Annotated in this window: 54 protein-coding genes, 2 tRNA genes and 1 rRNA gene (2 of these 57 cut by a window edge); 28 read left to right on the forward strand and 29 right to left on the reverse strand. The window is 61.8% G+C overall.

Going from position 1 to position 56,017, the window contains the following annotated elements; translation table 11 throughout:
- From K1X12_RS16485 to K1X12_RS16495, 3 genes are all read right to left on the reverse strand, one after another.
- Positions 1 to 57 (reverse strand): 16S ribosomal RNA (locus K1X12_RS16485) (it extends 1,396 nt beyond the left edge of the window).
- A 900-nt stretch (positions 58 to 957) separates the two neighbouring features.
- Complete coding sequence (locus tag K1X12_RS16490) at positions 958 to 1,392, reverse strand: CBS domain-containing protein (RefSeq protein ID WP_220988688.1); 435 nt, start codon at positions 1,390 to 1,392, stop codon at positions 958 to 960.
- Between the two features lie 117 nt (positions 1,393 to 1,509).
- A complete protein-coding gene (locus K1X12_RS16495; protein WP_220988689.1) occupies positions 1,510 to 2,223 on the reverse strand; it encodes a rhomboid family intramembrane serine protease in 714 nt (237 codons plus the stop codon).
- Between the two features lie 111 nt (positions 2,224 to 2,334).
- Here K1X12_RS16495 and K1X12_RS16500 point away from each other — a divergent pair, with 111 nt between their 5' ends.
- Positions 2,335 to 2,715 (forward strand): DUF4345 family protein, encoded by a 381-nt coding sequence (locus K1X12_RS16500; protein WP_220988690.1) that lies wholly within the window; start codon positions 2,335 to 2,337, stop codon positions 2,713 to 2,715.
- 71 nt (positions 2,716 to 2,786) lie between these two features.
- On the opposite strand, the gene K1X12_RS16505 is transcribed toward K1X12_RS16500, so the two are convergent.
- The gene (locus tag K1X12_RS16505; RefSeq protein WP_220988691.1) at positions 2,787 to 5,510 is read right to left on the reverse strand and encodes a TonB-dependent receptor; all 2,724 of its coding nucleotides are present in this window, start codon (positions 5,508 to 5,510) and stop codon (positions 2,787 to 2,789) included.
- 393 nt (positions 5,511 to 5,903) lie between these two features.
- Between K1X12_RS16505 and K1X12_RS16510 the strand changes: the two genes are divergently transcribed.
- Positions 5,904 to 6,452, forward strand: coding sequence for a PAS domain-containing protein (locus tag K1X12_RS16510; protein ID WP_220988692.1), 549 nt, complete (start codon positions 5,904 to 5,906; stop codon positions 6,450 to 6,452).
- A 172-nt stretch (positions 6,453 to 6,624) separates the two neighbouring features.
- On the opposite strand, the gene K1X12_RS16515 is transcribed toward K1X12_RS16510, so the two are convergent.
- From K1X12_RS16515 to K1X12_RS16525, 3 genes are read right to left on the reverse strand one after another with little or no spacing between them, the layout of a single operon-like run.
- Entirely contained in the window at positions 6,625 to 6,915 is a 291-nt protein-coding gene (locus K1X12_RS16515; RefSeq protein WP_220988693.1) for a HigA family addiction module antitoxin, read from the reverse strand.
- A gap of 12 nt (positions 6,916 to 6,927) precedes the next feature.
- The gene (locus K1X12_RS16520) at positions 6,928 to 7,209 is read right to left on the reverse strand and encodes a type II toxin-antitoxin system RelE/ParE family toxin (protein WP_220988694.1); all 282 of its coding nucleotides are present in this window, start codon (positions 7,207 to 7,209) and stop codon (positions 6,928 to 6,930) included.
- A gap of 47 nt (positions 7,210 to 7,256) precedes the next feature.
- Positions 7,257 to 8,888: a choline dehydrogenase gene (locus K1X12_RS16525; RefSeq protein ID WP_220988695.1), complete on the reverse strand. Its 1,632-nt coding sequence runs from the start codon at positions 8,886 to 8,888 to the stop codon at positions 7,257 to 7,259.
- Positions 8,889 to 9,055: 167 nt separating this feature from the next.
- Between K1X12_RS16525 and K1X12_RS16530 the strand changes: the two genes are divergently transcribed.
- A complete protein-coding gene (locus K1X12_RS16530; protein ID WP_220988696.1) occupies positions 9,056 to 9,673 on the forward strand; it encodes a PilZ domain-containing protein in 618 nt (205 codons plus the stop codon).
- Positions 9,666 to 10,268 carry a GYF domain-containing protein gene (locus tag K1X12_RS16535; protein WP_220988697.1) on the forward strand — a complete coding sequence of 201 codons (603 nt, stop codon included), beginning with the start codon at positions 9,666 to 9,668 and terminating at the stop codon, positions 10,266 to 10,268. The genes K1X12_RS16530 and K1X12_RS16535 overlap by 8 nt, the downstream gene beginning before the upstream one ends.
- 114 nt (positions 10,269 to 10,382) lie before the next feature.
- Here K1X12_RS16535 and K1X12_RS16540 read toward each other — a convergent pair whose 3' ends face one another.
- A complete protein-coding gene (locus K1X12_RS16540; RefSeq protein ID WP_220988698.1) occupies positions 10,383 to 10,913 on the reverse strand; it encodes a gamma carbonic anhydrase family protein in 531 nt (176 codons plus the stop codon).
- A gap of 263 nt (positions 10,914 to 11,176) precedes the next feature.
- Here K1X12_RS16540 and K1X12_RS16545 point away from each other — a divergent pair, with 263 nt between their 5' ends.
- A complete protein-coding gene (locus K1X12_RS16545; RefSeq protein ID WP_220988699.1) occupies positions 11,177 to 11,983 on the forward strand; it encodes a PhoH family protein in 807 nt (268 codons plus the stop codon).
- A 119-nt stretch (positions 11,984 to 12,102) separates the two neighbouring features.
- Positions 12,103 to 13,170, forward strand: a complete 1,068-nt coding sequence (locus K1X12_RS16550; RefSeq protein ID WP_220988700.1) for a hypothetical protein — start codon at positions 12,103 to 12,105, stop codon at positions 13,168 to 13,170.
- Here K1X12_RS16550 and apaG read toward each other — a convergent pair.
- Both apaG and metZ read right to left on the reverse strand, forming a co-directional pair.
- A complete protein-coding gene (apaG, locus tag K1X12_RS16555; protein ID WP_220988701.1) occupies positions 13,167 to 13,583 on the reverse strand; it encodes a Co2+/Mg2+ efflux facilitator ApaG/CorD in 417 nt (138 codons plus the stop codon). The genes K1X12_RS16550 and apaG overlap by 4 nt on opposite strands.
- A 25-nt stretch (positions 13,584 to 13,608) precedes the next feature.
- A complete protein-coding gene (gene metZ, locus K1X12_RS16560) occupies positions 13,609 to 14,808 on the reverse strand; it encodes an O-succinylhomoserine sulfhydrylase (protein ID WP_220988702.1) in 1,200 nt (399 codons plus the stop codon).
- A gap of 61 nt (positions 14,809 to 14,869) precedes the next feature.
- On the opposite strand from metZ, the gene K1X12_RS16565 reads away from it, so the two are divergent.
- Entirely contained in the window at positions 14,870 to 15,898 is a 1,029-nt protein-coding gene (locus tag K1X12_RS16565) for a 2'-deoxycytidine 5'-triphosphate deaminase (protein ID WP_225908014.1), read from the forward strand.
- A gap of 16 nt (positions 15,899 to 15,914) precedes the next feature.
- Here the strand turns inward: K1X12_RS16565 and K1X12_RS16570 are convergent, their stop codons facing one another.
- Positions 15,915 to 16,661, reverse strand: a complete 747-nt coding sequence (locus tag K1X12_RS16570) for a DUF481 domain-containing protein (protein WP_220988703.1) — start codon at positions 16,659 to 16,661, stop codon at positions 15,915 to 15,917.
- A gap of 532 nt (positions 16,662 to 17,193) precedes the next feature.
- Here K1X12_RS16570 and K1X12_RS16575 point away from each other — a divergent pair.
- Together K1X12_RS16575 and K1X12_RS16580 are read left to right on the forward strand one after the other, a co-directional pair.
- The gene (locus K1X12_RS16575; protein WP_220988704.1) at positions 17,194 to 17,514 is read left to right on the forward strand and encodes a hypothetical protein; all 321 of its coding nucleotides are present in this window, start codon (positions 17,194 to 17,196) and stop codon (positions 17,512 to 17,514) included.
- Complete coding sequence (locus K1X12_RS16580; protein WP_220988705.1) at positions 17,515 to 18,219, forward strand: cysteine peptidase family C39 domain-containing protein; 705 nt, start codon at positions 17,515 to 17,517, stop codon at positions 18,217 to 18,219.
- Here the strand turns inward: K1X12_RS16580 and K1X12_RS16585 are convergent.
- From K1X12_RS16585 to K1X12_RS16615, 7 genes are all read right to left on the reverse strand, one after another.
- Complete coding sequence (locus K1X12_RS16585) at positions 18,216 to 18,962, reverse strand: DUF481 domain-containing protein (RefSeq protein WP_220988706.1); 747 nt, start codon at positions 18,960 to 18,962, stop codon at positions 18,216 to 18,218. The genes K1X12_RS16580 and K1X12_RS16585 overlap by 4 nt on opposite strands.
- A gap of 57 nt (positions 18,963 to 19,019) precedes the next feature.
- A complete protein-coding gene (locus K1X12_RS16590) occupies positions 19,020 to 19,751 on the reverse strand; it encodes a proteasome-type protease (RefSeq protein WP_220988707.1) in 732 nt (243 codons plus the stop codon).
- Between the two features lie 23 nt (positions 19,752 to 19,774).
- Complete coding sequence (locus K1X12_RS16595) at positions 19,775 to 20,578, reverse strand: transglutaminase family protein (RefSeq protein WP_220988708.1); 804 nt, start codon at positions 20,576 to 20,578, stop codon at positions 19,775 to 19,777.
- A 10-nt stretch (positions 20,579 to 20,588) separates the two neighbouring features.
- Entirely contained in the window at positions 20,589 to 21,530 is a 942-nt protein-coding gene (locus K1X12_RS16600; protein WP_220988709.1) for an alpha-E domain-containing protein, read from the reverse strand.
- A gap of 1 nt (position 21,531) precedes the next feature.
- Positions 21,532 to 22,959, reverse strand: a complete 1,428-nt coding sequence (locus K1X12_RS16605; protein ID WP_220988710.1) for a circularly permuted type 2 ATP-grasp protein — start codon at positions 22,957 to 22,959, stop codon at positions 21,532 to 21,534.
- Between the two features lie 126 nt (positions 22,960 to 23,085).
- Complete coding sequence (locus K1X12_RS16610) at positions 23,086 to 24,912, reverse strand: SLC13 family permease (protein WP_220988711.1); 1,827 nt, start codon at positions 24,910 to 24,912, stop codon at positions 23,086 to 23,088.
- A 179-nt stretch (positions 24,913 to 25,091) separates the two neighbouring features.
- Positions 25,092 to 26,225 carry an acyltransferase family protein gene (locus K1X12_RS16615; protein ID WP_220988712.1) on the reverse strand — a complete coding sequence of 378 codons (1,134 nt, stop codon included), beginning with the start codon at positions 26,223 to 26,225 and terminating at the stop codon, positions 25,092 to 25,094.
- Positions 26,226 to 26,381: 156 nt separating this feature from the next.
- Between K1X12_RS16615 and K1X12_RS16620 the strand changes: the two genes are divergently transcribed.
- The gene (locus K1X12_RS16620; RefSeq protein ID WP_220988713.1) at positions 26,382 to 28,160 is read left to right on the forward strand and encodes an ABC transporter ATP-binding protein; all 1,779 of its coding nucleotides are present in this window, start codon (positions 26,382 to 26,384) and stop codon (positions 28,158 to 28,160) included.
- 39 nt (positions 28,161 to 28,199) lie between these two features.
- On the opposite strand, the gene K1X12_RS16625 is transcribed toward K1X12_RS16620, so the two are convergent.
- The 3 genes from K1X12_RS16625 to K1X12_RS16635 all read right to left on the reverse strand — a co-directional run bounded on the left by K1X12_RS16625 (position 28,200) and on the right by K1X12_RS16635 (position 29,639).
- Positions 28,200 to 29,306, reverse strand: coding sequence for a glycosyltransferase family 2 protein (locus K1X12_RS16625; protein WP_220988714.1), 1,107 nt, complete (start codon positions 29,304 to 29,306; stop codon positions 28,200 to 28,202).
- Positions 29,307 to 29,441: 135 nt separating this feature from the next.
- Positions 29,442 to 29,515, reverse strand: a tRNA-Gly gene (locus tag K1X12_RS16630).
- Between the two features lie 39 nt (positions 29,516 to 29,554).
- Positions 29,555 to 29,639 (reverse strand) — tRNA-Tyr (locus K1X12_RS16635).
- Positions 29,640 to 29,786: 147 nt separating this feature from the next.
- Here K1X12_RS16635 and K1X12_RS16640 point away from each other — a divergent pair.
- Positions 29,787 to 30,557, forward strand: coding sequence for a TrmH family RNA methyltransferase (locus K1X12_RS16640; RefSeq protein ID WP_225908015.1), 771 nt, complete (start codon positions 29,787 to 29,789; stop codon positions 30,555 to 30,557).
- A gap of 59 nt (positions 30,558 to 30,616) precedes the next feature.
- Positions 30,617 to 31,675, forward strand: coding sequence for a hypothetical protein (locus tag K1X12_RS16645; protein ID WP_220988716.1), 1,059 nt, complete (start codon positions 30,617 to 30,619; stop codon positions 31,673 to 31,675).
- Between the two features lie 6 nt (positions 31,676 to 31,681).
- Here the strand turns inward: K1X12_RS16645 and K1X12_RS16650 are convergent, their stop codons facing one another.
- A complete protein-coding gene (locus K1X12_RS16650) occupies positions 31,682 to 32,386 on the reverse strand; it encodes a hypothetical protein (protein ID WP_220988717.1) in 705 nt (234 codons plus the stop codon).
- 142 nt (positions 32,387 to 32,528) lie between these two features.
- Here K1X12_RS16650 and K1X12_RS16655 point away from each other — a divergent pair, with 142 nt between their 5' ends.
- On the forward strand, positions 32,529 to 33,158 hold the full coding sequence (locus tag K1X12_RS16655) for a sulfotransferase family protein (RefSeq protein ID WP_220988718.1): 630 nt from the start codon (positions 32,529 to 32,531) through the stop codon (positions 33,156 to 33,158).
- Positions 33,159 to 33,184: 26 nt separating this feature from the next.
- Here K1X12_RS16655 and K1X12_RS16660 read toward each other — a convergent pair whose 3' ends face one another.
- Positions 33,185 to 34,339: an acyl-CoA dehydrogenase family protein gene (locus K1X12_RS16660; RefSeq protein ID WP_439649741.1), complete on the reverse strand. Its 1,155-nt coding sequence runs from the start codon at positions 34,337 to 34,339 to the stop codon at positions 33,185 to 33,187.
- Between the two features lie 253 nt (positions 34,340 to 34,592).
- Here K1X12_RS16660 and K1X12_RS16665 point away from each other — a divergent pair, with 253 nt between their 5' ends.
- Complete coding sequence (locus tag K1X12_RS16665; protein WP_220988719.1) at positions 34,593 to 36,815, forward strand: AGE family epimerase/isomerase; 2,223 nt, start codon at positions 34,593 to 34,595, stop codon at positions 36,813 to 36,815.
- Here K1X12_RS16665 and thiO read toward each other — a convergent pair.
- Together thiO and K1X12_RS16675 are read right to left on the reverse strand one after the other, a co-directional pair.
- A complete protein-coding gene (thiO, locus tag K1X12_RS16670; protein WP_220988720.1) occupies positions 36,794 to 37,963 on the reverse strand; it encodes a glycine oxidase ThiO in 1,170 nt (389 codons plus the stop codon). The two genes, K1X12_RS16665 and thiO, sit on opposite strands and share 22 nt — an antisense overlap.
- A 23-nt stretch (positions 37,964 to 37,986) precedes the next feature.
- Positions 37,987 to 38,250 carry a hypothetical protein gene (locus tag K1X12_RS16675; RefSeq protein WP_220988721.1) on the reverse strand — a complete coding sequence of 88 codons (264 nt, stop codon included), beginning with the start codon at positions 38,248 to 38,250 and terminating at the stop codon, positions 37,987 to 37,989.
- Between the two features lie 232 nt (positions 38,251 to 38,482).
- Between K1X12_RS16675 and K1X12_RS16680 the strand changes: the two genes are divergently transcribed.
- The 3 genes from K1X12_RS16680 (at position 38,483) to K1X12_RS16690 (ending at position 42,046) form a co-directional block, all read left to right on the forward strand.
- Positions 38,483 to 39,559 (forward strand): extracellular solute-binding protein, encoded by a 1,077-nt coding sequence (locus tag K1X12_RS16680; protein ID WP_220988722.1) that lies wholly within the window; start codon positions 38,483 to 38,485, stop codon positions 39,557 to 39,559.
- Between the two features lie 212 nt (positions 39,560 to 39,771).
- Positions 39,772 to 41,199 (forward strand): M48 family metalloprotease, encoded by a 1,428-nt coding sequence (locus tag K1X12_RS16685; RefSeq protein ID WP_220988723.1) that lies wholly within the window; start codon positions 39,772 to 39,774, stop codon positions 41,197 to 41,199.
- Positions 41,200 to 41,296: 97 nt separating this feature from the next.
- Entirely contained in the window at positions 41,297 to 42,046 is a 750-nt protein-coding gene (locus tag K1X12_RS16690; RefSeq protein WP_220988724.1) for a DsbA family protein, read from the forward strand.
- A 1-nt stretch (position 42,047) separates the two neighbouring features.
- Here the strand turns inward: K1X12_RS16690 and K1X12_RS16695 are convergent, their stop codons facing one another.
- Complete coding sequence (locus K1X12_RS16695; RefSeq protein WP_220988725.1) at positions 42,048 to 43,010, reverse strand: UDP-glucuronic acid decarboxylase family protein; 963 nt, start codon at positions 43,008 to 43,010, stop codon at positions 42,048 to 42,050.
- A gap of 161 nt (positions 43,011 to 43,171) precedes the next feature.
- Between K1X12_RS16695 and K1X12_RS16700 the strand changes: the two genes are divergently transcribed.
- Positions 43,172 to 44,137: a KpsF/GutQ family sugar-phosphate isomerase gene (locus K1X12_RS16700; RefSeq protein ID WP_220988726.1), complete on the forward strand. Its 966-nt coding sequence runs from the start codon at positions 43,172 to 43,174 to the stop codon at positions 44,135 to 44,137.
- A 17-nt stretch (positions 44,138 to 44,154) separates the two neighbouring features.
- On the opposite strand, the gene arfB is transcribed toward K1X12_RS16700, so the two are convergent.
- A complete protein-coding gene (gene arfB, locus K1X12_RS16705; RefSeq protein ID WP_220988727.1) occupies positions 44,155 to 44,589 on the reverse strand; it encodes an alternative ribosome rescue aminoacyl-tRNA hydrolase ArfB in 435 nt (144 codons plus the stop codon).
- A gap of 136 nt (positions 44,590 to 44,725) precedes the next feature.
- On the opposite strand from arfB, the gene K1X12_RS16710 reads away from it, so the two are divergent.
- From K1X12_RS16710 to K1X12_RS16720, 3 genes are all read left to right on the forward strand, one after another.
- A complete protein-coding gene (locus K1X12_RS16710) occupies positions 44,726 to 45,229 on the forward strand; it encodes an RcnB family protein (RefSeq protein WP_220988728.1) in 504 nt (167 codons plus the stop codon).
- A gap of 482 nt (positions 45,230 to 45,711) precedes the next feature.
- The gene (kdsA, locus tag K1X12_RS16715; RefSeq protein WP_220988729.1) at positions 45,712 to 46,563 is read left to right on the forward strand and encodes a 3-deoxy-8-phosphooctulonate synthase; all 852 of its coding nucleotides are present in this window, start codon (positions 45,712 to 45,714) and stop codon (positions 46,561 to 46,563) included.
- A 16-nt stretch (positions 46,564 to 46,579) separates the two neighbouring features.
- Positions 46,580 to 47,641 (forward strand): glycosyltransferase family 2 protein, encoded by a 1,062-nt coding sequence (locus tag K1X12_RS16720; RefSeq protein ID WP_220988730.1) that lies wholly within the window; start codon positions 46,580 to 46,582, stop codon positions 47,639 to 47,641.
- On the opposite strand, the gene fcl is transcribed toward K1X12_RS16720, so the two are convergent.
- Positions 47,638 to 48,600 (reverse strand): GDP-L-fucose synthase, encoded by a 963-nt coding sequence (gene fcl, locus K1X12_RS16725; protein WP_220988731.1) that lies wholly within the window; start codon positions 48,598 to 48,600, stop codon positions 47,638 to 47,640. The two genes, K1X12_RS16720 and fcl, sit on opposite strands and share 4 nt — an antisense overlap.
- A gap of 10 nt (positions 48,601 to 48,610) precedes the next feature.
- The gene (gene gmd / locus K1X12_RS16730; RefSeq protein WP_220988732.1) at positions 48,611 to 49,684 is read right to left on the reverse strand and encodes a GDP-mannose 4,6-dehydratase; all 1,074 of its coding nucleotides are present in this window, start codon (positions 49,682 to 49,684) and stop codon (positions 48,611 to 48,613) included.
- Positions 49,685 to 49,934: 250 nt separating this feature from the next.
- Between gmd and K1X12_RS16735 the strand changes: the two genes are divergently transcribed.
- From K1X12_RS16735 to K1X12_RS16765, 7 genes are all read left to right on the forward strand, one after another.
- On the forward strand, positions 49,935 to 51,020 hold the full coding sequence (locus K1X12_RS16735; protein ID WP_220988733.1) for a DUF2793 domain-containing protein: 1,086 nt from the start codon (positions 49,935 to 49,937) through the stop codon (positions 51,018 to 51,020).
- A 190-nt stretch (positions 51,021 to 51,210) separates the two neighbouring features.
- Positions 51,211 to 52,080 carry an ABC transporter permease gene (locus K1X12_RS16740; RefSeq protein ID WP_220988734.1) on the forward strand — a complete coding sequence of 290 codons (870 nt, stop codon included), beginning with the start codon at positions 51,211 to 51,213 and terminating at the stop codon, positions 52,078 to 52,080.
- A gap of 4 nt (positions 52,081 to 52,084) precedes the next feature.
- Positions 52,085 to 52,822 (forward strand): ABC transporter ATP-binding protein, encoded by a 738-nt coding sequence (locus K1X12_RS16745; RefSeq protein WP_220988735.1) that lies wholly within the window; start codon positions 52,085 to 52,087, stop codon positions 52,820 to 52,822.
- A 158-nt stretch (positions 52,823 to 52,980) separates the two neighbouring features.
- The gene (locus K1X12_RS16750; protein WP_220988736.1) at positions 52,981 to 53,673 is read left to right on the forward strand and encodes a class I SAM-dependent methyltransferase; all 693 of its coding nucleotides are present in this window, start codon (positions 52,981 to 52,983) and stop codon (positions 53,671 to 53,673) included.
- Complete coding sequence (locus K1X12_RS16755) at positions 53,670 to 54,071, forward strand: GtrA family protein (RefSeq protein WP_220988737.1); 402 nt, start codon at positions 53,670 to 53,672, stop codon at positions 54,069 to 54,071. Before K1X12_RS16750 ends, K1X12_RS16755 begins: the two co-directional genes overlap by 4 nt.
- Positions 54,068 to 55,033 (forward strand): glycosyltransferase family 2 protein, encoded by a 966-nt coding sequence (locus K1X12_RS16760; RefSeq protein WP_220988738.1) that lies wholly within the window; start codon positions 54,068 to 54,070, stop codon positions 55,031 to 55,033. Before K1X12_RS16755 ends, K1X12_RS16760 begins: the two co-directional genes overlap by 4 nt.
- On the forward strand, positions 55,033 to 56,017 hold the 5' portion of the coding sequence (locus tag K1X12_RS16765; protein WP_220988739.1) for a glucosyltransferase domain-containing protein. It continues 1,067 nt past the right edge of the window; only the first 985 of its 2,052 coding nucleotides appear in the window; its start codon is at positions 55,033 to 55,035; its stop codon lies off the right edge, out of view. The genes K1X12_RS16760 and K1X12_RS16765 overlap by 1 nt, the downstream gene beginning before the upstream one ends.

The following is a 56,017-nucleotide window of genomic DNA, read 5'->3' on the forward strand; positions in this document are numbered from 1 at the left end:
CATGTGTTAGGCCTGCCGCCAGCGTTCGTTCTGAGCCAGAATCAAACTCTCAAGTTGAGTTGTTGATCTGACGAACCATCCCAGGAAAATGGGACGGTTACTTTGCTGTATAAGCATAAGTATTGCGTTCTTTGACGAGAACCCTTTATCACAACAGAAAGCCGAAGCTTTCCGATGGAAAAAGAATTCTCAAGAAACACATCGTCGTGATCGTTTTGAACCTCTTGCGAGGTTCGCAAGCCGTCACGCCGCCTGCGTTTCTCTTCCTATCTCTTACGATGTCAAACAGCGTGGGCCGTGGCCCGGAATTCTGTGTCCTTCAGTAGGCCGTGGCCCCGTCCGGAAGTGGCGGCTTATACAGCCGTCTTTTTTCCCGTCAACCACCTTTTTTCGCCATTCTGCAGTTCGTTAGAACCACCAGATTTTAGCGAACAGAATGTCTTGGCCGATTAGTTTCGGCCCAGTCATTCGGGCGTTCAGGAAGTGGCGGCTTCTATCGTCACCACCTTTCCCGTCAACCCTTTTTTCGCTTTTTCTGCAGTCCGTTAGAACCACCAGATTTTGCGAACTGAACTTCCTGGCCGAGCAATTCGGCCCATCCGTTCGGGCGTTCGGGAAGCGGCGGCTTTTAGAGCCACCGTTTCTCCCGTCAACCACTTTTTCACCCCTTCTTCAGAATTCCACACCGTAGCGTGAAGGCCTGATTTTAAGAGCGAACAGAACCCTTAGACCGATCATCTCGGCCCATTGGTTCGGGCGTTCGGGAGAACCGCACATATAGCCGCTGTTCGGTGTAAAGGGCAACCCCTTTTCTTCCGTTCGGCGACCGCTCTGCGGTCTCGCTGGGCCGTTTGTTTCCGCCCGGCTCAGCGAAGGCCGCGATGTAGCGGGGGCGTTTTCAGACCGCAAGGCATGAATCCGCGAAATCCACAGTTTCACTGCACTTTGTGGACAACCCTAATATTGGGCAGAGAGGTAGGACTTCATCGCCTGGGCCTCCGCTTCGGTCTCGGCGATCTTCCATTTCACCAGGTCGCCGATCGAGACCACGCCGGTCAGCCGGCCATTGCGCACCACGGGCAGGTGCCGGATCCGCCGGTCGGTCATCAGCTGCATCGCCTCATCGACCTTGGCTTCCGCGCCGATGGTAATCACGGCCCGTGTCATGGCGCTGCCGACATCCATGTCGAGCGCCCCTCCCCCGCCGCGCGCCACTTGCCGGACGATATCGCGTTCCGACAGCACACCGATGATCTCGCCTTCCCCGTCCAGCGTCACCACGGCGCCAATCCGGCGTTCGTCCAGAAGGCTGGCCGCTTCGCGCAGGGTATTGTCGGCCCGCAGTGTAATCACTTCGCGGCCCTTGGCATTGAGTATCTGTTCAATGATCATCTGACTGTCCTCCCATCGGGCGGCGGCCTTCAGGCCGTCTCACCATCCGTGAGGATACCATAGCGCGAAGATCTGCGCGACCCCTTTCAGAAAGGGCCGGAAAGCCCCTGTTTTCGCTTAGTTATCCAGCCTGCGCAGGGCATCCCAGATAAATGCACGCCCCAGAAACGCGCCGGCAATGAAGCTGCCGACATGGATTTCCCAGGCAATCGAAGCGCCCAGAAGCGATGGCCCGATGAGCGCGAACAGGTAGTTGGCCACGATAAACAGTCCGGTCACGGCCAGGAAATTCCGCGACAGAAGCCGGGCGGACGCTCCGTCCCGCATCAGCAGGAAAGCCCCCATCAGACCACTGATCCCGCCCGACGCGCCGATTGCCAATGGACCCGATGGGTTGTTGAGCAGGAGGTAAAACAGCCCGCCAGCGGCCTGCGTCAGGAAGATCAGCACAAAGAGGATAACCCAGACCCCAGCGTTGCGCCCGCCATAAATTGCCGACAGGATTTCGATCATCGGCTTGCCCAGCGCCAGCAGGAAAACTGCGTTGAGGATCACATGCATCCAGTCGCCATGCAGCAGGGCGCTGAGGAACAGGGGCGCGGCCGCCTCCAGCCAGCCGGGATAGGCCGGCGCCCCGCTGGGCATCAGAACCTGCCCGTTCACCCAGCCCCAGAAGCGCTCGGGGAACAGCGCGCCATGATACAGCGCCGCCAGGTTCATCTGTTCTGGCAGGAAGGCGCGCAGGCCATGCAGCGCAATCAGCGTCAGCGCAAATGCTGTCAGCGGCAGCGGGGCGTTGATGATGGGCTCGCGGGTTTGCTGGCCGCTCATTCTGCTTCTCCGATCCGGTCGGCCCCCTCGAATCGTGGCGACCGCTCCTCTGTTCATGCCTGCGCAGACGTTAAATTTGCCTCGCCGGCGTCTCAAACTAGCTCCTTACATATGTATACGAAGATCTTTCTCACCCTCATGGCGGCGCTTTATCTCGCCTTCGGCCTTCTTTCCCTGCTCAATCCGGCAGGCATGACCGCCAGTCTGGATGTGGAAATCGGCGGGCCGAACGGCCTTTACGAGATGCGGGGCATCTATGGCGGGGTCAGCCTGGCCGCCGCCGCCCTCTGCGCGGCGGGCGCCCTGCGGGCCGCCATGACCCGCCCGGCGCTCTGGTTCATCACTATATATATGGGCGGCTATGTGTTCGCGCGGTTCGCCGCCCTCGTCCTCGGCCCCTCCCCCACCAGCAGCTATATCGGCTTCGTCGCGTTTGAGGTCTTCGCGCTCGCCGCCGCGGTCCTCCTCCTGAGGGCCCGGCGCGGCGCCTGATTCTTGTCCGCCCCAAAAGAAAAGCCCCGCGCGAGGGCGGGGCTTTCCGGGAATTTGGCTGGCAGGACGGATCAGAACGTCTTGCGCAGGGTCACGCCATAGGAACGGGGCGCCACAGGGTAGCCCATATAAGAGCCAGCCTGCGCCACGGCCGGGAAGGCCGTCAGGATGTATTCGTCGTTGAACACGTTGCGCACCCACAGCGTCACGCCGAGGCCGTTGTCATTGGTGAAGCCGGTCGAGGCGTTGAAGGTGTTGACCTTCTTCTGCTCGCCGAATTCAGCCTGCTCTATATCGCTGTCGAAATGGTCGACCGCGCTCTCATACTGCCAGTCGCCGCGAACATAAGCGTCCCAGCCGCCGACATCGAAGAAGTAAGTCGCCGCCGTGGAGGTCGCCACTTCCGGGATGCCATAGACTTTCTGGCCGGAGAGGTCGCCGTTCGCCGAGTTCGGGAAGCTGTCATAGACCGGGTCCTGAAGCGTACCGGCCACCATCAGCTGCAGGCTGTCGATCGGATTCCAGGTCACGTCGAACTCGACGCCCTGATTCGATTGTTTGCCGGCATTGGCGAGCGCGAAGCCCGTTCCCGTGAACACGTTCGACTGGAAGCCTTCGATCGTCTGGTCGAAATAGGCAATGTTGAACGCGACGTTGGAGTAGACGCCCTTCAGGCCGACTTCGAACACCGTCGAATCTTCCGGGCCGGCATAGCGCGTGCCGGTCGTCAGGTTCGGCAGGGCCAGGCCTGCGTCCCGGATCGGCGAAGACGGCGGGTTCGTCACCGGCGAGCCGGGGATGAAGTCCCGTGCGAACGGGCGCGAGTCGCGCGACAGGTTCCACGAAGTCGCCTTGAAGCCCGTGGCATACGACACATAGGTATTGAGGTTGTCGTTGATGTCATAAGCAAGACGCAGCGTGTAGGTCGTTGCCGAATCTTTCGAGCGGCCATCTTCCACAGCATTCGGGAAGCCGAGGAATGGCGGCAGGAACTGCAGCGGCTGCAATGGCAGCAGCGGGTTGCCGACGGTCGCGCCGGAGGCAATGCACGCCTGGCCGGCATCATTCCCGTCCGCAATGTCGTTCGGATTGCAGACAGCATTGACGGAGGCAAACTGCTGCATCCCGGCAAACACCGCCGGATTGGCCTGCGCGAAGGCACCGACTGCCGCAGGATTGGTCGGATCAACGCCCGCATTGATCAGCGCCTGGCCAAGCAGGGCTTGCTGGCCAACGGCATAGAAGTCCACCGCAGAGAACGCGTCGGTTGCCACGATGCTGTTGCGCGCGTTTTTCTTGTCTTCAGTGTAGTTGAGGCCAATCGTGGCCGTCAGGCGGTCTGTCAGGCGGTAATCAACCGTGCCGAAGATCGACCAGGCAGTGTTGTCCTGCCCGGCATCGTCGCGGAAGCCCTGCCCCGCCTGACCGAACGTGCCGACCGGCAGCCCCAGAATACCTTCCACCTGCGCGAATGCGGGCGTGATGAAACCGCCATTGATGGCGGCAAACACCTGCTCCGGCGTCATCGAAGGCGGATTACCCAGTTGCTGCATCACCGACAGCACATCCGCAAAATTGCGGTAGTCCGTGCCGTAGAGCAGCGCGTTCTTGATATCGACCTTTTCGTCGAAATAGAAACCGCCAACCATCCAGTCGAGGCGGTCGCCATCGGTCGAGGTCAGGCGGATTTCCTGGGTGAAGGTGTCGATATCGGTCTCGTTGGAGTTCTCGCCCAGCAGGTCAGCGCCGGTGAAGTCGGAATCCTGATTGGTTTCCATGCGCGACATGCGATACGCCGTGATCGAGGTCAGGCGCATTCCGGAGAAGTCGAAATCGCCCTGCAGCGACAGGCCGCCATTGTCGATCTTGTTCGTGGACGGAAGGTTATACGCCACGCGGTAGCTGTAAGGATCTTCCGGAACGAGCGTCCCGCCGATGGCCTGCACGATTGCGCCCGTCGGTCCGTTGATGACGTTGGCCGCTGCGCAGCACAGCTCGTCGATCTGGTCGAAGTCGCCCATCAGGCGGAAAGTGGTGTTGACGTTGGGTTCGAACAGCAGGTCGCCGCGGATGCCCCAGCGGTTGCGCTCGTTGGTCTTGGTGCCCGTGCCGATATCATCGACATAGCCGTCACGCTTGTTGTAGGTCACGCCAATGGCGCCGGCGAGGTTCTCGGCCAGCGGGCCGGTGACATAGCCGCTCGCGCGATAGCCATCGTCATTGCTGATCGTTGCATCGACAACGCCGCCCAGCTCGAACTGCGGCTTCTTGGTCACCACCGAGATAACACCCGCCGATGCGTTCTTGCCGAACAGCGTCGATTGCGGCCCGCGCAGCACTTCGACCCGCTCGATGTTCGGCAGGTCGGAGATCTGCGAAGCCGAGCGCGACCGGTACACGCCATCGATAAACACGCCGACCGACGGTTCGATGCCGGCATTGTTGGCGCCGTTGCCGAAGCCGCGGATCACGAAGTTGGTGTTGGCCGAGGATTGAAGCTGGCCCACGCGCAGCGACGGAACGATCGACTGCAGGTCGTTGAGGTCAACGATGGCGGCCCGCTCGATGGTTGCTTCATCAACCACCGAAACCGCGATCGGCACATCCTGCAGCGTCTGTTCGCGCTTGGTGGCCGTGATCGTCACGGTCTGCATGGTGCGGGTTTGTTCGGGGGCGTCTTCTTCCTGGGCCAATGCCGGGGCTGCCATCACGGACAGCGCGCTCAGGCCAACGCCGAGACAAAGCATGGCGCGCAGGGCCTTCCGGCCTGCGGGCATCACGTCATATTTTGACACTAGGGTGTTTCCTTCCTGGGAGTTTCAGACTGTTCAGTGGAGTTGGCCCCCGCGCCTCCCCGGTAAGAAGGCGTGTGAGCGGATAACATTATTATTATGGACGGACTGTAATCGGACGATTCGCTTGCCCGCAAGTCTCCCCCTCACACTGCCCCCGGTTCACGCGCCTGATTGTTCCGGGCTGAAACGGCCCGTGTGTGCCACGCCCGCAAGGCATTCCGCTCAAAACACCTTCCGGGGAACAGTTCTTCCCTCTTCACGAAGGGTAAACCCCGTGTTTACGCACTTTTATTCCCCCTCCGCGTGAATCCCGCGAACTGGAACGATTATTGCGATTGTCAGGCCGGAACGGGCGTCAGGCGCCCATAGAAAACACCGGGAGCAATCCAGAACATGGTCGAGCATTCGATCCACCCGAATACCCGCGTCCTGCTTGAGGCATGGCGCCGTATGCAAACCGAGCCCGACGGCCACATCGCTGGTGGCCCGTGCGTTACCGAACACGAAGACCTGATCGAGCGCATCTTCGTGCTCGAACTGATGGACGACCGCTCCTGGCTGGTGCGCACGGCGGGCGAAGCCGTCACCGCGCTTGTTGGTCGGCGCCTCGCCAACCAGAACTTCCTCGACCTGTGGAGCGGCCCGGACCGTATCATGGTCGGCGCCTGTCTCGATGCGATTCGCATTGATGGCGGCCCCGGCGTGATCCGCGGGCGCGGCGAAACCCTCCAGGGCGCCCGCGCAGACCTTGAAGTCACGCTCATGCCCCTGTCGGCCGGTGCCGGCAGCACGGCGCGCACCCGTATGCTCGGCCTTTACCAGACCGTCAGCAGTGAAGGCGCGCTCAATGGCCAGCCTGTATTCCGTCACCGCGTCTCGATGATCGCTCCGCCCGATACGCGGCGCGTTGGTCCGAAGCTGCGCCTGGTGGCCTCGAACTGAACCTACCCGTTCTGCCCAGAAGGGCAGTCCGCGTGAAGTCTGGCCTCGCCGGTGGATCAGGGGGCTGAAGCGCCAGAATGGCGCGCACCACCGGGCGGCCCGTGCGGGAGGGTCTTCCCTCCCCCGCGCGCCGCGTCAGGCTTCACGCGATCTTTTTCTGCAGGCGCCTGTTTCAGGCTGCTTCGAGCGGCGGAATATCCGACACGTCGATTTCCGCCTCCGCCTTCAGCAGGTCATAGCTCATCTGAAGGTTCATCCAGAACTCGACACTGGTGCCAAAGGCGCGCGACAGGCGCTTTGCTGTGTCCACCGTGAGGGCAGTTTCCTCTCGGATCAGCCGTTCGACCCGCGTGCGTGGCACATGGATATGCCGGGCCAGCCGGATCGGGCTGATGCCCATCGGCTCCAGAAACTCTTCGCGGAGAATTTCGCCGGGATGGACCAGCGCTTTCAAGGTCGTCATCGCCATCTCCTTTCAGTGATAATCCACGATCTCAACATCCTCAGGGCCGTTTTCGCCCCAGGTGAAACAGATGCGCCACTGATCATTGATCCGGATCGAATACTGCCCGGCCCGGTCACCCTTCAGGGCCTCCAGCCGGTTGGCCGGAGGTATCTTCAGATCCTCCAGCCGATGGGCTGCCTGCAGCATTGCCACCTTGCGAACTGCCACCCTGAACAGGTTTGAAGGAAAGCCTTTCCCTGGCCTTCCCTCGAGAACCTGCCCGATCAGATCGCCGCGCGTGCTCTGTATCACAAGACAATCCGTATCACACCATGATACATTTTGTCAAGCATCCCGGATCACGCCAGCGCCGGTTCCTCCCGCGCCATCGCCGGCTTGCCGAGGATCATGTCGGCGGCTTTCTCCGCCACCATGATCGTCGGCGCGTTCGTGTTGCCGCCCACCAGCGTTGGCATCACCGAAGCATCCACCACACGCAGGCCTTCCACGCCGCGCACGCGCAGCTCGCCGTCCACCGGGCTGGCCTCCGTCGCGCCCATCGAAACCGTGCCGACCGGGTGATAGATCGTCTCGCCCTTCTGGCGGATGAAGGCGTCGATCTCCGCATCGGTCTTCACAGAAGCGCCCGGCATGATCTCACCGGCGGTGAAAGCCTTCAGGGCATTCTGGCGGGTTACGTCGCGCACCATCTTCACCGACTCCCGCATCACGCGGCGGTCTTCTTCCGTGGCCAGATAATTCGGGTCGATGGCCGGGTGCGCAAACGGGTCATTCGAGGCCAGCAACACACTGCCCTTGCTTTCCGGGCGCAGCTGGCAGGCGTGCACGGTATAGCCATCCTTCTCCGGCGCGGCATTGCCGTGATCCATCATGATGGCATTGACGAGGTGCAGCTGGATGTCTGGCATCGACAGGCCGGGGCGCGAGGAAATGAAGGCCCCCGCCTGAAGGAAGTTATCCGCCCCCGGACCAGTCTGGTTGTAGAGGTATTGCAGGCCGACGCCCAGCTTCTTCAGGCCCTTCTGCTGCGAATAGGCCGAGATCGGGTCCACCATGTCATGGATGATCGTCACGTCCAGATGGTCCTGCAGGTTGCGGCCCACGCCGGTGGACTTCACCTTCGTCTCGATGCCCTGGCGCTTGAGTACGTCCGGATCGCCCACGCCCGACAGCTGCAGGATCTGCGGCGACTGTACCGCCCCTGCCGAGAGGATCACTTCGCGGTCTGCGCGGATCTGGCGGGCCACCCGGCCCTTCCCTTCGGCCACTTCCACGCCAACCGCCTTGCCCTTCTCGATCAGCACGCGGGTCACCACGCCGGTCGACAGGATCGTCAGGTTGGCGCGCTCTTTCTCGATCGGGCGCAGATAGGCAAAGGAGGCGCTCCAGCGCCCGCCCTTGAAGATGGTGCGCTGGTAGCGGCCAAAGCCTTCCTGGCTCGCGCCATTGAAATCTTCCGTAACCGGATAACCTGCCTCACGGCCAGCATCGATGAAGGCCTGGTAAAGCGGGCTCGACATCGGGCTCTCGGTTACGTTCAGCGGGCCTTTGCCACCGTGGAAATCATTGGCCCCGCCCTCATAGCTTTCCGACCGGCGGAAGTAAGGCAGCACATCGGCATAGCTCCAGCCCTTGAGGCCCATCTGGCCCCACAGGTCATAATCGCCCGCATGGCCGCGAATGTACACCATGCCATTGATGGACGAGGAGCCGCCCCAGCCCTTGCCGCGCGGCCAGTAGAGGCGGCGGTTTTCCATGTGCTGCTGTGGCTCGGTGAAGAAGCCCCAATTGTGATCGTTGGGCTGCTTGATCAGGCCGCCGACGCCCGCAGGCATCTTAACCATGAGCGAGGTGTCTTTCTTGCCTGCCTCGATCAGGCAAACCTTCACATTGGGATCGGCCGAAAGCCGGTTGGCCAGCACGCATCCCGCACTGCCGGCGCCCACAATAATATAATCGAAACTGTCCATCCTGTTTTCCTCCCGGCGGCCGGCCGCTTTTTGATTGTTGGCCGTAAACTATCTTCTTCACCGGTCTGCGCAAGAAATTGTCAACGTTCATGAATTATCGGTCAGGCGTGACATTTTGCCTGCATGGCGCTTGGGTGGGGCGCGGCCGGCTGAGCAGGAAGTAAGACATGACGCGGCCCCTAGCCCAATCTCAGGACGCTGAGTCCGGCCGGCTTTCGCGCCGCGATCGCCGCGGTTTCAAGCGCGTGGAACTGAAACTCACGGGCCGCTTCCTGGTTGGCGATACCGACGATTTCGAGCTGCGCACCGCCAACATGTCCTGCGACGGGGCCTTCATCGTCTCGAAGGAACTCCCCGGCATCGACGAACAGATCGTCTGCTACTTTGATGATGTGGGCCGCGTGGTGGCCAATGTGGTGCGCCATTCCCCCGGCGGCTTTGCCGTCCGCTTCCACACCTCCCCCCATAAGCGCGACAAGCTCGCCGACCGCCTGACCTGGCTGATCAACCGCGACCGGCTGGGCCTGGATGAAGAACGCGGCAGCGAGCGTTATCGCGCCAGCGGCGAAGCCGTCGTGAACCTGTCGGATGGCGGCCAGCTGAAATGCTCGGTCACCGACATCTCCCTCACCGGCGCCGCCTTCGAGGCTAATGGCAAGCCGCCTTTCGTCGGCGAGAAGGTTTCGGTCGGCAATCTCGTCGGCGAGGTTGTCCGCGTCACCGGCAACAAGTTTGCGGTGCGCTATATTCACGGCCAAAAGCCCGCCAGCCGGTCAGATGTCTGAAGCCCACGCCCGGCGCCCGAAAGCCTTCGGCGCCCCCGCCGCCGCGCCTGCCGCGACAGCCCCCAAACCGATCGATCTCTCGCGCATTGATCCGGCCATCTGGCGCCTGCAGGTCCAGGGCACGGTCCATGGCCCCTATACGCTCGGCCAGCTCCAGCAATTCGTGATCGAAGGCCGGCTGCATCCGGGGTCTCACGTCTCGGCCGCCGAGAACCAGCCCTTCCTGCCGATCCGCGAAACGCCCCGCCTCACCGAGGCACTCGCCCCCGCCTTTGCCGAGCGCAACCGCCGCCGCGCCGAAGCCTCCAACTATCTGATTGTCGCCCGCGCCCCGGCCCCGGCCGAAGCCGCCCTCTGGCGCGACCTGCCCGGCTGCCTCGATGGCCTTGGCAAGCATGTCCAGACCATCCCCGGCACCTTCCTGCTACGGTCCGCCCGGTCGCTGGCCGAGGTGCGCGCCGCCCTCGCAGAAGCGCTGCCGAAAACCGCGCAAGTCTTCGTCCTGCAGACCCGCGAAGCGCGTCTGGGCTGGGTCGGGCTTGATGAGAGCATGAACGACACGGTGCGCGCCGTCTGGAACGCGCCGCTGTCCTGAACCAGGCTCAACCTGTCCCGAAGTGTCCCTGATTGTCCCCGGAATGATCCGGAACGTCCTCAAAAATACACGGTTTGATACGCTCCGGGCTCACTTTGCCCCGGAAAGCAACGTCTAGCCGAGGCGTTTGATTCCCTTGGCATGGCGCTGCCAGTTCTCGACATAGTGGATCGCAGACATCCGGATCACCTGAAGCTGGACCTCTGATACATCTTTGACCACTTTTCCGGGGGCGCCCATCACGAGCGAGTTGTCGGGGATCTCTTTTCCCTCCGGAATCAGGGCATTAGCCCCAATGATGCAATTTCGACCAATCTTGACCCGGTTGAGGATCGTCGATCCCATGCCGATCAGCGTGTCGTCGCCGATTTCGCATCCATGCAGGATTACGCGGTGGCCAACAGTGACATTCTTCCCGATCGTCACCGGCGCGCCCTTGTCGGTGTGGATCACGGTGAGATCCTGAATATTGGAATTTTCTCCAATGATAATAGGGTCGTTGTCACCGCGCAGGACGCAACCATACCACACCGAGGCGCTCTCTTTGAGCACCACATTGCCCATCACTTCGGCGCTTCCGGCAATCCAGAACTTCCCCTCACCCGGCAAAGTCGGCGCCACGCCGTCCAGTTCATAAATTGCCATCTCGATCTCCCTTTGCCCGCGCAATCGTTACGCTCGCGGAATGTCACTTAACCGTCCGATAATATTGGTACTGTATAGTCATTGCAGATTCGGAGAGGCAATGGCTCGATTGGTGCCCATTCTCACCTCACCACCGGAAGCGCCCCTTCCGGCTACGGCGGTGCCGCTTCCAAATCCGGCACCCCGCACAATCCCCGCTCCCGTAAGCCGCTGCGCATTTCCGCCAGCGGCTTTTTTCATGCCTGCAGCCAAGGAGGCCTCCCATGGGTAAACGCAATCCTGCCAAGCGCCTGAAGCACGCCGCGGAGGTTCACCCCTCCGACTGGTTCGAGGCGTCAGCACGCGGAAAAGGGCCACAACTCCATGCCATCGAGGGCGGACGCCGCGGCTGGCACCCGGATGACGGGGAGACGATCACCAATCTGCAGGCACCCGAGCGCACCCAACGCTACCAGAAAACGGTAAAGCCCCGTTCCGAAAACCAGGCCCAGCTGATGGCGGCGATGGATACCAGCGCCCTTGTCTGCGCCCTGGGGCCAGCGGGTACCGGGAAGACTTATCTGGCGATCTGCAAGGCGGTCGAAGCCCTGCAGAAAGGCCGCGTTTCCAAGATCGTCCTCTCCCGTCCCGCCGTCGAGGCAGGCGAGCAGATCGGCTTCCTGCCCGGCGGCATGGAAGACAAGCTCGCCCCCTACCTGCGCCCGCTCTACGACGCCCTGTCCGATCGCCTCTCCCCCGGCCAGCTGAAGCACATGCTGGCAGAAGGCGTGATCGAGATCGCGCCTATCGGCTTCATGCGCGGACGCACCCTCAACAACGCCTTTATTGTCATAGATGAGGCCCAGAACTGCACCTACACCCAGCTCAAGATGCTGCTCACCCGGCTTGGCTGGCACTCCACCATGGTGATCACGGGCGACCCCAACCAGTCGGACCTGCTACCGGAATTCTCCGGCCTCTCCAAAGCCGCCGAAAAGCTGGAACAGCTCTCAGGCGCAGCGGTGATCCGGCTTGAAGCGGCCGATGTGGTACGCCATCCGCTGGTCGCGGAAATGCTCGACGTGCTCTGAAGCCGCCGCCCGCGCTTAACCAGGATGCGGGCCCTCCGGGGCCCGCTCTCATTTCTGGCCGGCATCTTGGCCTGTTTCTTGCCTCCTGACGGGCAAAAGCCCATTCCCAGGAGGGAAAAATGTTCAAGAACAGGCTCCAGATCGCCGCTGCGCTCTCAGTTTTCGCCGTTTCGGCGTGTGCCCAGATCGGCACAACGCATGCGCCAATTGTCCCATCCACGCCCGCGCAAGTCGCTGCGGCGGCGGAAGCCCCAGCCGGCTGGCGTCCATTTTCCGCTGACAGCCCGTGGAACACGAAGATCGCCGCTGACGCAATGTTCGATCCTGGCTCGCCCGAGTTGATCGCTGCGGCCACAGCCTCCAACGCACTTTACATCAACATCCCCGAATGGACGGTTGCGACCTACTATATCGACAGCGCAACCACGCCGAAGCGTCCGTTTTTCCCGTACTTCTACGGCGTTTATGGACGGGGCTTTGCGCCGGGGTCGGCAATCCCCGCACCGGATTTCGCCAAGCCCTCCGGCCCCGACGGCGGCACAGAATTCCTTTCGATGATTGACCCCAAAGCCGGCAAGGCCTGGGAAATGCGCCAGCCTTCCTTCAATGCCGAAGATGAAAACTGGCGCGCCAGCTTCGGCGCAGAAGTCGACCTCACCGGAACCGGCGTTCCAACGCCCTGGATGCAGGCAGCCCAGTCAGATGCCCATACCGTGCGCCCCTCGGGAATTCCGCTGACAGCCGGCCTGATCCGTCTCGACGAGATCAAGGCAGGCCGCATCGATCACGCGCTTGCCTTTGCCTATCCGGCCCCGCGCACCGGCCAGTTCGTCTCGCCGGCAGCGGATGCGCTTCCGGCATCGGATACCCGTCCAGCCAATCATTTCGGCCTGCCGCTTGGCGCCCGGATTCAGCTTGATCCAAACTACGACATTGAAAATACCCGTCTCTCGCCCACCGGCAAGGTGATCGCCCGTGCCCTGCAGGAGTACGGCGCCATTCTGGTAGACGATGCCGGCGCAATTACGCTTTTTGCCGAAGGCTCGCCCACTCAGGTCGACGCGTGGCGTGGTGTGCTGTCGCCAACTGAGCTTCAGCTGCTCTTCACGCCTGACATGATGGCAACCAATTTCCGGGTCATCGACACCGGCGAGCCGATGGCAGGCCGCCCCCGGCCGCTGCGCTAGCTCGGCCGGGAGGTTTCGTAAGGACTGTCCAGCGAGAAAGCCGGAATCCGTGCGACCATCTCCCCGCCTTCGTCATCGACGAGGTCATACGTGCCGCTCATCATGCCCGAAGGCGTGGCAAGCGGCGCGCCGGACGTATAGCTGAAACGCTGCCCCGGCCCGAGGGTCGGGGTCTGCCCGATTACGCCCTCACCATCGACCGCCTGCAAACGCCCGACCGAATCCACGATGCGCCAATGCCGGCGCACGATGGTCCACACCCGGTCGCTCTCATTCTCGACCTCGACCGTATACTGCCACATGAATTTGGCCCGTGCGGGCTCGGATTCGTCGTGCAGGAATTTCGGCCGCACACGGATGCGAACGCCATCGGTGATGGCTTCATATTGGGGAGGTGCGGGCCGTTTTGCCATGCGCGAAGCCTTCCCCGGCAGAAGTTCACAAGCTGTTAAGCGCGCCCAGAAGATCGGCCTCGAGGTCGTCTGCATCTTCCAGTCCGACCGACAGGCGGATCCAGCTGCGGTCGAGCCCCATCGCTGCCTGCTCTTCATCCGACAGCGCGCGGTGCGTCGTTGTCGAGGGATGGCAGGCGAGCGATTTGGTGTCGCCCAGATTGTTGCAGATATCGACCAGCTTCAGCCCGTTGAGGAAACGGAACGCCTCGTCCTGCCCGCCTTTCAGCGAGATGGCGAGCAGCGTACCGCCGGACTTCATCTGTCGCTTGTGGACCTCGTAGTGTGGATGATCCTTGCGGTGAGGATAACGCACAGCGCGGACGGACGGGTGCGCAGCAACCGCATCCGCCAAGCGCGCCGCCGTGCGGCTTTGCGCTTCCACGCGCAGCTGCATCGTCTCGAGGCCCTTCAGCACGACCCAGGCGTTAAACGGCGAAGCCGCCGGCCCCATATGGCGCAGCCACGGATCGTACACTTCGCTCATCAGCTTTTCATTGGTGAGGATCGCGCCGAGCAGAACGCGCCCCTGCCCGTCCATATGCTTGGTGGCCGAATAGACGACGACATCGGCGCCCAGTTCCAGCGGGCGCTGCAATACGGGGGTGGCGAACACATTGTCCACCACCAGAATTGCTCCGGCGGCGTGGGCAAGTTTTGCAACCGCTTCAATGTCCACGCCATCGAGCAGCGGGTTGGCGGGGCTTTCGATCAGCACCAGCTGGCAGCCCTTGTCGATCTCCCGCTTCCAGGCGTCGAGGTCAGCCCCGTCCACAAAGGCCGCCTCGATGCCGAACTTCGGCATCTGGTTGGCAATGATCCAGCGGCAGGAGCCGAACAGCGCGGTCGCCGCCACCACCCGGTCGCCGGCTTTCAGCGGCGCAAGGATCGCGGTGGAGATCGCGCCCATGCCCGAGCCCGCCACGCGGCAGGTCTCTGCGCCCTCGATCAAGGCGAGGCGCTGCTGCAGCATCTCGGAGGTCGGGCTGCCATAGCGGGAATAGACGAAGCCTTCTTCCTCGCCGGCCATGCGGCGCATCGCCTGCTCCGCCGAGTCGTAGGCATAACCCGAAGTCAGGTAGATCGCCTCGGAGATCTCGCCATGCTGCGAGCGCATGAGGCCGCCGCGTACCGCTTGGGTCGCCGGTTTCCAGCCCTTCTTGTCGCTGCCCGATGCATCGGCCATGGCTCTGATCCTTGTGTTTCCTGAGCGGGGTCTTATGCCTGAGCCCAACAGGGTGCAAGTGATGGCTGATATTAGCGGGGTTATACCCGACTTCGAGATTGAAGCGCTGCTGAAAAGCGGGGCAATCCGGTGCGAAGACGCGCCGGAACCGGGCCAGATTCAGCCCGCCAGCCTCGACCTTCGGCTCGCCGTTGATGCCTACCGCCTCCGCGCCAGCTTCCTGCCGGGCAAGGACCGCACGGTCGCCGAGATGCTGCAGGAGCCGGGCATCCACCTGCACCGGATCGACCTGACGCAGCCTGAAGGCGCGGTGCTGGAAACCGGCTGCGTCTATCTCGTGCCGCTGCAGGAATCGCTGCGCCTGCCCGCCGGGCTCTCAGCCCGCGCCAATCCGAAAAGCTCCACCGGGCGGATCGACGTGTTCACCCGCCTCGTCACCAATCGGGGCCGCGCCTTCGATGAAGTGCCCACCGGCTATTCCGGTCCACTCTATCTGGAGGTCAGCCCGCGCACCTTCCCGATCAAGGTGCGCCCCGGTGACCGGCTTGCCCAGCTGCGCTTCAAGAAGAAGAAGCCCGAAACCCTGCGCGAAAAGGTCGTCTCCATTGATCTTGAGCCGCCCGCCGGCCAGCCTGCGGGTTACCGCGCCAAACCGCATTCCGGCGTGGTGGACCTTCAGGACCTCGGCGCGCACGAAGTCAGCCAGTTCTGGGAACCGGTCTATCCCAAGGCAGGCCGCATCGTGCTCAATCCGGAAGAGTTCTACATCCTTGTCAGCCGCGAGACCGTGAAGGTCGCCGCCAATGAGGCCGCCGAGATGGCCCCCATTGCGCCCGAACTGGGCGAGTTCCGCGCCCACTATGCCGGCTTCTTCGATCCGGGCTTCGGCACCAACAAGGCCGGCAGCCGCGCCGTGCTCGAAGTGCGCTCGCGCGACGTGCCTTTCATCCTTGAGCACGGCCAGCCCGTCGCCAAGCTGATCTATGAGCCCATGACGGAAAAGCCCCGCCAGCTCTATGGCGGGCGGGGCTCCAACTATCAGGGCCAGGGCCTGAAGCTTTCCAAGCATTTCGCGCCAGACGAAGGCTGACGCGGAAACGCTACGATCAGCTGCCGAACGCGTAGACCAGCGACACGCGCGTTGCCGTGTCGGTGTCTTCAAAGCCGATCGGCGGGTTGGTGTCGTGGCGAACATCGAACGACACACGCGCCGAAAGCGCACCGGTCAGCGCCGCCGTCAGGGCCAGCGAGTTCGTCAGCTGTGTTGATTCTTCAGCATACAGAACGCTGGTATCGTTGGAGAGCTTGACATTCTCGTTGAACGCATAGGCAAATTTGGATGCGCCGACGACCGAGAAGCTCTCGACGGTTTCCGCCGGAATGATCACCGGACCGGGCAGCACGACCTGCTCCTTCACCTCGTCAATCTTGATACCGGGGCCGCCTTCGACCGACCAGCTCGCCTTCTCGCCCGTCAGGATGGTGTAGCCTGCGCCGCCGCCGAGGAAGATGCGGCTGTCGAAGCCTGAGAACTCGTCAGCCTCGTAGGAGCCACGACCGAACACATAGGCGCGTTCGCCCAGCTTGCGGTCGAGCTGCCCGGCAAGGAAGATGCGGTTCTTGGATTCGGCGCCGTCGATCTCGCCATAGTCGGCCAGCGCTTCGACGCCCGTGCGCCACAGATCGCTGTCGCGGTTCAGTTTCAGGCCAAGGCCCAGATCGCGCGTGTCGGTGTTGCCGGTGGTCACCCCGGCGCTCAGCGAGCCTTCGCCCTGCCAGGTTGCCGTCTGCGCACTTGCAAGGCCGGCCACCGAAAACAGGACACCCGCTGCTGCCATCATCTTGGTCTGCATGCCATTTCTCCATTCTTGTCTGACTTTGGCTGTCAGGGGGCGGGATAAAGCACCGACCAAGGCCAAATGATGACCTGACCACAGGCGCGGGGACATCCCGGCACAAGCTGTGGCTTTGGGGTCACGCTTGGCGCGCGAGACACAAACGTCGCAGAAACAAAAAGCCCCGGAAGCAAGCCTCCGGGGCATCCTGTTCAGCTTCTGGGCCGCCGCTGCCAAAATGGCGCCGAGCGGCTTCACTCGATCAAAGATCATATGGTGGTCCTGAATGTCGGAGATGCCTTGCCGGGTGTTTGGGTCACAAAACTTGCCGATCATTATCCCCAATCTTGAGTTCAGCGCCGCACAAGACGCCCCTTTTCCGCCCGGTGGTTGCGCCAAAAAAACCTTTGAAAGCTGGGAACCGCAGCAGGTTCCGAACGTTAATTCTCCGCAGCCCGGATAGCTTCAGGCCTGCTCATCCGTTCAGGCGCCTCCAATTCGGGGCCGCGCCGGGCGGATGATCTGTCAACAACGAACGAAGAGGACTGCCATGAAATTCCGCGTTCCGACCGCCATCGTCGCCAGCCTGGCGCTGACCCAACTTGCCGTCCCGATGGGCGCATTTGCTGACGAAGCCCCGTCGACTTTCCGCAGCGTTGAAGCCCAGACCTTCAGCTCCTCCGACCTGCAGCGTTACGGTCTCTCCGACGAGCAGATCGCCACCGTCCAGTCCTATCAGGACCAGGGCTATCAGGTTCAGGTGATGACCCCGGAAGAGGCTGAAGAATACACCGCCGGTATGTCGACCAACAACTTCCTCGCCATTGTCGGCCTTGTCGCCATCGTGGTGGTTGTGGCTTCGGTCATCTGAATGAAAGCGCAGGCGTTGATCGCGGCAGCGGCGCTGACCCTCGGCGCCTGCGCCACCCATCCCAGTACCGATCCGGCCAGCTTTGCCAGCCGGACCTCCAAGAACAGTTTCGAGATGTTCGGTCGCCAGGTCGATCCGCCCGAAACGCTGCTCCTGCCCGTCACCCATGATCGCCAGATCAATGGCGCGGCGTGCGGCGCCCATGCGCTCGCCAGCCTCGTGAATTACTGGGAGGGCGCAGGCACCGTCGCCGGAACCAGCATCTTTGCGGCCCATCCACCCGCCGATCCGAAGGCTGGATATTCGATGGCGGAAATCCAGAAACTCTCTGCCGAATACGGCTTGATGAGCAGCGCCGTGCGCCTGCCAGCGGAAGCCATTCGCGCCGAGCTGGAAGCAGGCCGCCCCGTGCTCGTCCCGGTCAAGGTGCCCTCGATCTTCGTGCAGACCTGGCAGTTGCCCGGCGCCAATGTGCCCATCCTTGGCCTGCCCGCCAGCTTCATCACCTCCCGCGCCGCCTGGCTCTCCGAGGAGACCGGCAGCAACCTGCTCAACCATTATGTCCTTGTCGCCGGCTATGAGGGCGACAAGTTCGTGGTGATGGAACCGGTCATGGGCCTGCGCACGATCAGCGCCGACCGTCTGGCGCGCTACCGCGAAGCCTTCGGCAACGCGGCGCTCGTTTTCAGCGCGCCGACGACCTAACCGCCAAACGCATAGACAATCGACATTCGCGTCGCGGTGTCCGTTTCCTCAAACCCGGTCTTCGGATCGCTGTCGTGGCGCACTTCAAAAGACACCCGGGCTGACAGACTTTTCGTCAGCAGCGCCGTCAGGGTGGATTTATTGCCAACCTGGGTCGAGGTGTCGGCGTAGATCATGTTGGTGTCATTGCCGAACTTCACCGCATCATTGAAAGTGTAGCCGAATTTCGACGCCGCGATGAGCGACACGGTTTCCTGCGTTTGCGCCGGGACGATCTCCAGCGGTGTTTCGCTCAGCGTCTCGCGCAGGCGATCCACCCGGATGCCGGGGCCGCCCTCAATCGACCAGTTCGCAGGCGACTCTTCATCGAACACCAGCCAGCCAATACCGCTGCCGGCAAAGGTCCGGCTCTCGAATGCAGAGAACTCGTTGATCTCGTGGCTCAGACGCCCGAATGCAAACAGGTCATCATTCAGTATACGGTCTGCTCCGGCATCAAAGTAGAGGCGGTTCTTGGTTTCCGCGCCTTCGGTGGTCCCGTAGTCGGCAGTCAGTTCGAAACGGTTGCGCCAGATCTGGCTCTCGCGCTCCATCTGGACGCTGATGCCCAGATCGCTCGTCTGGGTGTTTCCGGTATTGAGTCCGGCGCTGAACGCCCCTTCCCCAGACCATCGCCCCATCTCGCCTGATGCCGGCAAAGCAATCGCGCTCGCGGCAGCCATGACAGCAAGAATGATCCTCATTCATGCCTCTCCTGTTCTGCTTCAAGAAGTGTAGCGGCGCAAAACGCGCCAGCTCTCTCAAAACTGGAATGGAGGCAGTGAGTCGAATGCTTTTTTCAGCGCATCGCCCCATCCGCTGGAAATCTGAGCGAAATAGGGGTCATCGGCCTCGATCCGCTTGGACGCGCCCAAGCGCAGGGCATCCTTCTCCATCACCTGCAGGTCCAGCGGCAGCCCCACCGAGAGGTTCGCCTTGATGGTTGAGTCGAACGACACCATCAGCAGCTTCACCGCCTCTTCGATGGTCATCGAGGGCTCATAGGCGCGCACGAGGATCGGGCGGCCATACTTGGTCTCGCCGATCTGGAAGAAGGGCGTGTCGTCGCTCGCCTCGATGAAATTGCCTTCCGGATAGATCAGGAAAAGGCGCGGCTCGATGCCCTTGATCTGGCCGCCGAGGATCATGGTGGAGTTGAACGCGCTGTCCGCCTTCTGGCCGGTTGCGGCGTTGGACTGGATCACCTCGCGCAGCGTCTCGCCCACAAGCCGGGCGATCTGGAACATTGTCGGCAATTCGAGGATCGACGGGCGGCGCTCGGAGGGCGCCTTGGTGCGCTCCTCAAGGATGCTCACCACGGCCTGCGTCGTGGCAAGATTGCCCGCTGTCATCAGCATCAGCGACCGCTCACCCGGCTTCGACCAGGTAAACAGCTTGCGGAACTTGGACACATTGTCGACGCCCGCATTGGTGCGGGTGTCCGACATGAAGACGAGCCCCTGATTGAGCTTCAGTCCGACACAATACGTCATGGGGGGAGCCCCTCAGCGCCTTCTTATTGTTGTTGCACCTGGATCGACACATCGAGCGATTCGGCAGCTTCACCGAAGCGCATACCTGAAACAGGCGCCGCCTCGGAGTAGTCAAGCCCAGTCGCTACGCGAACATAGCGCTCATCGGGCGAAATCGCATTGGAAATATCAAAGCCCACCCAGCCAAGCCCTGCGACATGAACTTCCGCCCAGGCATGGCCCGCTTCCTGGTCCACCCGGTCGTTCATCATCAGGTAGCCGCCCGCATAACGGGCCGGATACCCCATCAGGCGCGCAGCGGAAATGAACACATGCGCATGGTCCTGGCAGACGCCGTGCCCAGCCTCCACCGCCTCTTCGGCCCTGGTGCCCACATCCGTTCGCCCGGTCTTGTAGACCACCGCTTCGCGCACCAGCGCGGCCAGCTCATGCAGGCGCGGAATGTCGCCCTCCACCGTGTCGGGCACAGCCTTGGCGATGCGCCGGATATGCGGCCCCGGCCGCGTCAGCGGCGTTGCCCGGCGGAACAGCCAGAGCGGCGCATAGCCTGAATGCGGGCCGACCACGCCGGCGGTATCGCGCACATCCACCTCGCCTTCGCAGGTGATGGTCAGCTCCGCGCCGCCTGCCTCAAGGCTCACAAGGTGCACCCGGTTGGCATGCTGGTCGTCAAACTCCGCCTCAACGCGACCGCCTTCGATCACCGTGCTCCAGCTCAGCACCTGCTGGCTGGCGCGCGGCTTCGGCGTCTTGCGCAGTTGCAAAAGCCCATAGCCGACCGGGCTGTCGTACCGGTAGCGTGTCGTATGCAGGATCTTCAATCGCATCTCCCGCTCCTCAGCTGTAAAACCTGAAATCCTGCTCAACCTGGTAGGCCAGCGCATTGTTGGCCTGGATATAGCCGGTCAGGAATTCATGCAGGCCGCTGTCGATAATCCGCTCGATGCTGCCATCCTCAAGGTCGTCGCGCATGGACAGGGCAATGTCGAGGCTCGGCGCACGCACATTATAATCCGCACACAGATGCCCAAGGTTTCCGGAAATCTTGCGCAGGCAATAGAGCAGCGAACGCGGCATCCGCCGGTCGAGGATCAGGAAGTCGGCGATCGTGCTTGCCCGCGCCTCCCCGCCATACAGCCAGCGGAATGCCCGCTCAGCAGAGGCCGAGCGCAGGATCGTCTCCCATTGCACATTGTCCAGCGCCGATCCCACAAGCGTCACCGAGGGCAGCAGCACGTAATATTTCACGTCGAGGATGCGGGCGATATTATCCGCCCGCTCAACGAAAGTGCCCACGCGGGCGAAGTTGTAGATGTCGTTGCGCAGCATGGTGCCGACGGTCGCGCCGCGCACGAGCGAGCTCTGCTTACGGATAATGCCGAGCACTTCGGGCAGTTCCGTCTCGCGGATCGGCCGGGCCAGCACGTCCTTCAGCACGATCCAGGTTTCGTTTACCGCTTCCCACACTTCCCGCGTCAGCGCGGTGCGCACGAGGCGCGCATTGTTGCGGGCCGCCTCCGTACTCGAGATCACGCTGGAAGGATTGCTCTTGTCTCGCAGCAGGAAGTTGATGACGCTCGGCCCGTCAAACTTGCCGCCTGCGTCCAGGAATGCCTGCCGCGCCGAAGCGGTGTCGATGATCGAGGCCCATTCGTCTTCAGCGTGGTCAGAGCGGGTCAACGCCATGCGGAACCCCGCATCGACGAGGCGCGCCGTGTTTTCGCTGCGTTCAAGATAGCGGAACATCCAGAAGAGACCGCCAGCGGTTTTGCCCAGCATGTCAGTCCTCCAGAACCCAGGTGTCTTTCGTGCCCCCGCCCTGGCTCGAATTGACCACCAGCGACCCTTTCTTCAGCGCCACGCGCGTCAGGCCGCCAGGGGTAATCTCGATGCCGTCGGGCGAGACCAGCACGAAAGGCCGAAGGTCCACATGGCGCGGAGCCAGGCCCGCGCGCGTCAGGATGGGCACCGTGGAAAGCGCCAGCGTCGGCTGGGCGATGTAGGCGGCGGGCCGGGCCTGCAGCTTGGCGCGGAACGCTTCGATTTCCTTCTTGGAAGCCGCCGGCCCCACCAGCATGCCATAGCCGCCGGAGCCATGAACTTCCTTCACCACCAGCTCTTCCAGATGCTCCAGCACATAGGCGAGCGAAGAGGGCTCCGAGCAACGCCAGGTCGGCACATTCTTCAGGATCGGCTTCTCGCCGGTATAGAACTGCACAATGTCGGGCATGTAGGAATAGATGGCCTTGTCATCGGCAATGCCCGTACCCGGAGCATTCGCGATGGTGATGCCCCCTGCCCGGTAAACGTCCAGAATACCGGGCACGCCCAGCATCGATTCCGGCTTGAAGTTCAGCGGGTCGAGATAATCATCGTCCACCCGGCGATAGAGCACATCGATCGGCTGGTAGCCCATGGTCGTGCGCATCGCGATCCGCCCGTCCACCACCCGCAGGTCGTGCCCCTCGACCAGTTCGGCGCCCATCTGGTCGGCCAGAAAGGCGTGCTCGTAATAGGCGGAGTTGTGGATGCCCGGCGTCAGCACGGCAATCACCGGGCGCCCCGAACACGCCGCCGGCGCGCTCGCCGCCAGCGACCGGCGCAGCATCTTGGGATAATCGCTCACCGGGCGCACGCGCACCTTGGTGAAGAGTTCCGGGAACATGTGCAGCATCGTTTCCCGGTTCTCCAGCATGTAGGAGACGCCCGACGGCGTGCGCGCATTGTCCTCCAGCACGAAGAACTCGTTCTCCGCCGTGCGCACCAGGTCGACGCCCACAATATGGGTGTAGACCTTTGCGGGCGGCGAAACGCCGATCATCTTCGGCAGGAACGCGTCATTGTTCTGGATCAGCTCGACCGGGATACGTCCCGCTCTGAGGATTTCCTGCCGGTGATAGATGTCGTGCAGGAAGGCGTTGATCGCGCGCACCCGCTGCTCGATGCCCTTGGTCAGGCGCGCCCATTCCTTCGCCGCGATAATGCGCGGCACGATGTCGAACGGGATCAGCCGCTCATCGGCATCGGCAGAGCCATAGACGTTGAAGGTAATCCCCGTACGCCGGAAGAAGGTCTCCGCTTCGCGTGCCTTTCGGCGCAGCCTCTCGGGCGGTTCTTCGGCAAACCAGTCAGCATAACGCGCATAGGGCGCGCGGGGTGTTTCACCGCCGCCGTCCATCTCATTGAAAAACCGTGGAGTTTCAGCCATCGGCGTATCCTTACGCCGGAATTGGCATCACTCAACGCCCTTCTCTTGGGCGTTCCAAAGCGGGCACAGCCGCTCAAAAAGCATGCAAACTGGCCGTTTTGCTGCACAAAGCAACGTCACCCGGCCTCAGGGCGTCACCGGCACCAACGGCCAGAAAATTGGAATCACAATCGCCGCCACCCCCAGGAAGATCACGTTCAGCGGCAGGCCGAACTTCACGAAGTCCAGGAAGTGATAGCCGCCCGCCCGGTAAACCAGCGTGTTCGTCTGGTATCCGATCGGCGTGGCAAAGCTCGCGCTGGCGGCAAACATCACCGCCACAACGAACGGGCGCGGATCAATCCCCATCCCGTTGGCAAGCCCGATGGCCAGCGGCGTGATCAGGATCGCCGCCGCGTTGTTGCTCATGATCTCGGTCACCAGCGAAGTGAAGGCATACACGATAATCAGCAGTACCAGCGGCCCTGCCCCACCCGAAACATTGTTCAGCAGTCCGACGACGGCCGCCGCCGCCCCGGTCTTGTCCATCGCCGTGCCCAGCGCCAGCATCCCGAAGATCAGCATCAGGATGTCCCACTGGATCGAGCGGTAAGCCTCCTGATGGTCGAGACAGCCGAACGCCACCACCGCCGTCGCCGCAATCAGCGCAAGGCCGGCAATCGGCATCAGCTCGATCGCCGCCAGCCCCATCACCATCAGCACGGCGGCAATCGCCACCGGGGCCTTGTCGCGCCGGATCGCCCGCTCGGAGCTTTCGGTCAGGTTGTTCAGCAGGCCCTCGTCGAACATCTCGCGCAGGCCGCGCGGCGGGCCTTCCAGCAGCACGGTGTCGCCCACATCGAAGCGCAGCTCGTTCATCTGCTGGGCCATGTTCTCACCCCGGCGATGGATCGCCAGAACGTACACGCCATAAAGCCGGGCAAGACCGAGCCCGGCCAGCCGCCGGCCCACCAGGCGCGAGTTCGGCCCGATCACGCCTTCCATGATGACGGTCTCGGTCGTCTGCACCGGCTCGAACGAAGCCTGGTCGCCGCCCCGTGCGCCGATGGCGACATTGCCCGCTTCTTTAAGCGTCAGCATTTCCGAAACCGGCGAGCGCAGCACCATCCGGTCACCTGCCTGCAGCACGATTTCCTTGAGGTTCGCGCGCAGCGACAGCCCCTCCCGGAACACGTCGATCACGGTAAACCCCTTCTCGGCGGTGAAGCCGGTTTCTCCGATCGTCTTGCCGATCAGGTTGGAGTTCAGCGGAATGAGAATCTGCGCGATGAAGCGGCGCTCTTTCTGATCGGGCAGCATCGCGGCCAGCGTCTCCCGCTTGGGCAGCAGGAAAGGCCCCAGCACCGAGGTATAGAGCACGCCCACCCCGGCAAAGATCAGGCCCGCCATCGTGATTTCGAACATGCCGAATGCCGGCATCCCCTGCTTCTGCGCAACGCCGTCCACAAGGATGTTGGTCGAAGTGCCGATCAGCGTCGTCGTGCCGCCGAAGATCGCCGCGAAGGAGAGCGGGATCAGCAGCTTGGACGGCGCGATATTGATCGCCTTGGCCAGCCGGATCGCAACGGGAATCAGGATGATCACAACCGGCGTGTTGTTGATGAAGGCGGAGAGAAAAATCACCGCCGCCATCATCATGATCACCGCCAGCGCGGGCGATCCGCCATTCGCCAGTCCCACCACCTGCCGGCCGACATAATCGATCACCCCCGTTCGCTCGAGCGCGGCCGAGAGGATGAACATAGCCGCAACCGTGATCGGCGCGGAGTTGGAAAAGACTTCCAGCGTCTCCCCGACCGACAGGATGCCCGTCAGCATCAGGGCGCCCATCGCCAGCAGCGCAACGACATCCGCCGGGATCTTCTCCCGGATAAAACCGAAGAAAACGAAGGCTGTAAGCACCAGCACAAAGCCGATCTGGAAAACCGAACTCTCGAGGATCGGAGCGAGCATGCCTGGTTCCGTGACTGTTGCGTGTCAGCCTGCAGACAAGCCGGAACTCGGCCCGAGTGCAACTGTCTTACGGCGTTGGTATTTTGACTTGTCAGTTGAGCCAAGCAGAGGGCAATCGGCGCCAGCCCTGTTGAGGGCGCGCCAGATTCCCCTGCCGGGAGAGCGCGTTCGCCGACCGCTCATACATCCGCCGGAGCCGCGATGACGGCGCGGCGCTTGTCGGTCAGGGATTTGAGACGCAGCGCCGGACGCTCCAAGAACCGCCAGGACAGCTCAGCGACAACCAGCGTGACGACAGCCCACACGGCTGTGCGCACCAGCTTCGTCCAGACAGAAGAATCGAGCCAGAGCGCCAGATCGTTGAAGTGCGTGAAAATCACCTGCGGCACGAAATAGTGATACACATAGATCCCGTACGAGATCATTCCGATATGTACGAGCAACGGATGGCTGAGCCAGGCAAATACCCGGTCCGTTCCGTTTATGCAGCTGACCACCATGCAGGTGGCGGCCAGGCTGACGGCCGCCGGTGTCAACGGCCAGGATGCCATGCCTGTATCCAGGAACGGATTGATCATCAGCAATGCGCCGGCGATGCTGGCCCACAGGACTCGCCGGTCACCCAGCAACGTGAAGATCCATCCCATCCCCTGACGCACGCGCGCCACGGCAATCAGCGCGCCCCAGGCGAGGCTATCGACCTGCCCCGGCAGCAGCACATTGTAAAATTCGCTCATGCCAAATGGAATCATGAGGCGGAACAGCGGGGCGCCCACAATGAACAGGACGATTGCCGGCACCAGCCAGCGCTTCGGTGCCAGGATCGCCAGCGGGAACCACAACAGGTAAAATTGTTCCTCCACGGACAGGCTCCAGAAATGGCCTGCCGGAATCCAGTATTTGACCTCGGCGATCTGGAAGTTTGTGAGGTAAAGCAGGTGCACCCACCAGCTCTCGCGCATCTGGGCCACATCGAGCACGAAGAGCACACCGACCGCCGCCAGCATGGCCGGGCTCAGGCGCACGAACCGGCGCCAGTAAAACCGGGCCGCCAATGCGCCCCGCGGCAGGGAAAGCTCCCGCTCGCCGAGCAGAATAGAGGTGATCAGAAAGCCGGAAAGCACGAAGAAAGTGCGTACTCCGACCATGCCTGGGTCCCACCCGCGCACCGCTTCAAGATAGGTGAAATGCTCAAACAGAACGGCAATAACGGCCAGCCCCCTCAGGCCGTCCAGCCGGGGAAAGTATTGCCGGGACGGTGGGGGCGTTGTTTCCGTTTCACTGGTGGCGCCTGAATTTTGCGAGCTTTGCACGGGTTCCCACCGGTGAGTTGACTGAATTTATGCCCTTCCCTGCCAACGTCGAAACGCTGGCAAGGCGCCAGTAATATGCGCACAGTATACTACTGCCGATTAAGGCCTGGAAAATGCAAGCACCGGGCCAGTTATGCGCGAAAAGGCACACCCTGGATGACACGACTGGCGTTTCGAGGCTTCCCCCATCTGGCGGCGCTCATTGCGCCGCAACTGCGGGCCCTGCCCCTCATCGTGATGCTGGGGCTGGCGGCAGCCGCCCTTGAAGGGTTCGGCATCGGCCTGATCATCCCGCTGCTCGGTATCATTTTGGGAAATGGCGGAGGCGACCTCGGCGGCTTCACTGCGCGGCTGGCAAGCTTTGGCGCCGGCATGAGCGACAGCACGCGCCTGGTGTTCACCGGTGGCGCGATATTCCTGCTGATCCTGCTCAAGAATGTGTTCGCATTCGCCAACAGCCTGCTCAACGGCCTGATTTATGGAAAGTCCGGCCACGCCATCCGCTGCGCGCTGTCAGACCGGCTCCTGAAGGTCGGTTATCCTTTCTTCCAGACAGAAGATCCCGGCCGGCTGCTCAATATCATTTCGAATGAATCCTGGCGCACCTCGGATGCGGTCGATGCGGTCCTCTCCATCATCATCAATGCCTGCGCCGTCATCACGCTGTTCATCTTCCTGCTGCTGATCTCCTGGCAGCTGACCCTCCTCGTCACCCTCGCGCTGATCGTCATCCAGGCCCTGCACGCCTGGCTGTCGATGGCGCTGAAGAGCGCCAGCCGCGAGGTCACCACGAAGAACAGCCGGCTCGCCAGCCAGATGCTGCACCTCATCAATGCCAGCCAGCTTGTGCGGATGTTCAATCAGGAAGGCTTCGAACAGGGCCGCTTTGCCGGGGCCTCCGAAGCCGTCCGCCGCGCCGCCTTCTCGCTTCATCGCCGCCTCAGCGGGCTGCCGTCTTTCACCGAAGTCCTCTATGCCGGCGTCTTCCTGATCATCATCGGCGGCTCCTGGTATTTCCAGATGAGCTTCCCGCTCATCACCGCCTTCCTTGTGCTGCTTTACAGGCTCCAGCCCTATGTCCGGAACCTTCAGGGCGCCTACAGCCGCCTGCAAAGCTTTCAGGGATCGCTCGAAGCGGTCGAGTGGCTGCTCGATCCGGCAGGCAAGCCGGCGCCCCCTGCCGGGCGCGTTTCCCCTGGCGATGGCAAGGCCCCGATCCACTTCAATTCTGTTTCCTTCAGCTATTCCGGCGAAGGCGAACAGACCGCCGTGCTCAATGACCTGACCTTCACCCTGAAGCCCGGCGTTGCGACCGCGCTCGTGGGGCGTTCGGGTTCAGGCAAGACGACCATCGTCAAACTGCTTACCCGCCTGATCGAGCCGGGCGCGGGCGCCATCCTGCTCGGCGACACCCCGCTCAGCACCGTGAACCCGGCCGACTGGCGCCAGATGATCGCCATGGCGAGCCAGGACCTTGAGCTGGTCGATGGCTCGGTTCTGGAAAACATCGCCTATGGCCAGCCCGGCGCATCCCGCGAGACTATCGAAGACGCCGCCCGCAAGGCCGAGGCACACGAGTTCATCACCGCTCTGGCCGAGGGCTATGAAACCCAGGTCGGCTATCGCGGGATCAACCTGTCTGCCGGACAGCGCCAGCGGATAGCCCTGGCCCGCGCGCTGGTGCGTGATCCACAGATCCTGATCCTCGACGAGGCCACAAACGCCGTCGACGGCCTCTCGGAAGCGGCCATCCTGGCAACGCTGAAGCAACGCGCAGGACGCCAGACCACCATCGTCATCAGCCATCACCGTCCGACGATTGAATTCTGCGACGAGGTCGTGGTGCTGCGCGATGGACGCCTTGCGGGCCAGGCACGGCTGGAGAACATCCCGAGCCGGACGATGGACGGGCTTTACGACTATTCGGCAGGCTGAGCGCCAGCGTATACGGACATTAATGCCAAACCGGCCGCGTCAGATGCCGCGACTGGAGAGCACCCTGTCGAAATCGCTCAGGGGAATGGAGCCGAACTGGGACACAAAGGCCTGCAGGGCATAACTCGCCTTCAGGCCGCCAATTGCCAGGCCGGAATTGGCGTGCGTCAGCTTCAGGAACATCTGCTCGCGCCGCCGGAGCTGGCCCCAGCCATCGGTCATGTTGAGGAAGTCGCGCAGCAGGCTGGTTTCGCTCGCATCGATGAACATCGCATGCATAAGGAAGAACAGCCCGGTCCAGCCGAGCTCATAGCTTGCGACCTGCGCCGGGTCTCGTTGCCGGAACTGGGCGCGCACATCGGCCATCACCGCGCCGGCACGACGGACTGTCTCGGGCGTGATTTCGTCAGCAAACGCGCTCAGCGCCTCAAGGTCGCCGGTAAATCCGTAGGCGGTGAGGTTCTCTCTCACGATCCGCATATGCGTCTGGCGCATCACCCGGCGATGCACCACCGTCACGCTGCCCTCATGCTGGCGATAAGCCAGCAGCGGCTCCGGCAGGTAGGCGATCTGAAAACGTTCGGCCAGCCTGCGGATCAGGTCGAAATCCTCGGCATGCGGATAGGACGGATCATACATCAGCTGGTCGCCCGCCACCCGGCGGTCGATCATCAGCGTAGGGTGAAAGAACATCGTATAGAAAATGGACAGGATGCCCGGCGACCCTTCGGTCAGAAGGCGAACGGGTTTGCCCCGGAAGATCCGGTCCTTGAACAGCGTATCGACCGCCGTACCGCACAGGCCAAGCCCCGGCGTCTCGCGGAAGGTTTTTACCTGACGCTCCAGGCGCTCGGGATAGGCAATGTCATCGGCGTCCATGCGCGCGATCAGGTCGGCCCGCGCCAGGGCAATGCCCTCGTTCAGGGTCGCGATCAGGCCCCTGTTCTCGCGGGTCACCACGCGCACACGGCTATCCCGGCCGGCATGGGCCTGTATCCGCGCCAGCGTATCGTCGCGCGACCCGTCATCGATGACGATCAGCTCCAGGTCCCGGAAGGTCTGATTCAGAATGCTCTCAATCGCCTGATCGATGTACCGACCGGCATTGTAGGCTGGCAGGAGCACGGAAACGGTCGGAGTCTGCAAGGTCGGGCCACGAGATAGTCCGGTCTTCGGCTGGCCGGAGGGTGAATACAGCTGTTAACTAACACAGCATCGTTAGCAAATTCCGTACCACTTCCTGTCGAATTCGATCCTTCGGGAGGAGCCCCTGGCGCGGGCTGGAGCGGGTAGACGGAATCGAACCGACATACTCAGCTTGGAAGGCTGCTGCACTACCATTGTGCTATACCCGCCCGTTGCCGGGCATTGACGGCTGGCGGCGTGCTGCGGGGTGGTGGAGGGAGCTGGATTCGAACCAGCGTACGCTAGGCGGTCAGATTTACAGTCTGATGGATTTAACCACTCTCCCATCCCTCCACGGGACCCCGCGACACACGCCGTTTGACGCCATCGCCAGAGCGCTTCACAAGGGCGGTTTCCCGGCCCCAGCTTCACGCTGGAAGCGGCCTTATAAGGACGAACATCATGGCGCGCAACCATCCAAAGCGGCGAAGCCCCCCAGATATGCAAACTAGGCCCCAGCGCCCTGAAAAGCCGCGCTTTTCTCCCCGCGAAACCGAAGGCGGACCCGTCTGGCTGTGGGGAACGCACGCCGTTATGGCCGCCCTGGCCAATCCCGCCCGCCGCTTCCACACGCTTCTGGCCACCGAAAACGCCGCCCAGAAGCTTTCCGGCGGGCCGGTCACCCCGCAGATCGTCACGGCGAAGGAAATCGACCAGCGCCTGCCCCCCGGCGCGGTCCATCAGGGCGTCGCCGTGAAGGCCGATCCGCTGGAAGAGGCAAACCTTGAAGACGTGATCGAAGCGGGCGCCACGCGCATCGCCGTGCTCGACCAGGTGTCCGACCCGCACAATATGGGCGCCATCTTCCGCTCGGCCGCCGCCTTCGGCTTCACCGGCCTTGTCCTGCAGACGCGCAACGCCCCGCCCGTCACGGGTGTCGTCGCCAAGAGTGCGGCGGGCGCCATCGAAACCGTTGCCGAGATCCGCGCCGTCAACATCGCCCGCGCGCTCGAAGTGCTGGGCGAAGCCGGCTTCCACACGGTCGGGCTGGCCGGTGAGAGCACCCGCCCGCTGGATCTTGCGCTGAAGGGCGCGGCGAAAGTTGCCATCGTTCTGGGCGCTGAAGGCCCCGGCCTGCGCCCTGCCGTCGCCAAGGCCTGCGCCGAGCTGGCCCGCATCCCCATCTCCGCGCAGATGGAAAGCCTCAACGTGTCCAATGCTGCCGCAATTGCCTTCTATGAGGCCAACAGGAGCGGTTTTCCCGCCGCCTGACTCTGTTAGACTGACTCTGCTAGACTGACCTGCGTAGCGATCCGGGGAGACGCCAAGCCATGATGCGCATCATTTCCATTCTTCTGGTCCTGGCCGGGCTGTTGGCCGCTGGCATTGGCGGCGCGGCCCTGATGGAAGAACAGTTTCCGAAATCATCTGCGCCGGCTGCTGTGCCCACGTCTGCCGAAAGCGTCACCGAGGAAGACCTCGCCGCGCCCGCCCCCAAGGCCGAGCCTGCTGCCGAACCTGCTGCCGGGCCTGCTGCCGGGCCGGCCTCTGCCGAAGCAGACCCCACCTCGGTCGCTGGCAGCGAAGCGGCGCCTGCACCTGTCGAAGAAATGCCTGCCCCGACGCCCGAGCCCGCCCCGGAACCGGCCCCCGAGGCGACCGCGCAGGCTGAAAGCCTTTCCCGCGCAGCGCCCATGAGCAATGACGAGCTGAGCTTCCAGCCGATGATGGAAGAAGCCCCGACGCCTGCGCCCACAATGCGTTCGGCACCAGCAGCAGACACCGCCGACATGGCTGCCGCCGAAGCACCCGCAGCGGCCACTGCCCCGCCCGAAGCGGTCGACATTGACGATCCGAACGTCACCGCCGCCGTCTCCGAATCCTTCATCGACTCGCTGAAGACCGTTCCGGTCGCCCATGAGACGCCCGCCTCGGCAGAATACAAACGCCCCTTCAACGTCACCTTCGCAATCGACGCGACCGGCGACACAACCGCCGTCGATGCCCTACCGGGCCGCGGCGTGATCGAGGAAGGCACCGCCCGCGTGTCCGACCGCGTGGAAGTGCGCCTCTCCGGCGCCAGCTTCCGCATCGAGCCGACCTCACCGCCCATCCAGTCGCTTTCTCCGCTGACGGAGAATACATGGCGCTGGTCGGTCACCCCGCTCACGGCGGGCGACCAGGATCTCACCTTCGAGATCTTCGCCGTCGATGCCGATGAGGTTGTGCCCCTGCGCACCTATCGCGACACGGTTACCGTCCGCGTGTCGGGCCTAAACCGCGCCATCGCGTTCGCCGATCAGGCCAACCCGCTATTCGTCCTGCTCGGCGGCCTCGGCTCGATCCTCGCCGGTATCCTCGGCGTCGCCCGGTTCGTGTTCAAGAAATAGACCGGCCTATTTCAGCTCGATCCAGAGCTGCTCGGTTTGCGCCAGCAGTTCGCCATCGGCAGTATAAAGCGCGGTGCCTGCGCCGTGCTTGCGGCCTTCGTGGAACAGCGACCATCCGGCCACGATCAGTTCCTCGCCTGCGGGCGGGCGGCGCAGGATGCGTCCCATGATCCGGCCCAGCACCATCGGGTTTTCCTGGAAACCCACGGCAAAGGCGCCGGGACAGTCGAGCGCTGACCAGAGGATCTCATCCTTCACCAGCCCGTCATCGCCCGCGAGATCTGCCGCAGGCGTCCACACGTCCAGCACGCCGTCAAAGCCGTCGATGTGGCCGGTGAACAGGCAAAGGCCGTCGTCCAGCCGGTCGGGTCCACAGACGAAACAGCCCGGAAAGGCATGATCTTCCGCAGGCGGAAAATGCTTGTGTGCCTCGCGCGCGATGGCAATGGGCGGCGCGGCTGGCGCCGGCGCCATCTCGCGCCCCGGCCCCGCCGTCATCACCAGCGCGCCTTCATGGCGGCATTCGCAGCCCGTTCCCGCAGGCACGATCTCAAGCTCGGTCTCCAGCGGCGGCGGCGCGCGCAGGAACACTTCGGCTGTCTCGCCCGATCCCTCTCCCAGCAGCGCCACAGCCATCGCTCCGGCGCAGTATCCGCCATTGCCGCTGCCCGGCGGGCCATTGAAACGCTTGGGAATGTATATCTGCGGCATGGGAGGAAGCCTTCGGTCATTAAACGGTCCAGCCGCATAAGCGGCCATCGCCGCCCTGGTCAATCGCCGGGGCGTTCTCCACGGGGGCCGTTCATGCTAATGTGCCGCAACAAGCGCCATTCAGAGCGCTATGGGGGACAAAATGACACTCTCTGTAATCAGTGCAGGCTTCGGCCGCACGGGCACGCTTTCACTCAAGCTGGCGCTGGAAGAACTCGGCTTCGGCCCCTGCCATCACATGAAGGAAGTGCTCGATAACGGCGCCGCCCAGGTGCCGCTCTGGCAGGCCGCCGCCGATGGCAAGCCGGACTTTGCCGCCGCCTATGCCGGCTACCGGTCTGCAGTGGACTGGCCCACCGCCGCTTTCTGGCGCGAGCTTGCCGTTGCCTATCCGGACGCGAAGTTCATCCTCTCCTCGCGCACGGCGGAGAGCTGGTACAACAGCTTCTCCGAAACCATCCTGGCGAGCCTCCTGGCAAAAGAAAACTGGCCGCCCCCGGCTGTGCCATGGCTCACCATGGTGTCCAAGGTCGTGATCGAGCGAAGCCTGGGCGGCCACACGGATAGGGACGGCGTCATCGCGGCCTTCCATAAGCAGGAAGCTGCCGTGAAGGCCGAAATCCCTGCCAGCCGCCTGCTCGTCCACACGGCAAAGGATGGCTGGGGCCCGCTCTGCGCCTTCCTCGGCGTCCCCGTCCCGGAAACGCCCTATCCCCGCACCAACAGCAAGGAAGAATTCTTCGAGGCGATGAAAGCGGCGGACGACATGTAGTCGGCCGCCGGATCATCGGCGCCTGATCAATAGCTCTTGGGCAGGCCCAGCACGCGCTCGGCGATGAAGTTCAGGATCATCTCGCGGCTCACCGGGGCAATGCGGGCCAGCATCGCTTCGCGCATCATCCGCTCGACATGGTATTCCTTGGCATAGCCCATGCCGCCATGGGTCAGCACGGCAGTCTCGCATGCGCGGAAGCCGGCTTCCGTGCCCAGATATTTCGACGCGTTCGCCTCTGCCCCGCAATCCTGCCCGGCATCGTAAAGCGACGCGGCCTTGTAGGCGAGCATTTCAGCCGCCGAGAGTTCCGCCCACGACTTGGCAAGAGGATGCTGGATACCCTGGTTCTGACCGATGGGCCGGCCAAACACGACCCGCTCATTGGCATACCGCGCCGCCCGCTCCAGCGCCGCAAAGCCGAGGCCAACCGATTCCACCGCAAACAGCACGCGCTCCGGGTTCAGCCCCTGCAGCAGGTATTTGAAGCCGTCGCCTTCCTCGCCGATCAGGTGTTCCTTGGGCACTTCCAGCCCGTCGATGAACAGCGCGTTACACTCCACCGCCTTGCGGCCCATCTTCGGGATCGGGTTGGCGTCGATCTTGCCGCGGTCAAGGTCGGTATAGAACAGGGAGAGGCCCATATAGGGCTTGGCACACTGGTCCTTCGGCGTGGTGCGCGCGATGATCAGGATCTTGTCCGCACGCTGAGCACCTGTCGTCCAGATCTTGCGGCCATTGATGACATAGCCCTTGTTCGTCCGCTCTGCCTTGGTCTCCAGGCTGGAGGTGTCGAGGCCGGAATTGGGCTCGGTCACGGCAAAGCACATCTTTTCTTCACCGGAGATGATCTTCGGCAGGTTCTCGCGCTTGAGTTCCGGATTGCCGAATTTTTCCAGCGGCTTGGGGCCGAAGATGTTGAGGTGGATCGCCGAGGCGCCGGAGAAGCCCGCGCCCGTGCGCGTCACGGTCTGCATCATGATCGCCGCTTCGGTGAGGCCGAGGCCGGCCCCGCCATATTCCTCAGGAAAGGCAATGCCCAGCCAGCCGCCCTTGGCCATCGCGTCACAGAAAGCCTCCGGCCACTCGCCCGTCTCGTCGGTCTTGGCCCAGTAGGCATCGTCGAACGGTTCCAGCGTCTTGGCCACCGCATCGCGGATCGCCTGCTGGTCTTCGGTCATCGGCTGGATCACATGCATGGCGTCTCTGAACTCCCTGAATTTGCGGAAGAGACTTATAGTTCCGCCCCCCGCCTCGTCCAGCCTGACGCCGGGGCGCCGGGGCATCCTTCAACACTCATGCGCAGCCGGCTGCTCTATTGGTGATTGCCAAATCAAGTCAGGATCGTGCACTAAGAGCGCCTGAGCATTGCGCCGGGGGCCAGCCCTCCGTCTGACCTGAAAAGCCTGACCTGACAAAGAAGGGCCTCGCACAATGACCCAAGTACTTCCCGTGATCCTGTGCGGCGGATCGGGCACACGCCTTTGGCCCCTGTCCACGCCGAACAAGCCGAAGCAGTTCCTGGGTCTGCTCTCCTCGGAAACCATGCTCTCGGCCACCGCCCGGCGCTTTGAATCCAGCCTGGGCAGCACCCGCTTCTCCAAGCCCGCCGTCATCGGCTCGGTGCGTCACGAAAGCCTTATCCGCCAGTCGCTGCCCACTGCGCGCCTCGTGCTGGAGCCGTTCGGCCGCAACTCGGCCCCGGCGGTCGCGGCCGCCTGTCTCGTCGCCGGCGAAGGGGCCCAGCTGGTCCTGATCCTTCCCGCCGACCATGACATCCGCGACACGCGCGCCTTTCACGCGGCGATCGACGCGGCCATTCCGGCGGCGCAGTCCGGCGCGCTGGTCACCTTCGGCATCTCGCCCACCCATCCGGCCACCGGCTATGGCTATATCAATCTCGGCCCCGGCGATGTCGTGCACGAGGTCCGCCGCTTTGTGGAAAAGCCCGATGCGGAAACCGCGCGCGGCTATCTCGCCGAGGGCAATTATGTCTGGAATGCGGGCATTTTCCTGTTCCGCGCCGATTACATGATCAAGGCGCTGGAACAGCACGCCCCCGCCATCCTTCCGGCCGTGCGCGCCGCCTTCCCGGCCAAGCCCGGACAGGTCGTCCAGCTCGACAGCGACGCCTTCGCCACCGCGCCTGATATTTCCATCGACCATGCCGTGCTCGAACATGCCGACAATATCCGCGTGGTGCCGGTCGATATGGGCTGGAGCGATGTGGGCGGCTATCGCGCGCTGTTCGACCAGCTTGCGCCCGAGCCATCGGGCAATGTCGCCGTGGGGCCAGTTCATATCCGCGAAAGCTCGGGCATCTATGCCCGCTCCGAAGGCCCGGCCCTCGCTGTCTCCGGTGTCAGCGATCTGACGATCGTGGCGACGCCTGATACAGTCCTTATCCTGCCGATGGGCGATGAAACGTCCGTCAAGGCGATGGGGGAACTCGTCCAGCGCCGGCGCGACCTGATGACCGTTTCGCGGGAAAGCCAGCTGCGCGCCCATTCCTGGCTGCAAAGCGCCTTCCGCACCTGGAGCAATGTCTCCTGGGATCACGCCAGGGGTGGCTTTGTCGAGCAGCTCAATCCCGATGGCAGCCCCGATTTTGCCGCCCTGCGGCGCACACGGGTTCAGGCCCGGCAGATCTTCAGCTTCTCGCGCGCCCTCTCGCTCGGCCTTGTCGAGCCCAAAGCAGCGCGCACGCTGATCCATGATGGCCTCGCCTATCTCAACGCCCATGCGCGCCATCCGGAAGGCGGCTTCGTCCATCGTCTGACCCCGGACGGTCAAGCCGAGGATTCCTGCCGCGATCTCTACGATCACGCCTTCGTCATCCTAGCCGCCTCGGAGGCCTACAAGGTGCTGGGCCAGCCCGGCTATCTGGACCTTGCCTGGGAAGCGCTGGCGTTCATCAACCGGCAGCTGCGCGCGGCTGAAGGCATGGGTTGGCACGAGGCCTACCCGATCAGCCTGCCCCGCCGCTCCAATCCGCACATGCACCTGCTGGAAGCCCTGCTGAACCTGCATGCTGCCACCGGCGACGCCAACGCCCTCTCCTCCGCCGACGAAATCGTAAACCTCTTCGAATCCCGCTTCTTCCTCACCGATGTGGACGTGCTGGGTGAAGCCTTCGATACCGGCCTCTATCCGGTGCAGCGCCATTCAGAGATGCATTTCGAGCCGGGCCACCATTATGAATGGGCCTCCCTGCTCGCCCTCTATGATCGCCTGCGCCACCGCGACACGCTCAGCTGGCGCCGCCGCCTCATCCGCAAGGCAGATCTTGTCGGCTGCCACCCGCAAAGCGGTCTGGCGATGAATGAAGTGCGTGCCGATGGCATGGCGCTCAACATGCGCCACCGCGTCTGGCACCAGCTGGAACGCCTGCGCGCAGTCATTCTGCATACGGAAGTGTCATTCCCCGGCGCGCCGGACCAGATCCTCGCCGCCATCTTCAAATACTATCTCGACGGCATGCCCGAAGGCACATGGCGCGATGAGGTGGATACAAGCGGCCAGCCCACCCGGCAGGAAATCCCCGCCAGCATTCTCTATCATTTCATCACGGCGTTCGAGATGCTGATCGAGCCAGGCCTGCCCGGCAGCTTCAAGACCGCGCCCACCACGCAGGGTCAGGTGCCGGCCACGGCATAATCCCGGCCCGTTGTGAAGGCGGTCGCCAGCTCGCTCACCGCCTCGCCCATCAGCCGGTCAGCGATCATCTTCGCTGTCACCGGTGCCAGCAGGATGCCATTGCGGTAATGCCCGGCGGCCACCAGCAGGCCGGGCGCTGCGGTTGGCCCAATGAAGGGCGCATGGTCGGGCGTGCCGGGGCGAATGCCCGCCCAGCTTTCGGTTACCGGCGCCTGCGCCAACGCTGGACACAGCTTCGCGCCTTCAGCCTTGAGGGTCGCGATGATTTCGTCCTCAGGCGTATCAATTGCGCGCCCCGGCTCCATCGTCGCCCCGATCACAACCTGCCCGCCCCTTGGCACCAGATACACATGTCCCGATCGCACAACCCGCGCCGGCGCGCCCGGCACGGCGGCCACCGACAGCATCTGCCCGCCAAAACAATCGATATCGTCGAGCGCCACATCCCAGTTCACAAGGCTGCGGAGGCTGCCTGCTTCGTCCACCTTGATCGTCGCCGTCTCCCAGCCTGCCGCCACGATCACCGCGTCATAGCCGTCCAGCACGATCCGCCCGTCACGCGCTTTCAGCGGCGCAGGCCCTTCGACGAAACTCGCGCGCGGGTTTGCTTGCAGCGCCGCCAGCAGCGCCGTCACCGTCCGCCGGTTATCCACCCGCGTATCGGTTTCCAGCTCCAGCCCGCCCAGCACATCGCCGGAAAGCGAAGGCTCCAGCCGGGCCAGCTCGCCCGCGTCCAGCTTCCGGTGGGCCACGCCGCGCGTGGTCAGCACGTCGCTGATCGCCGCCAGATGGGCTGCTTCGCCCGCGTCCATCGCCACGGCCAGCGCCGGGGCGGGCTCAAAACCGGAGGGTAGGCCCGACAGGCGCTCGATGTCTGCGGAAAATTCCGGCCACAGGTCCGCGCTCTCAAGGCAAAGGTCGAACAGGCGGGGATGTACCCCGGCTTCTGCGGCTGCCTCGAAGGCGGGCGCAATCATGCCGGCCGCCGCCCAGCTTGCCCCGCGCCCGCAGGGGCGTGTGTCAAACAGGGTTACCCGTGTCCCGCGCCGGAACACCAGTTCAAAGGCAATGGAAAGACCGATGATGCCCGCGCCGATAATGGCAACGCGCGGCGGAGACAGGCTGGCTCTGGAAAATCCCTTGAACATCCGCGCCTTCTAGGCGCCGTCGCTCAATACGGAAAGTGGGCGACCCGCAGGCCGGTCTCTGTCAGGCAGAAAGCGCAGAAGGCCTCCGCCATCTCGGCGCTCTGGAAGATCAGCTGTTTCAGGCGTTCGCCCGCCGGGTTCAGAACGGTGCGCACCATCAGGTCCAGCGCCGAAGCATCCCCATGCCCGAGCGCGTCCTGTTTCTCGACGAATGCGTCAATCGCAGCCGCAAGAAGCATGTCGTCATCCGTAGATGCTACATCGAAGTCGACGATGACATCTGTCATTTCCACCACCCGTCTATTCGTTACCCAATTCTTAACAAAGGGCACTCAGCCAACCAAGTTCTTTCGCTCCTGCAAAAAGCCTGCCATCCTGCTTTGGTTCCTTGCCGGAGGCGGAAATCCCTGATTCCACGCCTGCCTGAACAAAATTTGGGCAAAAGGTCGCGATATCGGCAATTGCAGGCCTGCCGTAAACAACGCCCCCTTTTCCCGACTTTCCTGAGGACGCTGCCCCATGATCCGCCTAGTTGCTGCTGCCGGCCTGGTTCTAGGCCTCGCCGCTTGCGGGAAACCGGCTGCGCCCACCGCGCCCGAAGCGCCCGCTGCGCCAGCCGCCGCGGCTGAGCCGCCTGCCGAAATGCTGCCCGTCCTCACCGTCTATTCCACCCGCTCCTCAGACGCCGACGCCGAGGTCTATGCCGCCTTCGAGGAAGCCGCCGGCGTTCGCATCGAAGTTATCGACGGCGCCGCCGCCGATCTCTTCCGCCAGATGAAATCGAAGAACGCCGCCTCCCCGGCGGGTGTGCTGATCGCCACGGATGCCGGCACGCTGCTGCCCTTCCAGGAGGCCGGCCTCCTCCAGCCTATAGGCTCGGATAAGGTTACCGGCGCCATTCCCCCTGCGCTGCGCGAAAAGGACAATTACTGGGTCGGCCTCTCCCGCCGCTACCGGGTCGTGGTCTTCGATCCCCAGGTCGTCTCTGTCGATGAGGTCGATACCTATGAGGATCTCGCCGACCCGCGTCTGATGGGTGAGATCTGTGTGCGCTCGGGCACGTCGATGGCAAACCTCTCCCTGCTCAGCGAGTTGATCATCCGCAACGGCGCAGACTATGCCGAGGCCTGGGCGCGCGGCGTCGCCGCCAATTTCGCCCGCAGTCCCGATGGCGGCGACACGGCCCAGATCGATGCGGTCGTCAGCGGCACCTGCGCCGTCGCCCTCGTGAACCATCACTACTGGGTCCGCCTGACCGACGGCTCGGCCGAGGACCGGCTGAAGGCGGCCAAGACGCAGATCGTCTTTCCCGACCAGAACACCACCGGCACCCATCTCGATGTTACCGCCGCCGCGCTCGCCGCCGGCGCGCCGGACACGGAACTGGCCGTACGCTTCATCGAGTTCCTCGCCAGCCCCAAGGGTCAAACCTTGCTGACTGCCCGCTCCAAGGAAGTGCCCGTCGTACGCGGCACACCGATGCCGTCCGGCATGGAAGACCTGACCGGGTTCAAGGAGAGCGACCTTCCGGTCTCCAACCTCGCCGCGCATCTTTCCGAGGCTGAGGCCCTGTTCCGCCAAACCGGCTGGGAATGACACGCTGCGGCACCGATCTGCCGCAAAATGACATCAAACGTACTCAAAATGACACGGTCGTACCCCGAAATGTCACGCATCGGCATGGCCTGACATTCAGGTTCGCGTCAGGATGTATCTGACAAATCAGTAACGCCGCATCCGGCACCTCGCCATACGCATGCCAAAGGCATAGGCTATGAGCGATACTCCAGAACCACAGGAGGCGCAGCTTGGCGCATAGACTGATCCGGATCGCCGCTGCTGCAGCAACCACTGCAGTTCTGGCCTTCAGCGCGTCGGCCCAGAGCCTGATCCGCGACGCGGAAATCGAGGAAACCATCCGCGAGTGGACCGATCCTATCCTCGACGTCGCCGGCCTCGTCCCGGAAGATGTCGGCATCTACATCATCAACGACCCGTCCCTGAACGCCTTCGTCGCCAATGGACAGCGGATCCACATCCACACCGGCCTGATGATTGAAGCCGAAAATGCCAATCAAATCAAGGGCGTGATCGCGCACGAGACCTGCCACATCGCCTGCGGTCACACTGTTTCACGCTCCCGTGCGGCAGGCGTCGCCATGCGCCCGGCCCTGCTCTCCATCGGTCTCGGCCTGCTCGCCATCGCGGCAGGCGAAGGCGGCGCCGGCGCCGCCCTCATTGGCAGCTCGCAGCAATTTGCGGCCCTCAACTTCTTTACCCACACCCGCGCCGAAGAAGCCTCCGCCGACGCCCATGCCGTGAAATACCTAGCAGCTCTTGGCCAATCGCCCGCCGGGATCGTCCAGTTCTTCGAAAACTTCCGGTATCAGGAAGTCATGTCGGAAGCCCGCCGCTACCCTTATTTCCGCGCTCACCCACTCGCCGCAGACCGTATTCGCGCCACCCGCGCGCTGGCCGAAAGCACTGGCCTTATGAATGTAGAGCCGACCGAACGGGAAGTGAAACAATACCAGATGCTTCGGGCAAAACTCGTTGGATTTCTGGACTCTCCGCTGAAAGTGCGCCGCGATTATCCCGCCAGCGACACCAGCGAGCCAGCCCGCTACGCCCGCGCTATCTCGGCCTACCGTGCCGCCGACATCCAGTCGGCCATGAAGGACATCGAATCCCTCATCGCAGAGGAGCCGGAGAACCCGTACTTCCACGAGCTGAAAGGCCAGATCCTGTTCGAAAGCGGCCGTGTCGCTGAATCGGTGGCGCCCCACAAGCGCGCCCTGGAACTGAAACCCGGCCAGCCTCTACTGCTGATCAGCTATGCCCGCTCGCTGAACGCGCGGGATGAGGAAGGCGATGTGGCCAGCGCCGAATCCGCCCTGCGCGACGCGCTCGTTGCCGAGCCGGACAACGCCTTCGCCTGGGCCCAGCTCGCCATCACGCTGGAGAAACAGGGCCGCCGCGCCGAAGCCCAGCTGGCAACCGCTGAGTCGGCCTATTGGGTCGGGGATATCGTACGCGCCAACAGCTTTGCCCGCCGTGCTGTGGACCAGCTGGACCGGGGCACGCCGAATTTTCGCCGCGCCGACGACATCTTGCTGATCACCGACCCCAACAACCCGGAAAACCGTGAATATTATCAGCGCAGTGGCCGCGGCCAGCGCCTGTCGCTGGAGGTCTCCGGCCGGGACATGCCCTTCGGGGACTTCTCGAACCGCTAACGCGCCCTGCGCGCCTCGATAAACCCTCTGTGAGCACGGGTGGACGCAAGCGGCCGGCTGCCTATAGTCCGGCTGCTCAATCTGAGGATATTTGCCAATGAACCGATCTCTCCGCCTTTCCCCGCTTCTGGCGCTTGCTGTTTCCGGCCTCGTGCTCCTGCCGGCCTGCGCTCAGGGGGGCAGCAAGCCCGACAAGGCGGAAATCGAGAAGATCGTTGAGGAATACATCCTGGCCAATCCCGAAATCATCGAGCGGGCACTGGTCGCGCTGACCGAAAAAGAGCGCCAGGCGCAGGCCGATGCCACGAAAGCCGCGATCGCCGACAGCAAGGACGCCCTCTACAACCATGCCGGCGACTACTCGATCGGCCCGGCAGATGCCCCGATCACAGTGGTGGAGTTCTTCGATTATCGCTGCGGTTACTGCAAACGCTCCGCTGCCTGGACGACCAAACTGCCGGAAACTTATGACGGTCAGGTCCGCGTCGTATTCAAGGAATACCCGATCTTTGGCGGCATCAGCGAAACTGCCGCCCTCGCCGCCCTCTCTGCCGGGCGCCAGGGCAAGTATCTTGAGCTGCACATGGCCTTCATGAACCTGAAGTCGAATGATGAGCTGACCGAGGAGAAGATCGACGAGCTGGCACTCAAGCTCGGCCTCGACGTGCAGCGCCTGCGATCCGACATGAAGTCTGACGCCGTGAAACAACAGCTCGCAGAGATGCAGGCTCTTGGGCGCAAGCTAAACGTTGGCGGCACACCGGGCTACTTCATTGGCGACCAGGCCGTTGAAGGCGCAAACTTCCCGAAGATTGAAGAAGCGATCCGCGCCGACCTCGAAGGTTGATTCAGACCTTCGGCGCCTGCCCTGCCAGCAGCGTATCAAAATAGGCGATGGTCTTCTTCAGGCCATCGTCCAGCTTGATCGACGGCTCCCAGCCCAGCACTGCACGCGCCTTGGTGATGTCCGGCTGGCGCTGCTTGGGATCATCCTGCGGCAGCGGCCGGAATACCAGCTTCGACTTCGACCCCGTCAGGGCGATCACGCTCTCGGCCAGCTGGCGGATGGTGAATTCGCCCGGATTGCCGATATTGATCGGGCCGGTCACCTCGTCGCCCGTCTCCATCAGGCTGATCAGGCCGCGCACCAGATCGTCGACATAGCAGAAGCTGCGCGTCTGCAGCCCGTCGCCATAGAGGGTGATGTCTTCCCCCTTCAGCGCCTGGACGATGAAGTTAGACACGACGCGCCCGTCATTCGGGTGCATCCGCGGGCCGTAGGTGTTGAAAATACGCGCAACCTTGATCCGCAGGGCGTGCTGGCGGTGATAGTCGAAAAACAGCGTCTCGGCGCAGCGCTTGCCCTCGTCATAGCAGGAACGCGGGCCAATCGGGTTCACATTGCCCCAATACTCTTCCGGCTGGGGATGGACGACCGGATCGCCGTACACTTCGGATGTGGAGGCCTGCAGGATCTTGGCCTTCACCCGCTTGGCAAGGCCAAGCATGTTGATGGCGCCATGAACGCTGGTCTTGGTCGTCTGGACGGGGTCAAACTGATAGTGCACCGGGCTCGCCGGGCAGGCCATGTTGTAGATTTCGTCCACCTCGACATAAAGCGGCAGGCACACATCATGGCGCATCAGCTCAAATCGGGGATGGCCGATCAGATGGGCCACATTCATCCGGGTGCCGGTGAAGAAGTTGTCGACGCACAGGACGGTTGCCCCCACTTCCAACAGCCGTTCGCACAGGAAAGACCCGATAAAGCCAGCGCCGCCGGTGATCAGAACCCGCTTCTCAAGATGCATGTCTCAATTCTTTCCTGTTCAGGAATCCGTAGTAGCGGCTGGGCAAAAGAAGTGAAGTGGCCAGGCGCAACTGCGCCGGATTGTGCGCCGGGGTCTTGAAGGGCGGCGCCAGTTACACGACAAGGCGGAACATCTGACAGGCGCGCCGGAGACCCCAAGCCTTGACCCCAGAATCCGATCTCGACATCGCCCGCAACGTCATTCGGACCGAGCGCAACGCGCTGGAACAACTCGAAGCGTCGCTCGGCCAAAGCCTTGTAGACGCTGCGAACCTGATCCTGGCGACAGATCGCCATGTGATCGTCGCCGGCGTCGGCAAATCCGGCCACATTGGCCAAAAAATCGCTGCGAGCCTCGCCTCGACGGGTACGCCGTCCTTTTTCCTGCATCCGACTGAAGCCAGCCATGGCGATCTTGGCATGATCGTGCCCGGCTCTGTCGTTATCGCGATCTCCTACTCCGGAGAGAGCCGCGAGCTGATCGACCTGCTGCGCTATTGCAAGGGCAACAATATCCCTCTGATCGGCATGACGCGCGCGGCAGAATCCTCCCTTGGCCGCTTCAGCGATGTGCTGCTGGAAATGCCGAGCGTGCCGGAGGCCTGCCCCAATGGCCTGGCGCCCACCTCCTCCACCACAATGGCACTGGCGCTTGGCGACGCGCTGACCATCGTCCTGATGGCCCGGCGCGGCTTCTCGCGCGAGGATTTCGGCTCCCGCCACCCAGGTGGCAAACTTGGCCGGACACTTCAGACAGCGGGCGACTATATCAGCGAGCATAAAGACGCCCTGCCGCTGGTGGATACCAGCGCCAGCTTCGAGCAACTGATCATTGCCATTTCCGAAGGGCGCAAGGGCTGCGTCGGCGTGGTGGATACCGACGGCAGGCTGATCGGTATGGTAACCGATGGCGATCTTCGTCGCGCCATGCTGGCCGGACGCACAGGCGCGGGTACACAAGAAGTGATGACCGCCAATCCGCGTACGCTTCAGCCCGATGTACGGATGATGACGGTGATCAAGAGCTTCAGCGAGAACCGCATCTCCAACGCCTTTGTGGTCAATGAAAACGGCAAGCCCCTCGGCCTGGTCGACATGAAAGATCTGTTCGCCGAAGGCTACGTCTAAGGCCGCGCTACTGCAGCCTACTCTTCACCGGGAACGTTTCCGCGTAGGGATTTGATCTCGCCCCGGCGCTTCTTTGCATCGATCCGGCGGCGGATACTGCCCTTGGTCGGCTTTGTGGCGACGCGCCGTTTGGGCGGAATGGACGCCTTGAGGATCATCTCGCTGAGCCGGGCGCGCGCTGCGGTACGGTTCTGGACCTGGCTGCGATGCTCGCTGGCCTCCAGGATGAGGCGACCATCTGCCGTTATCCGGCTGGCATAAAGCTTCTGAAACCGCGCTTTGATCGCAGCCGGCAGCGATGACGCCTCGACATGCCATGTCAGCTGCACCGCGCTCGACACCTTGTTCACATTCTGGCCGCCGGGGCCGGAGGCACGCACAAAGGCTTCCTGCAGCTCCCATGCGGGCACCGTGATCACATCTGAAACCCTGAGATCGCCGAATTCCGCCATTTGCCGATTCCTGAAGCGCGTGTTCAGGCCGAGTTCAGGCAATCACCGGCACAAATCAACCGGCAATGCTGGAAATCCCAGCTTCCTGCCCGACAGGACAAGTCCTGAACGGCCTACGCCAGATGGAGCAAGCGTCATGCGCCTGAGCAAAACTCTTACCCGCATCATCGCGGCAACCACCGCTGCAAGCATGATGGTCGCGCCGATGGCTTATGCAGACCGCGACCATCGCGGCAAAGGCCGGGGATATGAACGTGGTTACGACAGAGGATATGACCACGGCCACAAACGTCACCATCGCCGGGATCATTCCTACGACCATCGCCATCATTACAAGCCGAGCTACCATTATTCGCCGCCCCGCGCCTACTACGCCCCGCCGCGCAGTTCTGTAACGGTCACGTATGGATACAGCTACGGCCCCCACTATTACCGGGGATACACTCCACGCTATGCCGTCGGCGGATATTATGGATATGCGCCGCGGACGGTATATATCAACGATTACAACACGTACGGCCTGTACGCGCCGCCCAGCGGCTATCATTGGGTTCACGACAGGGACAATGGCGACGCCATTCTCGCATCTGTCGCAACGGGCGCAATTATCGGCCTCGTGGTCGGCGCGCTCGCTAACTGAAACAGGTCCGCCTCTCATACCCCTGAAGCGAGGCAGCACACCCGGCCCGGGATTCTCTCCGGGGCTGGGTGTTCGTTTTTTGGCCGCGTGCGGAATATTCCGCGCTTCACCACGATGTTAACTTAACTTTGTCGCAAATCATGCTTAGCTTGCAATTGCGCCGGATAGTCCAGCGCCAAAGTACGTGCCTGCAGCACGCCTGAAAGGAGGTGATCCAATGTCGAGTGAGAAACCAGGTGAGGCCGTTGGGTCTGTATCCTATGGTGTCTGGCTGGAGCAGCCTCCAGTCAGCGCCTAGAGATGCAGGTAGGGCGCTGAAACGCGCTCCGATCTGACGGGCCCCACGGGGCTCACGGGAGCCGCCCTTCGACAGGGCGGCTTCTTTGTATTCCGGATCGGGAAATTGGGTGAGAATTGAGGTTCGCCTCCCCGCCAATTTCCGCTAACTAGCCCACTTGGAAAAGTATTCGGAGCAACCAGACATGTCGGCATTGACCCACAAACCCACAGGCTGGACGATTGGCGGCAAGGGCCCGCTGGCAGTCATGGCGGGGCTCAATGTTCTGGAAGACGAGGGACTTGCGCTCGAAATCGGCACCGAACTCAAAGCGATCTGCGCCCGTCTCGGCCTGCCCTACGTATTCAAGGCCAGTTTCGATAAAGCCAACCGATCTTCCATCAAATCCTATCGCGGTCCCGGCCTCGAAGACGGCTTGAAAATCCTCACCGCCGTGAAAGCGAAACTCGGCGTGCCGGTCGTGACCGACCTGCACGAACCAGGCCAGGCTGACGCCGTTGCCGCAGTCGCCGACATTCTGCAGCTGCCGGCCTTTCTGGTGCGCCAGACCGACCTGGTAGTTGCAACCGCCAAGGCGGCTGCACGGGAAAACGCGCTGATTCAGGCCAAAAAAGCGCAATTCATGGCCCCCTGGGACGCCAAGAATATCCTGACAAAAATTGCCGAAGTCGCGCCGGATACCGGGGTCATCCTCTGCGAGCGGGGCGTGAGCTTTGGCTACAACAATCTGATCGTCGACATGCTCGCCATCCCGGAAATGAAGAAGCTGGGTTGCCCGGTTACAATCGACGCGACCCATGCGGTCCAGCTGCCCGGCGCCGACCCCAGAACAAGCGGCGCCTCCACGGGCGGCCGCCGCGACGGCGTTGCGATCATCGCGAAATCCGCCGTTGCCGCCGGGGCCGACGGCGTGTTCCTCGAGTTCCATACCGATCCCGACAAGGCACTCTGCGATGGGCCGAGCTGCCTGCCGCTTTCCGGCGCCGAGGCATTGCTTTCCACGCTGAAAACCGTTCACACGGCCGTAAACGGTTGATCCCTGCAGGCCGCGCATGAATTCGCCCGAAATCACCGTCATCATCATCAATTATAACGGCGGCGCGTTCCTTCAGGAGGCGGTCAACTCCCTTGGGCGGCAGACTTTTCAGAATTTCGAACTGATTGTTCTGGATAATGCGTCTGCGGACGGCTCGCCAGATACGTTGGACTTGTCAGGTGTGCCGTCTGGCCGGCTGATCCGCAGCCCCGAAAATCTCGGCTTTGCGGCGGGCAACAACCGGGCCGCAGAAAGCGCGCGCGGGAAATGGCTCGTGTTGCTCAATCCGGACACAGTGGCCGCACCAGACTGGCTGGAAAAGCTGATGGCGGCAGCGCGGGAGAACCCTGACTGCAAGACCTTTGCGTCTGCCCAGTTGGACCTCAATGACAGCACGCTGATGGACGGCGCCGGCGACGCTTACCTTTTCTTCGGCATTCCCTGGCGCGGCGGTTTTGGCCGACCAGTCAGGGAACTGCCCGAAACCGGGTGGTGTTTCAGCGCGTGCGGCGCTTCCGCGATGTATGATACGGCGCTGTTCCGCCAGATGGGTGGATTTGACGAACGCTTCTTCTGCTACTGTGAAGATGTTGATCTTGGCTTCCGTCTTCAGCTTGCCGGGCATGATTGCCTGTTTGTGCATGACGCCATTGTTCATCACGCAGGCAGCGGCATCACGGGCCGGCAGAGCGCGTTCTCGACCTATCACGGCACGCGCAACCGGCTGTGGACCTATTTCAAGAACATGCCATTTCCGCTCATGTTGCTAAGCCTGCCCGGGCATGTAGCGCTTACACTGTATGTCCTTGCACGGAACGCGTTCACGCCGCGCTTCGTGCCTATGGTGCGCGGGATTCGTGATGGCCTGTCGGGCAGCTGGAAAGCCTCGCGCCCTGGAAAATGGAAGCAGGACGAGCGGCGCCTCGGCCTATGGCCATTGCTGCGCCGCATGGCGTGGAATCCCTGGCGGCTAAGTTCGCGCAAGGCCCATGTGCGCCCCGCGCAGCAGAAACCCGCCCCTTCCGGAGCGGCCTTCGAGCTTGAAGCCGCCGGACATCCCGGGCGGACCAAGCCTTAAAGCTTGGCTTCGTTCTGGTGTTCCAGAAACCAGTGATAGGCGTTTTCCAGCCCTTCCCGCATGCCGATCTGCGGCGCCCATCCCATTGCTCTCAGACGGTCTGCCCGCATGAGCTTGCGAGGCGTTCCGTCCGGCTTGGAAAGGTCTTTTTCCAGCGCTCCCTGGAAGCCCACGACCTCCATCACCAGTCTTGCCAGCGCCTCGATGGTCATATCCTCGCCCGAGCCGACATTGACGTGCGCGTCGCCGGAATAATGCTTCATCAGATGGACAAGCGCGTCGGCGCAGTCATCTGCATGCAGAAATTCCCGCATCGGCGTGCCGGTTCCCCAGATCGTCATCGACGGAGCTCCCGCCAGCTTGGCTTCGTGTGCCTTGCGGATCAGCGCGGGAATGACGTGCGAGGACTGAAGATTGTAGTTGTCGCCCGGCCCATAAAGATTGGTCGGCATGGCTGAAATGTAGTCTACGCCGTGCTGGCGGCGATACGCCTGGCAGAGCTTGATGCCGGCAATCTTGGCGATGGCATACCACTCATTGGTGGGCTCCAGCGGCCCGGTGAGCAGAGACTCCTCGGCAATCGGCTGCTCGGCAAATTTCGGATAGATGCAGGACGATCCGAGGAAAAGCAGCTTCTCGACGCCGTTCCGGAAGGACGCTTCGATCAGATTGGCCTCGATCATCAGATTGTCGTAGAGAAAATCTGCCGGATACGTATCATTCGCCAGAATGCCGCCAACCTTTGCGGCCGCGATCACGACGGCGTCCGGCCGGTGTTTCGCCATCCAAGCCCGCACACTGGCCTGATCAATCAGGTCCAACTCCGAGCGGGGCGCGGTGAGCACCGTGCACCCTTCGCGCGCAAGGCGGCGCACGGTGGCGGCGCCAACCATTCCGCGATGGCCGGCCACAAAGACTCGCTTGCCTTCAAGGCTGTAGACGGGTGCATCTGCCGGCATGACGGACCTCTTAATCTGACCGGTTGTTGCGCCAGTGTTCGCGCTCGATCAGGGCAAGGTCTGCCTGGATCATTTCCTTCACGAGGTCGGGGAAGCTCGTCTGGTGTTTCCATCCCAGCTTCTCATGCGCCTTGGTGGGATCGCCGATCAGGAGGTCCACCTCGGTCGGGCGGAAATATTTGGGATCAATCCGGACAAGCACTTCACCGGACTTCTTGTCGATCCCCGTTTCATCAACGCCTTCGCCTTTCCACACGATGGTGCGGCCAACTTCGGCAAAGGCGAGTTCGACAAATTCGCGAACCGAATGGGTCTCGCCCGTCGCCAGCACCCAGTCGTCCGGTGTGTCGTGCTGCACGATACGCCACATGCCCTCGACATAATCGCGCGCATGGCCCCAATCGCGCTTGGCGTCCAGGTTGCCCAGATAAAGCGCTTTCTGAAGCCCGCGCTCCATCCCCGCGACCGCGCGGGTGATCTTGCGGGTCACGAATGTTTCACCGCGTGTGGGGCCTTCATGGTTGAACAGGATGCCATTGGAGGCGTGAATGCCATAGGCCTCCCGGTAGTTCACCGTGATCCAGTAGGCATAGAGTTTGGCAGCCGCATAGGGGCTACGCGGATAGAAGGGCGTGGTCTCGCGCTGGGGCACTTCCTGAACCTTGCCGTAAAGCTCGGATGTTGAGGCCTGATAGAAGCGGACCGTTTTTTCGAGCCCCAGAATGCGGATTGCCTCGAGCAGACGCAGCGTGCCCAGAGCGTCTGCATTGCCGGTATATTCGGGCGTTTCAAAACTCACCTGAACATGGGACTGGGCCGCAAGATTGTAGATCTCGTCAGGCTGGGTCTCCTGAACCAGGCGGATCAGGTTGGTCGAGTCCGTCAGGTCCCCATAATGCAGGAAGAAGCGCGTCTCATGCTCGTGCGGGTCGCGGTAAAGGTCGTCCAGCCGCTCGGTGTTGAAAGAAGATGACCGGCGCTTCACACCGTGGACAACATAGCCCTTATCCAACAGCAAACGTGCGAGATAGGCGCCGTCCTGTCCGGTGACGCCGGTGATGAGAGCAGTTTTCTGGGAGGACAAATCTTCACCTTTCAGACTTCTGAATGAACACCGGGCATAGCCGTGTGGGCCGCAAGATCAACCACAAAGATTGGGGCGATACAGTGGCAGACCGGTTCACCGGATATACCCACCGGATGCAACCGCCCAAACCTTTGATTACCTCACACCAAGCTGCAGGCGGCCCGCGCCGCTCGTCTTTGGGGCTTCCCTATCCGACCGGGCCCCAACGCCCGCCACACTGTTGGCCTCTTCAGTGAAGGACAACCATATGAACCACTCTGCAAATCTGGGATTGCCATATCTGCAATCCAATCAGGCCCAGAAACACGTCACCCTGAACGAAGCGCTGCGCCGTCTGGACGCCATTGTCCAGGTCAGGGTCGAGCGTCGGGACCTGAACGATCCTCCCGCCCACGCCGCCGAGGGAAGCCGGTACATCCCGGCAGAGGCAGCATCTGGCGCCTGGGCAGGTAAAGCTGGCACAATCGCCTGCTTTCTGGATGGCGCATGGATGTTCGCCGCCCCCCAGACCGGTTGGCTGATCTATGTCGCCGAGGAAAGCGCCCTCCTGATTCGCAAGGAAGCCGGATGGGAGGACGTGGTGACAAGCGGCCTCAACCCGGCGCCCAGAATAGGCATCAATGCAACGGCCGACGACACCAACAGGCTGACAATCTCCAGCCCGGCTGCTCTGTTCGACCATGCCGGCACCGGCCACCAGCTCAAACTGAACAAGGCAACAGAGGCCGACACAGCCAGCCTGCTATTTCAAACAGGCTATACCTCCAAGGCCGAACTGGGGCTGACCGGATCAGACCAGCTCGAGCTGAAGGTGTCTGCCGATGGAAGCAGCTTTACATCTGCAATGGCATTCAATGCGGTGACGGGCTTTGCCGGGCTTGGCACCCCTGCTCCGGCGTCGCGCCTGCATGTTCAACAGGATTTCGATGCGCGCCTTACAATCGATACGGTCCAATCCGGCGCAGGGGGCGGATTCGATATCCTGAATTCCACAGATGGCCAGAACTGGCGCGTCACCGGCTCTCCGGCAAACTTCAAGATCCGCGATCACTCCGCGCTGATAGACAAGTTCATTCTGAATCCGGGCGTTACCGGCTCTGCTTACATCCTGAACATCTCCAATTTCGGGATTGGCACAAGTTCCCCCACCACCAGGCTGCACGTTGACGGACCCGTACGCGTTGGAAGCTTCCCCAAGGCCGGCCTGCCTAGCGCGGCCTCAGCCGGCGCCGGAACAATCATTTTCGTGCCCGATGAGGCCGGCGGCAGCGTCCTGGCCTTCAGCGATGGCACAAACTGGCGCCGCGTCACCGATCGCATGACAGTGAGCTGAGACAGAATGACTCAGTAGAATGTCTATTCTGCCGCCCCCTCCCGAGCACCTTATCTCGCCGCAGAGCGAGCCAATGGCTCAGGTGGTGGACAAGGCTATGGTTTCGCGCGAAGAAGCCCCTTGAAAGAGAGGACAGATACCGGCGACAACCTCTCAACCTGAAATTCCAAACAACAGGTCTAGGCAGTTTATGGACGGTACAGGTCACAGCGTTTCCGCAGGGGCGCCTATTGCGCGTACGGAAGACGTCTTCGAATATGACGCCCACAAGGGCCATACGCGCTATGCGTGGAATGATCTGCGCGAAGCGCTTTCCCGGCACCGGCTGGTGCGGACGATGGTCAGCACAGAATTTAAATCTCGGTACAAAGGCACCCTGCTGGGCGCTTTCTGGTTGACCGCGACGGCGGCTGTTACCGTGCTCGGCCTCAGTGTCATCTATGCTCAGGTCTTTCAGATCGATTTCAGATCCTACCTGCCTTATGTGGCGATTGGCATGATGGTCTGGGGGCTGATCAACGGTTTTATTACCGAGTCGGTGACGACATTCTCCGGCACATCGACTGTGTTTACACAGATCAAAATCCCGATGAGCGTGTTTCCGTTGACCCTCACAGGGCGGTTGATGACGACATTTTTCTACAGGGCGCTGGTCGTCATATTGATCCTGTTCATCGGCAGTCATTCACTTGCATTGTGGGAAGTATTTGCGGCGCTTGCCGGCGTGGCACTCATTGCATGGGCTGGCTTCTGGACCGCCATGCTGTTTGGAATTCTGGGCGCGCGCTTCCGTGATTTCGGGCAGTTCGTGAATGCCTTCATGACATTCGCCTTCTTCATGACGCCTGTGTTCTGGGACGCATCCCGGCTCACGCATTACGCGTTCGTCGCTCACCTCAACCCGCTCTACCATTTTCTGAATGTGGTGCGCGGTCCGCTGATCGGTACGACAGATACCGGAACAAGCTTCATCGTAGTTGGCGTGTTCTCGATGCTACTGCCACTTCTGGCGTTCGGACTTTTCACCAAGTTCCGCCACCGCCTGGCCTATTGGTGCTGATACAATGGCGAGACTTCATCTGGAAAATATTGGCGTCGACTTTCTGATCAGAGATGTGAGCCAGAATACCCTTGTTTCCACCGCGCGCTCCTTCGCGACCGGCGGCATCATCGACATGTCAAACCGCCGCAAGGTCTCCATCAACGCGCTCCGGAACGTAAATCTGGACCTGAAAGACGGCGACCGCGTGGGCCTGATCGGCCACAACGGCGCCGGGAAAACAACGCTGCTCAAAGTGCTATCCGGCATTCTTCCGCCAACTGCCGGACGGCTGCGGATCGAGGGACGGCTCGCCGGCCTGCTCTCCATTCAGCTTGGGCTTGATACCCGCGCTTCAGGCTATGAGAACATCATGATCCGCGCCCGCTATATGGGCGTGTCCGAGGAAGAAATCCGGGAAAAATTTGACGAGATCTGCGCCTTCTCGGAACTGGGCGAATACCTTCACCTCCCGATGAAAACCTATTCGAGCGGCATGCGCGTCCGCCTCGCCTTCTCCATTGCCACAGCCTTCGATCCAGACATCCTGATCCTGGACGAATGGCTCTCCGCCGGCGACGCCACCTTCCGCGACAAGGCCTCCCAACGGATGAAAGACCTGATCAACCAGACAGGCATTTTCGTCATGGCCACCCACCAGGTCAGCCTCATGCGCCAACTCTGCAACCGGGGAATCGTGATGAAGAAAGGCGAAGTTGTCTTCGATGGAGATTTGGAAGCGGCGCTGCAGTTTCATGCATGATAGGCCGCATACACTGGACACCCATCGCATGGCACAGAAAAGCTGATGGTTTTCGGTGATATCCAACGAGCTTTCTCGCCAAGTGTGAACTCTAGGGTTGCAGCCAGTAGAGTTGTCAGTACGTTTTTCGCCAATTTTGAAGTCGTTGGAGATTAGTCGTGGATCAGGCAGAATTTGACCAGTATGCCGAGCACTATGAACGCATGATGCGCGAGAATATTGCGGTCACTGGCGAAGGACCGGAGTATTTTGCCAGATACAAAATCGCCGACACACACGAACGTTGTAAGCGGGTGGGCCTTCAACCGAAGCAGATTCTGGATTTCGGATCAGGTATTGGGGCCTCAACTCCGCTTTTTGCCGAGTTTTTTCCGGAAGCGGAGCAAATTTCGGCAGATGTCTCCCAAAAGAGCCTGTCATTCCTAGGGGCGAAATACCCCGGCCTGTCCAAACTGGTTCATATCTCAGATGATAAACTACCGCTGGACGACAACTCGATAGATCTGGCGTTTACGGCCTGTGTATTCCATCATATCGCCCCTGACGAACATCACCAATGGCTGACCGAGATCCGTCGTGTTTTAAGGCCTGGGGGACTATTTATGCTGTTCGAGCATAACCCCTTCAACCCGTTGACTGTCCGTGCGGTGAACACCTGCCCTTTCGATGAAAATGCTATCCTGATCAAATCCTCCACAATGGCTGAACGGCTTCGCCGAGCCGGCTTTGAACCACCCCAAACCGATTACCGCATATTCTTTCCATCGGCTCTTGCAGTCATGCGGCCGCTTGAACAAGCTATGAAATGGCTTCCCCTCGGCGGCCAGTACAGCCTGTCGGCCCGAACGTGAGCAGCAAGCTTGCCACTCAATTGATGAGATTTGCCGCCTCCGGCATAGCGAACACCTGCTTTGGGCTCGCAATCATCTACTTGGCTATGGCCGCCGGCGTGCAGTATGTGTTCGCCAATATGGTCGGATATGCTGCGGGCCTGGGATTGAGCTTCGCCTTGAACAGGTTCTGGACCTTCGAGCGCAGGTCGGGATCAGCTCATAAAGACATAGCGCCCTTCCTGATTCTGGCATTGGCAGCTTACGGAGCAAACCTGGTCACCGTGATTGCGCTAATCGAGCTCATCAAGATTAACCCGGCAATTGCACAACTGGCGGGTGTCGCAACCTACGCCGTCATAAATTTTGCCGGCATGAAGTATTTTGTTTTTCCATCAGATGGGGGTTCTGATCCGTGAACACGCCAAACGAATTTTTGGCGCCAACTCTTTGCGTTGTGGTGCCATGTTACAACGAAAAGGAAGTCCTCGCCGAGTCCGCCGCCCGCTTGACTAGCGCCTTGGAAAGCCTTGTTTCCGCCAACCTGGTTCACGCCAACAGTTTTATTCTATTCGTGGACGATGGATCGAAGGATGAAACCTGGGCGCTGATCGAAGGAGTGGCGTCGCGCTTTGAACGCGCAGAAGGTCTTAAACTGTCTCGAAACCGTGGTCATCAGAACGCAGTTTTCGCGGGATTGATGGAGGCGAGCGCGGATGTGTTTGTATCCATAGACGCAGATCTGCAGGATGATATTTCGGTCATCGAAAAGATGGTGCGCGAACATATCGATAATAAAGTCGACATTGTGTATGGCGTGCGCGCTGATCGATCATCGGATACGCGGTTCAAACGGTTCACCGCAGAGGCGTATTACAGAATCCTCTCCGTGATGGGCGTCGAAGTGGTGTTCAACCATGCCGATTTCCGCCTTATGAGCGCCAGAACCGTCAGGGCGCTGGGTTCTTATCGCGAGGTGCACCTTTTCCTTCGCGGGCTAGTGCCGCTCATAGGATTCAAAACCGCAACCGTAGAATATGACCGCTCGGAACGGTTCGCCGGGGAATCAAAATATCCCCTACGCAAAATGCTTTCTCTGGCTTGGGAGGGCATCACGTCGTTTTCTGCCCGCCCATTGCGCATGATATTTCTTGCCGGCGCCAGTGTGTCGTTTTTATCCTTTATTGCAGCAATAGTCGCAATTTTTGCTAGCATTTCTGGTGCCACGATTGCCGGCTGGACCTCGATCATGGTCATGGTCGCATTCTTGGGAGGAATACAGCTTTTGTCCATCGGTCTGATCGGAGAGTACATTGGTAAGATATATATCGAGATCAAAGATCGCCCTCGTTACTTTGTCGATGTAAGGACCCGCCCCTGATGATGTCCGTCCGGGAACAGATTGCCCAGATATTCAGCGATGAACGCAAGTCGCCCCTTCTATGGGCGATTGGGATTGCTGTTTTTGCGTACTTCATTTTTATCGCGCAACACCCCCTGGGCAACCACGCGCTGAGGTTGCCCTGGCTCCATGAGAACGAGCAGATTGGAAATGGCCGGTGGCTAGGTACGTTCTTTGGCCACCTTCACTATGATGCTGACGTTCCCGTTGTTATGCCGGCCTTCTCAATCGCGCTCGGCGCGCTGGCGGCGTTAATTGCATCGCACATATGGCGTCTGGGCCGTACCCGGCTCGACAGTTTTATTGTGTTCGCCATTGTTCTCGTTTTCCCGATGAACTTGGCGTATTTTTACTACTCGTTCATGGCACCGCTCTTCTTCGTCGCACACCTGTTTGCGGTACTTGCTGTTTTTGTCATGGACAGATGGAGTATCTGGCGGATAGCGGCGGGTGCACTTCTCGTCTTGTTGACGCTTGCCAGCTATCAGGCTTCCATATCCTTATTCGGAATACTGACGTTTACTGCCCCAATTGCGTCATTCTTGCTTACGCGCGGAAATCCGGACAATGTGGAAATCCGTGCTCAGTGCATTATCCTGACCGCGAGAGTAATCGGGGCCGCTCTCGGGGGAGTTGGCTATCTTCTGAGCCTGAAATACTTCAAGGTCGGGTCCTCCCAGTCACTGAATTTCGACAGCATTTCCGACGCAATCGAACGGGTCAGATACGTGTCCGTTTCCGCATTCGAGCATCTGTGGATCACTCAGCCGGACATGCTGGCGCCGCTCAAGATATCCCTTCTGATCGCACTTACCGCCGCGATTGCCCTTTCCGCAGTAGTTTTATGGCGGTCTCCGCTGAAGGCCGTGATTACAATCGGCTTGTGGATTGGCGCAATCATTTCGTCGAAGGCAATCTTCCTCATTTCCGATCCGACCGGATCAATATTCGAGTACAGATATA

This window comes from Hyphomonas sediminis (assembly GCF_019679475.1).
In the GTDB taxonomy this organism is placed as follows: Bacteria; Pseudomonadota; Alphaproteobacteria; order Caulobacterales; family Hyphomonadaceae; genus Hyphomonas; species Hyphomonas sediminis.

Excerpts from the sequence above, each read along its gene's own strand:
- K1X12_RS16490 (WP_220988688.1), bottom strand. The coding sequence starts at position 1,392 with ATGATCATTGAACAGATACTCAATGCCAAGGGCCGCGAAGTGATTACA.
- K1X12_RS16545 (WP_220988699.1), top strand. The coding sequence starts at position 11,177 with ATGGGTAAACGCAATCCTGCCAAGCGCCTGAAGCACGCCGCGGAGGTT.
- kdsA (WP_220988729.1), top strand. The coding sequence starts at position 45,712 with ATGTCGGCATTGACCCACAAACCCACAGGCTGGACGATTGGCGGCAAG.
- K1X12_RS16620 (WP_220988713.1), top strand. The coding sequence starts at position 26,382 with ATGACACGACTGGCGTTTCGAGGCTTCCCCCATCTGGCGGCGCTCATT.
- K1X12_RS16585 (WP_220988706.1), bottom strand. The coding sequence starts at position 18,962 with ATGAGGATCATTCTTGCTGTCATGGCTGCCGCGAGCGCGATTGCTTTG.
- K1X12_RS16720 (WP_220988730.1), top strand. The coding sequence starts at position 46,580 with ATGAATTCGCCCGAAATCACCGTCATCATCATCAATTATAACGGCGGC.
- K1X12_RS16690 (WP_220988724.1), top strand. The coding sequence starts at position 41,297 with ATGAACCGATCTCTCCGCCTTTCCCCGCTTCTGGCGCTTGCTGTTTCC.
- apaG (WP_220988701.1), bottom strand. The coding sequence starts at position 13,583 with ATGGCAAAACGGCCCGCACCTCCCCAATATGAAGCCATCACCGATGGC.
- K1X12_RS16645 (WP_220988716.1), top strand. The coding sequence starts at position 30,617 with ATGATGCGCATCATTTCCATTCTTCTGGTCCTGGCCGGGCTGTTGGCC.
- K1X12_RS16745 (WP_220988735.1), top strand. The coding sequence starts at position 52,085 with ATGGCGAGACTTCATCTGGAAAATATTGGCGTCGACTTTCTGATCAGA.
- K1X12_RS16735 (WP_220988733.1), top strand. The coding sequence starts at position 49,935 with ATGAACCACTCTGCAAATCTGGGATTGCCATATCTGCAATCCAATCAG.
- K1X12_RS16600 (WP_220988709.1), bottom strand. The coding sequence starts at position 21,530 with ATGCTGGGCAAAACCGCTGGCGGTCTCTTCTGGATGTTCCGCTATCTT.
- metZ (WP_220988702.1), bottom strand. The coding sequence starts at position 14,808 with ATGGCCGATGCATCGGGCAGCGACAAGAAGGGCTGGAAACCGGCGACC.
- K1X12_RS16500 (WP_220988690.1), top strand. The coding sequence starts at position 2,335 with ATGTATACGAAGATCTTTCTCACCCTCATGGCGGCGCTTTATCTCGCC.
- K1X12_RS16550 (WP_220988700.1), top strand. The coding sequence starts at position 12,103 with ATGTTCAAGAACAGGCTCCAGATCGCCGCTGCGCTCTCAGTTTTCGCC.
- K1X12_RS16530 (WP_220988696.1), top strand. The coding sequence starts at position 9,056 with ATGACGCGGCCCCTAGCCCAATCTCAGGACGCTGAGTCCGGCCGGCTT.
- fcl (WP_220988731.1), bottom strand. The coding sequence starts at position 48,600 with ATGCCGGCAGATGCACCCGTCTACAGCCTTGAAGGCAAGCGAGTCTTT.
- K1X12_RS16565 (WP_225908014.1), top strand. The coding sequence starts at position 14,870 with ATGGCTGATATTAGCGGGGTTATACCCGACTTCGAGATTGAAGCGCTG.
- K1X12_RS16535 (WP_220988697.1), top strand. The coding sequence starts at position 9,666 with ATGTCTGAAGCCCACGCCCGGCGCCCGAAAGCCTTCGGCGCCCCCGCC.
- K1X12_RS16675 (WP_220988721.1), bottom strand. The coding sequence starts at position 38,250 with ATGACAGATGTCATCGTCGACTTCGATGTAGCATCTACGGATGACGAC.
- K1X12_RS16605 (WP_220988710.1), bottom strand. The coding sequence starts at position 22,959 with ATGGCTGAAACTCCACGGTTTTTCAATGAGATGGACGGCGGCGGTGAA.
- K1X12_RS16655 (WP_220988718.1), top strand. The coding sequence starts at position 32,529 with ATGACACTCTCTGTAATCAGTGCAGGCTTCGGCCGCACGGGCACGCTT.
- K1X12_RS16740 (WP_220988734.1), top strand. The coding sequence starts at position 51,211 with ATGGACGGTACAGGTCACAGCGTTTCCGCAGGGGCGCCTATTGCGCGT.
- K1X12_RS16680 (WP_220988722.1), top strand. The coding sequence starts at position 38,483 with ATGATCCGCCTAGTTGCTGCTGCCGGCCTGGTTCTAGGCCTCGCCGCT.
- arfB (WP_220988727.1), bottom strand. The coding sequence starts at position 44,589 with ATGGCGGAATTCGGCGATCTCAGGGTTTCAGATGTGATCACGGTGCCC.
- K1X12_RS16540 (WP_220988698.1), bottom strand. The coding sequence starts at position 10,913 with ATGGCAATTTATGAACTGGACGGCGTGGCGCCGACTTTGCCGGGTGAG.
- K1X12_RS16580 (WP_220988705.1), top strand. The coding sequence starts at position 17,515 with ATGAAAGCGCAGGCGTTGATCGCGGCAGCGGCGCTGACCCTCGGCGCC.
- K1X12_RS16510 (WP_220988692.1), top strand. The coding sequence starts at position 5,904 with ATGGTCGAGCATTCGATCCACCCGAATACCCGCGTCCTGCTTGAGGCA.
- K1X12_RS16515 (WP_220988693.1), bottom strand. The coding sequence starts at position 6,915 with ATGACGACCTTGAAAGCGCTGGTCCATCCCGGCGAAATTCTCCGCGAA.
- K1X12_RS16525 (WP_220988695.1), bottom strand. The coding sequence starts at position 8,888 with ATGGACAGTTTCGATTATATTATTGTGGGCGCCGGCAGTGCGGGATGC.
- K1X12_RS16495 (WP_220988689.1), bottom strand. The coding sequence starts at position 2,223 with ATGAGCGGCCAGCAAACCCGCGAGCCCATCATCAACGCCCCGCTGCCG.
- K1X12_RS16650 (WP_220988717.1), bottom strand. The coding sequence starts at position 32,386 with ATGCCGCAGATATACATTCCCAAGCGTTTCAATGGCCCGCCGGGCAGC.
- K1X12_RS16695 (WP_220988725.1), bottom strand. The coding sequence starts at position 43,010 with ATGCATCTTGAGAAGCGGGTTCTGATCACCGGCGGCGCTGGCTTTATC.
- K1X12_RS16590 (WP_220988707.1), bottom strand. The coding sequence starts at position 19,751 with ATGACGTATTGTGTCGGACTGAAGCTCAATCAGGGGCTCGTCTTCATG.
- K1X12_RS16575 (WP_220988704.1), top strand. The coding sequence starts at position 17,194 with ATGAAATTCCGCGTTCCGACCGCCATCGTCGCCAGCCTGGCGCTGACC.
- K1X12_RS16660 (WP_439649741.1), bottom strand. The coding sequence starts at position 34,339 with ATGACCGAAGACCAGCAGGCGATCCGCGATGCGGTGGCCAAGACGCTG.
- K1X12_RS16570 (WP_220988703.1), bottom strand. The coding sequence starts at position 16,661 with ATGCAGACCAAGATGATGGCAGCAGCGGGTGTCCTGTTTTCGGTGGCC.
- K1X12_RS16640 (WP_225908015.1), top strand. The coding sequence starts at position 29,787 with ATGCAAACTAGGCCCCAGCGCCCTGAAAAGCCGCGCTTTTCTCCCCGC.
- thiO (WP_220988720.1), bottom strand. The coding sequence starts at position 37,963 with ATGTTCAAGGGATTTTCCAGAGCCAGCCTGTCTCCGCCGCGCGTTGCC.
- K1X12_RS16710 (WP_220988728.1), top strand. The coding sequence starts at position 44,726 with ATGCGCCTGAGCAAAACTCTTACCCGCATCATCGCGGCAACCACCGCT.
- K1X12_RS16595 (WP_220988708.1), bottom strand. The coding sequence starts at position 20,578 with ATGCGATTGAAGATCCTGCATACGACACGCTACCGGTACGACAGCCCG.
- K1X12_RS16665 (WP_220988719.1), top strand. The coding sequence starts at position 34,593 with ATGACCCAAGTACTTCCCGTGATCCTGTGCGGCGGATCGGGCACACGC.
- K1X12_RS16610 (WP_220988711.1), bottom strand. The coding sequence starts at position 24,912 with ATGCTCGCTCCGATCCTCGAGAGTTCGGTTTTCCAGATCGGCTTTGTG.